This window comes from Kutzneria sp. 744, assembly GCF_000568255.1.
In the GTDB taxonomy this organism is placed as follows: domain Bacteria; phylum Actinomycetota; class Actinomycetes; order Mycobacteriales; family Pseudonocardiaceae; genus Kutzneria.
This window is the reverse complement of the sequence record NZ_KK037166.1, coordinates 7,922,695-7,965,069: the sequence shown is the minus strand read 5'-3', so window position 1 is coordinate 7,965,069 and position 42,375 is coordinate 7,922,695. Positions and strand designations below refer to the sequence as shown.

The following is a 42,375-nucleotide window of genomic DNA, read 5'->3' as shown; positions in this document are numbered from 1 at the left end:
CCGAACGCATCCTGATCACTGGCGCGGCCGGCGGCGTCGGCACGCTGATGCGGCCGAAGCTCGCCGCCGCCGGCCGGACCCTGCGGCTGCTGGACATCGGCGAGCTGCCGGCCGCCGCTGACGGCGAGAACGTCGAGCTGCTCACCGGCTCGGTGACCGACCAGGCCGCGATGGACGCCGCCTGCAAGGGCGTCGACGCCGTCATCCACCTCGGCGGGCACAGCCTGGAACAGCCGTGGAAGGACATCCTGACCGTCAACATCGACGGCACCCACACGGTCCTGGAGGCCGCGCGGCGCAACGGCGTCAAGCGCGTCATCCTGGCCAGCTCCAACCACGCCGCGGGCTACATCCGCCGCGGCGCCGAGGACACGCCCGACTACGCCTTCCCGCGCCCCGACACCTACTACGGCGTCAGCAAGGTCGCCGTGGAGGCCCTGGGCGCGCTGTACTCCGACCGCTACGGCCTCGACGTGATCGCCATCCGGATCGGCTCCTGCTTCGAGAAGCCGCGTGACGTCCGGATGCTGTCCACCTGGCTGTCGCCCGCCGACTGCGCCCGCATGCTGGAGGCGTGCCTGGCCACCCCCTCGCCCGGCTACCGGGTGATCTGGGGCGTGTCCGACAACACCCGCCGCTGGGTATCGCTGGACGAGGCGAAAGCGTTGGGATATCAGTCGGAGGACGACTCGGAGCGCTACGCCGACGAGGTCATCGCCGAGCACGGCATGCCCGCGCCGGACGGCCCCGAGCTGAACTACGTTGGCGGCGTCTGGGTCACTTCCGCCTGGGACACCGCTGTCAAGGAGGCAACGCAATGACCGCTGTGCAAGGGTACAACCCTCGCACCGGGGAAGCTTTCGGCCCGGCGATTCCGTCCACTTCGGACACGGAGCTGGACGCGATCGTCGCCAAGGCAGTCGCTTCCGGTTGGTCGGCGACGACTTCGGCCGAGCGGGCCGAGGCGCTGGAGCGGGTCGCCGACGCGCTGGACGCGGAATCCGAGCTGCTGGTGTCCACTGCGGACAGTGAGACCGCGCTGGGCACCCCCCGCCTGTCGGGCGAGCTGAAGCGGACCACGAACCAGTTGCGGCTGTTCGCTTCCGTGCTGCGCGAGGGCAGCTACCTCGAAGCCACCCTCGACACCGCGGACGCCACCACCGTGCCGCCGCGGCCCGAGCTGCGCCGCATCCTGCGGCCGATCGGCGTCGTCGGCGTGTTCGCCGCGAGCAACTTCCCGTTCGCCTTCTCCGTCGCCGGTGGCGACACCGCCTCGGCGCTGGCCGCCGGGTCGCCGGTGATCGTCAAGGCGCACCCGTCGCACCCGACGACCTCGGCCGAGACGGCCCGGATCGTCGCCGCGGCGCTGCCCGAGGGCGTGTTCGGCATCGTGCACGGGCTGGAAGCCGGGCCCCGGCTCGTCCAGCACTCGTCGGTCAAGGCCGTCGGTTTCACCGGGTCCACCGGCGGTGGGCGGGCCCTGTTCGACCTGGCCAGTGGCCGTCCCGACCCGATCCCGTTCTACGGCGAGCTGGGAAGTGTCAACCCGACGGTGATCCTGCCGGGCGCGGCGACCCCGGAGACCGCCACCGGCTTCGCCGGGTCGCTGACCCTCGGCGTGGGCCAGTTCTGCACCAACCCGGGCCTGATCTTCGCGCCGGCGTCCATGGTCGAGGCGCTGGCCGCGGCGGTGTCGGCGTCCAGCGGCGGCCCGATGCTGAACGAGCGCATGCAGCAGGGCTACCAGTCCGGGGTCGACTCGCTGGCCGCCGGCGACCTCGTCGAGCTGGCGGCGACGGGCGGTGACCCGGCCGAGGGCTTCTCCGTGGCGCCGAAGCTGTTCACCACCGAGCTGAAGACCTTCGCCGCCAACCTGGGCACCCTGTCCGAGGAGCACTTCGGGCCGGCCGGTGTGGTCGTCACCTACACCGATCCCGAGGAGCTGCTGGACGTTCTGCCCCAGCTGCCGGGGTCGCTGACCGCCACCGTGCACGCCTCTTCCGACGAGCACGCGCTGGCCGGCCGGATCGGCGGGGCCCTGCAGGCCGTCGCCGGGCGGCTGATCTTCAACGCCTGGCCGACCGGCGTGGCCGTGGCGTGGGGCATGCAGCACGGCGGCCCGTGGCCGGCCACGACCAACGCGCTGTTCACCTCCGTCGGCTCCACGGCGATTCGGCGCTGGCTGGTGCCGGTGTCGTACCAGAGCTGGCCCGAGGAGCTGCTCCCGCCGGAGCTCCAGGCCGGCAACCCGCTCGGCATCCCCCGCCGCTTCGACGGCGTGCTGGGCACCAAGTAGCTGCTATGCGGCGGGCGCCGGCTCTTGCTCCGGCGCCCGCTTCGGCAGCGCGAACAGGCCCGCGAACGCCACCACGGCACAGCCGACGATGTAGATGCTGATCCACGTGCTGGACGCGGTGCTGGCCAGGATCGCCGTTGCGATCAGGGGCGCCGGGCCGCCGGCGATCACCGACGCCAGCTGGTAGCCGAGGCCGGCGCCGGAGTACCGCACGTTGGCGCCGAAGGACTCCGCGATCAGCGCCGCCTGCGGGCCGTACTGCATGGCGTGGAACACCAGGGAAACCACGATGGCCAGCAGCACCAGGCCGGTGACTTTGGTGTCCAGCAGCCCGAAGTACGGGAACGCGAACAGGCCGACGCAGCCGATCCCTATGCCGTACATGAGTTTTCGGCCGATGCGGTCGGACAGCCAGCCGAACAGCGGCACGCACACCACGCCGGCCGCGGCGGCGATCAGGGTGTAGCCCAGCAGATCGTCCTGATTCAGCTTGAGCTGCTTGGTGCCGTAGGTCAGCACGAAGTTCGTGAACAGGTAGAACGGCGCCTGCTCGGCCATCCGCAGGAACGCGGAGCTCAGGACCTCCCGCGGGTGGTCCACGATCGCGCGCCAGACCGGTTGGCGCACCACGGCCGCCTTGGCCACCACGCTCTCGAACTGCGGCGACTCCAGCACCCGCAGCCGGACGTAGAGCCCGATCCCGATGAGCACCACGCTGAGCAGGAACGGGATCCGCCAGGCCCAGTCCAGGAACCCGTCGCCGGTCCAGCTGGAGATCAGCCGCACCACACCGGTCGACAGCAGCAGGCCGATCGGCACACCCAACTGCGGCAGGCTGGCCATCAGGCCGCGCTTGCGCTGGTCGCCCCACTCCATGGCCAGCAGCACCGAGCCGCCCCACTCGCCGCCGACGCCGACGCCCTGCACGATGCGCAGAAGCGTCAGCAGCACCGGCGCCGCGACGCCGATCGACGCGGCCGTGGGCAGGCAGCCGATCAGCAGCGTGCCGATGCCCATCGTGAGCAGGGTGCCGATCAGCGTGCCCCGACGGCCGATCCGGTCGCCGAAGTGGCCGAACAGCGCTGCGCCGATCGGCCGCGCCGCGAAGCCGACGAACTGGGTGCCGAACGCGGCCAGCGTCCCCGCGAACGGGGTGCCGCCGGGGAAGAACAAGTGCGGGAAGATCAGCGCCGCAGCCGTGTTGTAGAGGAAGAAGTCGTACCACTCGATGGATGTGCCGATGGTGCTGGCGACCGCGGCGCGCAGCCGCTGGGTGCGGATGAGAGCCACGTCACTGTCACTCATGCGGACACCTTGATCGCACACCGTTGCCGTGTCAAGAACATGTGAATGCCCGCTCCGGGCCCACCGTGGCGGCCAGAAAATCAACCACTTTCTACAAGAGTTAAAACAAGTTGTGGAGAGTAGCCCGGACGGCGCTTGTGGATCCCATGACCGGCCCATTACGTTCCGGCAAACCCTGCTCACCGGGAGGTACTGTGCGCCGTCGGCGTGGTGGCATCTTGCTCGCGGCTTTCCTTGCCATGGCCGGGCTTCCGGCGGTAGCCGAGGCATCGTCGACACCGTCGCGGCCGGCCGAGGCGGTCACCCTGCTGACCGGGGACAAGGTCGTGCCGGCGGCGAACGGCGGCCCCGGCCGGCTGATGCCGGCCCCCGGCCGGGAGAACGTGCGGTTCTCCAGCTACCAGACCCCGGGCCACAGCTACGTGATCCCCGAGGACGCGATGCCGCTGCTGGCGGCCAAGACCGTCGACCCGCGGCTGTTCGACGTCGACGCGCTGCGGGCCTACCACGGCACGCTGCCGCTGATCGTCCAGTACTCGGGGTCGCAGCGGGCACTGGCCCGGACGGCCGGTTCTATGGATCTGTCGAGCATCAACAGCACGGCCGTGAAGGCCGATCCGGCCACGTTCTGGCACAGCCTGACCGGGTCATCGCTGCGGAGCAACGCGGCTTTGAAGAGCAGCGGCATCGCCAAGATCTGGCTGGACGGCCAGCGGCACGCCACCCTCGACCACAGCGTCCCGCAGATCGGCGCGCCGACGGCGTGGGCGGCCGGCTACACCGGCACCGGCGTGACCGTGGCCGTGCTCGACACGGGCGTGGACAACACCCACCCCGACCTGGCGACGCAGGAGGTCGGCGAGAAGAACTTCTCCGGCTCCCCCGACGACAAGGACCACTTCGGCCACGGCACGCATGTGGCCTCGATCGTCGCCGGCACCGGCGCGAAGTCCGGCGGCAAGTACCGGGGCGTCGCCCCGGGTGCGCGCATTCTTGACGTGAAGGTGCTGGGGGACAACGGTTCCGGGGCCGACTCGGGCATCATCGAGGGCATGCAGTGGGCCGCCGAGAACGGCGCCAAGGTCATCAACATGAGCCTCGGCAGCGACAACGGCCCCGACATCGACCCGATCGAGGAGGCCGTCAACACGCTGTCAGCCAAGTACGGCACGCTTTTTGTGGTCGCCGCCGGCAACTACGGCCCGGTCACCGGCACCATCGACTCCCCCGGCAGCGCCGACGCCGCGCTGACCGTCGGCGCGGTCGACCGTGACAACAAGATCGCCGAGTTCTCCGGCCGCGGCCCGCGCATCGAGGGCGGCGTGATCAAGCCCGACATCACCGCGCCCGGCGTGGACATCACCGCGGCCCTGAGCTCGACCGCCACCATCGGCGACCCGGCCGCCGACGGCTACACCAAGCTGTCCGGCACGTCCATGGCCACCCCGCACGTGGCCGGCGCGGCCGCGCTGCTGGCCCAGCAGCACCCCGACCTGAACGGCTCGCAGCTCAAGGCCCTGCTGGTCGGGGCGAGCACTCCCACCCCGGGCGCGACCCCGTTCGAGCAGGGCGCCGGCCGCGTGGACTCCGCGAAGGTGCTCACCCAGACCGTCACCAGCCAGCCGGTCAGTCTCAGCTTCGGGCCCCAGCAGTGGCCGCACACCGGCAAGCCGGCGGCCACCAAGGACCTCACGTACGCCAACGCCGGCACCGCGCCCGTGACGCTCGACCTGAAGATGGACACCAACGGCGGCGTGTTCAGCGTCTCGCCGGCCAAGCTGGTCGTCCCGGCCGGCGGCACGGCCAAGGCCACCGTCACCGCCGAGGTGAGCAAGGCCCCGGCCGGCGGCAAGTTCGGTGGGGCTGTGGTCGCCAGCAGCGGCGCCACGAGCGTGCGGACGGCGGTCGAGATCGATCTTGAGGTCGAGAGCTACGACGTCACCTTCACCGCCCACGACCGCACCGGCGCCGCACCGTCCTTCGCCAACTTCTTCCTGTCCAATTTGGACACCGGTGAGGGCGTGTTCCCGGACGACTTCGTAGACGGCAAGGTCGTTCAGCGCCTGCCGGCCGGCCGGTACCTGCTGTCCGGCTCCGTCGAGACCTCGTCGACCAACGGCTACGACGTGATCAGCGCGCCCAACCTGAGCATCCGGGGGCCGATCACCATCGACCTCGACGCCCGCACGGCCAAGCCGCTCGACGTCAAGATGCCCGACCCCAGCGCGCAACTGGCGCAGCTGAAGATCGGGTTCCAGCGCGTCGCCGGGGCCAACCGATGGACCATCACCAACCTCGAACGCAGCGGCTACATCGGCGACATCGGCTTTGCGCAGCTCGGCCCGGACGCCCCAGCCGGCGAGGCCACCGGCGAGGTGGCCACCACCTGGGCCGGCGACACCGGCTTCTACGGTCTGGCCTGGTATCGCAAGGGCGGTGCGCAGACCGGACTGTCCACGGTGGTCAAGGCCAAGGACCTCGCCACCGTCAACGTCGAGGTCGGCAACGTCAGCGATCCGTCCTACGTCTGGCTGACCTCCATGCCGCACAACGCCCGCAACGAGTGGGGCTACGACCAGCCCTTCCCCGTCAAGGCCGGCGTGCACAAGGAGTTCTTCGGCGGCGACAACGCCGACTGGGCCCGCCGCGTGAGCCTGCCCGGCGACAACTACGAGGACTTCGAGGGCCCGGTCAAGTCCTACGCCCCCGGCCACACCTACTCGGAGTCCTTCTACCACGGCGTTTTCGGGCCCGCCTTCCCCGACACCCGGGACGACCTGTGGGTGCAGCAGCGTGGTGACCTCATGGTCGTAGCAACGCCCCTGTTCGGCGACGGCGGCGGTTACGCCGGCTTCTCCGCCACCACCTCGGCGTCGACCAAGCTGTACCGCGACGGCGTCCTGTTCGGCCAGACCACCCAGGCCGGTGCCGGCCGCTTCACCCTCCCCGCCGGCAAGGCCACCTACCGCGTGACCACCGAGGCCACGCGGACCGGCCACGCCCAGGCCACCAAGGTCAGCGCCACCTGGACCTTCCAGGGCGCTCCCAAGGCCGGCGTGTCCCAGTACCCCGTCTCCGCCGCGCGGTTCACGCCCACCCTGGACGCCAACGGCGCCGCCCCTCGCGGCCCCTTCCTGCTGCCCGTCTCCATCCAGGACCAGCCCGGCACTTCGTCCGAGCAGCGCCTGCAATCCCTCCAGGTCTCCTACGACCAGGGCGCCACCTGGAAGCCCGCCCCCGTGGCCGGCGGCTACGCCGTCCTCAACCACCCCGACAACGCCAAGTCCGTCTCCCTCAAGGCCACCGCCGCCGACCGCGCCGGCAACTCGGTCGAGCAGACGATCATCGACGCCTACCTGCTGCGCTAGCCGTACGCGAGCCGCGTGGCCGATCCTTCCCGGGTCGACCACGCGGCTTTCCAGCAGGCAATGATTTTGTGCAGCAAGGACTTTCCCACGGTTGGACGTGCGCCGACTACCGCCTGCCATCAACGGAGTGATACGAAACGTAAGGTGGCAGGATGAGCTGGACCGACTTCAAGACGGACGCAGCACTGGAGCTTGATCTACTCCAGCGTGCGGCACCGCTGGTCCCAACTCGGGGCTCGGGTGACGCCCGGGCCACGCTGGATATCGCCACGGGCAAAATACACGCCGCAGTCTCGGTCGTGGATTTCCTCGGCCCGTCGGCTGAGAGTTGCGTCGGACTGCTACGCATCCGTCCGCTGCTGATCGGCGCCGCGTGGAAGGTTCTCGATCTCTTCCTCGAAGAGGCGTTCCGGCAAGTCGGGGAGCAGCCTGATCAGTCTCGGGGATTCAGCATCAAACACAAGCGGAAGCTCGCCAGGGACTTCGTCGGTGCCCCAGCGTTCCTGCCACAGGATGTGTGGCAGGCGGTCGCGCTCACCTACGACCAAACAGCTGACCTACGTGACAGCTTGGTGCACCGAAGGGTCCATCTGGACGGCGCCGACACACTCATCGGCCGTGACTCCAAGGGTGGGAAGCTCCGCCCGATGTCAGCGGCGGAGCAGGAAGCTTTTGTGCATGCTGTGCTAAGGCTTGCCGAGGCGGCCGATCACCAGCGCTCAGACCTACGCACTGTTGCTGACCTGAGTGCGCAGTTCTCCACGCTGAAAGCGCTCCACAAGGTTGCTTTGCCGGGTACTGGCACGCCGATCGAGTCGATCCCGGAACTCACCGTGATCGTGGATCCCGAATCGGACGGCAGCGGGTATCTGCTTGACATGCCGTACATCCGGACCCGGACACCCTGGCAGGGCAGCCTCTACTGCGATCTCATCGTGACATTTCGGGATCGTCCGGGCCAGAACCTGCATGGCCACCTGGAAGAAGCGCCGGAGAAGATCGTTCTCGTCGACCCGGGTCAGCCGCCGTCTTGGCTCGCCTGACGGCCTGGTCCCTCATGTCGTCCGCTCTGACGCCGCGGTGTTCTTCGTTGTCGTGAAACCGGTTTCTGACGATCCTCTGTGGAAGGGGGCGGGGGGCGGGGGGCGGGGGGCGGGGGGCGGGGGGCGGGGGGCGGGGAAGAATAGCTGGTTCGAGAATCTCGTTGACAACACTGGCAAAGCTCGGCCTGGCAAGGTCGAGGGCTCTGCGAGTTAACTCGATCGCGTTCCGGCTCCTATCGTCCTAGCCTGTGCGGCATGGCGATGACGACCGTGCCCGGGAAGCACGTGGACATCAAGATGTGGACGCGGGTCGACGAGGTCGAGCCCGCCGCTCTGCAGCAGCTGCGCAACATCTCGGCCCTGCCCTGGGTGGTCAAGCACGTCGCCGTGATGCCGGACGTCCACCTGGGCAAGGGGGCGACCGTGGGCTCGGTGATCGCGATGAAGGACGCGGTGTCGCCGGCGGCGGTGGGGGTGGACATCGGCTGCGGCATGACGGCGGTGCGGACCTCGTTGACGGCCAACGACCTGCCCGGCGACCTGGCGGGCATCCGGTCGGAGATCGAGAAGGCGGTGCCGGTCGGGTTCGGCGCGCACAAGGAGCCGGCGTTCGGGGAGCGGGACGCGGGCGACTGGAAGCAGTTCTGGGCCCGGTTCGAGGACCTGACACCGACGGTGAAGGCGCGCGCGGAGCGTGCGGTCAACCAGCTCGGCACGCTGGGCGGTGGGAACCACTTCATCGAGGTCTGCCTGGACACGTCCAAGCGGGTCTGGGTGATGCTGCACTCCGGCTCCCGCAACATCGGCAACGAGCTGGCGCAGCACCACATCGGGGTGGCCCGCACGCTGGCCCACAACGAGGAGCTGCCGGACCGCGAGCTGGCCGTGTTCCTGGCCGGCACGCCGGAGATGGCGTCCTACCGACACGACCTGTACTGGGCGCAGGAGTACGCGCGGCGCAACCGCTCCGTCATGCTGCGCCTGATCAGCGACGTGCTGCGCAAGCGGTACAAGCACATCCGCTTCGACGAGCCGATCAGCTGCCACCACAACTACGTGGCGGAGGAGAAGCACTTCGGCGAGGACGTGCTGGTCACCCGCAAGGGCGCGATCCGGGCCGGCAACGGGGATCTGGGCATCATCCCGGGTTCCATGGGCACCGGCTCCTACATCGTGCGCGGCCTGGGCAACCCGGACTCCTTCGAGTCGGCGTCGCACGGCGCCGGCCGCCGGATGTCCCGCACCAAGGCGCGCAAGATGTTCAAGCGCACGGACCTCATCGAGCAGACCAAGGGCGTCGAGTGCCGCAAGGACACCGGCGTCATCGACGAGATTCCGTCCGCTTACAAGGACGTCGACCAGGTCATCGCGGACCAGACGGATCTGGTCGAGGTCGTGGCCAAGTTGAAGCAGGTCATCTGCGTGAAGGGCTGACCTACTGGCGGGTCAAAGTGTCAGACCCTCGGAGTAGATGTAGTCGGGTGACTACAACACGCACCCAACCCGAGCCTGGCTCGACACTGCTGTCGGATGCCTACATCGCCGGATTCTTCGACGGTGAAGGCTGCATCGGGATATACACGGCCGGCACGGTGTGGTACCAGCTCAGGGTTCAGCTCACCCAGAACAAGACACCCTGCTCCCTAATGATCTTGGAGCAGTTGCAGACTCGGTTCGGGGGAGCCGTCTCTCGCCAGATCACCGCCACGGAAAGAAACAAGCTCAACTGGCAGGTCAATAATGATCCAGCCGCCGCATTCCTGCGCACCATCCTCTCCTTCCTCGTCCTGAAGGCCGAACAGGCTCGGATAGGCATCGAGTGGCAGGAGACCAGACCGAAGACCGTGCGCGGCCCCAGAGGCTGGCCGGTGCGAATCCCGCGTGCCGAAGACGCGGAGGCGGCTGCGCTTCTAAAGAAGCTCAAGCGCTGTTAGCCCGGAGCACCGGGCCGGGGCTGTTTCACAGCCCCGGCCCGGTGATGTCAGTGTCGGTGATGCGGTAGATCGCCGGGGACGGCATGGCCTTGCTGAACGGCCAGTCGACTTCGATGCCGAAGCCGCTGAGGGCTCTGGCGATGAACGTGCCGTGGCTGCCGACAATGACGGCGCTTCTCCGGCCGAGCTCGCGGAGAACGGCAGTGGCCCGGGCGGTGAGCTGGTTCAGGCTTTCGCCGCCGGGGCGGGCGAAATCCAGGTCGGCCCAGCTCTGCTCGTAATGGCGGGCCCAGTCCGGGGTCGGTTCGAGGCCGGAATCCCATTCCCGCAGCTCATGATCGGTGTGCACCGGCAGGCCCAGGGCCCGCGCGAGGGGCTGGATCGTCTGCATGGCCCGGAGATACGGGCTGGCGGCGATCAGTGCGGGCTTGACCGGCGCCAGCTCCGCGACGAGGTCCTCCGCCTGGGCCAAGCCAGTTTCGGCCAGCGGGCGGTGGTAGTCGTCCGGGCCGCCGGGTGACGGGTGCACGGACTCGGCATGGCGGACCAGGACGATTTCCACGTCACACCAGTACCACAGCCGCCGGTTCGGTGCTCAGACCCAACGGCGTGGTGGCGACGACCTTCAGGGTTGCCGCGTCGATCTTGCTGACGGTGCTGGAGGCGTTGTTGGTGACCCAGATCTGGTCGTGGGTGGCGGTGATGCCGGTGGGGATGTGTCCAACCTGGACAGTGGCGGTGACGGCGCGGCGGGAGGTGTCGATCACCGAGACGGTGTCGGAGTTGGCGTTGGTGACGTAGGCGGCGGAGCCGTCGGGACGGAAGGCGATGTTCCACGGCGAGCGGCCGACGTCGATGGTGGCCTTCACGGCATGGCTTGCGGAGTCCACAAGGGACACACTGTCGTGCCAGGTGTTGGCCACGTACACGTGCCGGCCGCCAGGGCAGGCGGTGATGCCGTGGGCCTTGGCCAGGCCGGGCAGGCAGGCCCGGACGCGGCGGGAGGCGGTGTCGACGATCCACAGGCCGTCCTGGCACGAGACGTACAAGATCGAGCTGTCAGGGCTGACGGAAACCGACTGGGGCGCAAGGCCGACGCTGATCTCGCCGACCACGGTGTTGGTCTTGGCATCGATCACGGACACCGACTCGGAGCCGCCCGCGCCGGTGTCGGGACCGGTGTTGGCGACGTAGAGGAACCGGCCGTCGGGTGAGGCGGCGATGCCATGCGGGAACAGGCCGACGGTGATGGTGCCGACGATGCCGCCGGTGCGGGTGCTGAGCACACACACCTTGTCGGCGCCGGATTCCGCCACGGGTTGCATATGTGGTCTGTTACGATTGAATGGCCCAGCTGACGGACATTTGAACATAGTAGCTTGATCGGTGACCATCTGACGCGTATCATTCGTATGCCCATCGACCCATGCGTACTTGTGGCCCCATGCAGACACGCGGCAATTAATTGGCATGCAGCGTCCATCCCTTAAAATTATGTCCAGATTCCATCGACCGGGCCGCCGACGTTCAAGGCCGGGGCTAGACAGACAGGCCGGTCGCCGTATAGCGATGCCGGCCGGCCAGGGCCTTGACCACCGGATCGAGAGTCCCGGCCATGCGCATGCTTTGGTCTCCGCTCTATCGAGGAAAGCACACCTATCTACACTGAACCCTGCACGGTGGACAGCAGCTTGCCGGTGCTGTGTCGATGACCGACACGCTGTAGGCGACGATGCCGGTGACGTAGGCCCGCTTGTCGGCCGGCGCGGCCTCGCCGGCGGCCTTGTTGCGGGCCAACAGTTGGGTGCCGGGGAAGCTGGTGCCGGCGACGCCGTGCGGGAAGTCGGCGGCATGGGTCGTGAGGGTCTCGTCGATACGGCTGCGAACGCCCTGGTGCGGCGGAGTCTGGGCGGCGCCGGGGATCTGGGCCCGCGGCAGGTGTTTGACGTTGTACTCGGCCTGCCACAGCGGGGCCTTGGTCGGAGGCAGCGGCGGCAGGGGTTGGGCGCTGTTCCCGAGACCGAGGGCGGAGGTGAGATCGCCGAAGGTCCGCCGCCGCCAGTCGCTGATGTTGGTCTCACGAACACCCGTGACGGCTTCGATCAGGCGCAGCACGGAGGTGTGGTCGAACGGTTCCGTGGCAACGTAACCACCGCGGGTCCACGGCGAGACGATGGTGCACGGCACGCGGATGCCGGCGCCGATGGGCAGACCGGTGACGAACTCGTCTGGTGTGCCGGCGGGCGGCATGGGCGGCACCATGTGGTCGAACAGGCCGTCGTTCTCGTCGTAGTTCAGCACCACCACGGTTTTGGCCCACACGTCGGGATTCGCCGCGATGGCATCGAGTTTGCTGGCCACGAAGTCGGCCCCGGCGGCCGGAATGTAGTCGGGGTGCTCGCACTGCGGCGAGGTCGGGATGATCCACGAGATGGTCGGCAGCCGGTCGTGCAGCGCGTCGTACTCGAACCGGTCGGCCGGTCCGATGGCCAGACCGTGTTGGTGCAGCGGGGAGTTCGGCCCGGCGTCCTGGTAGGCCTTGAAGAACTCCAGGGGGTTGCAGCCGTAGTCGTCCTCCTGCTGGTACACGTGCCAGCTGACGCCGGCGGCGGTCAGCCGCTCCGGGTAGGTGGTCCAGGTGTACGGGGACGGCACGATGTTGCTGGTGATGGGCCCTCCGTGCCGGCCGGCCGGGTCGATGGTGCCGCTCCAGTGGTAGAGCCGGTTGGGCCAGGTGGGGCCGAGCACCGAGCAGAAGTAGGCGTCGCACACCGTGAAGTTGCGGGCCAGCGCCCACTGGAACGGGATGTCGTCCTCGGTGTAGTAGCCCATGGTGTACGGGCCGTTGTCGTCACCGTCGGCGGCCCGGTGGGCGGGCAGCCAGTTGTCCATCCTGCCGCCGTTGACCGCCGAGTGCTGCACGGCGAAGGCGTGACTGGTGGACGGAATGGCCTGCGAGCTGGTGCGCAGGGTGTCGAGGTGGAACGGCAGCAGGTAGCCGTCCGGGTTCTTGGCGTCGGGCTGGTAGAACACCGAGCGGCCGGTGGACAGCGTGACGGCGTCCGGGTCGTCGAAGCCGCGAACTCCCGGCATGGTGCCGAAGTAGTGGTCGAACGACCGGTTCTCCTGCATCAGGACCACGATGTGCTTGATGTCCCGCAGGGTCCCGGTCCCGGTGGCGGCCAGGGCCTTGCGGAGATTGGGCGGCAGCACGGACGCGAGCGCGCCGGCGCCGGCCACGCCGGCCGCGGATCCCAGCAGGCGGCGACGCGAGATCCCGGCCATGGTGCTCCTGTCCTCCCGGTTCACGCGGATGAACGCGCTCAGCAGACACCACGCCCGCGCCTGTCGCAATGGTTCACGGGCCGTTCGGGCGAATGATCCCTCGGCCCACCCCCCAAGAGGTCTAGACCTCCCTTGACAGACAGCGACACCGCCGCCACTCTGGCTAGGCCGCCGATTAGTTAAGAAACTTTCCTAACCAGGAGCGAGCGATGCGCGATCGATCCGGTCGGCTGGCGGCGGTGGCCGCCGCTGCCGCGACGATTTCCCTGTCCGTGCTGGTCTCCACGGCAGCTCCCGCCGCAGCCGCCGGCGTGAGCCACCCCTTCCCCACACACGTCACGTACAAGACCGGCGTCATGCCCTCGGCCAGCGAGGCCGATCGGGACGCGGCGGTCAAGAAGCAGTACGACTCCTGGAAGAAGGCGTACCTGCGGTCGGCCTGTGGCGGCTACCTCGTCTACGCGACCGGCGACGCGCCGGGCAAGGGCACGGTGTCCGAGGCCCAGGGCTACGGCATGAACATCGTGCCGCTGATGGCCGGCTACGACGCCGACGCCAAGGCGGAGTTCGACGGCCTATGGAAGGTCGTGCAGGACCACCGCGACAGCCAGGGCATGATGATGTGGGAGATCAACGGGTCCACCTGCAAGTACGCGGACTCCGGCACTCCCGACGCCGCCACCGACGGCGACCTGGACATCGGCTACGGCCTGATGCTGGCCGACAAGCAGTGGGGCGGCTACACCGCGGCGGCCAAGGACTGGCTGGCCAAGTTCTACGCCGCCGACGTGGCCCCGGACGGCCATCTCAAGTGCGAGGACGACGGCCCGAACACCGACACACGGCCGTCCGACTTCATGCTGGACCACCTGCGGGCGTTCGCGGCCTACGACACCGCGCACGACTGGAACAAGGTGATCACCCGCACCGAGGCCGTGATCAAGGCGTTCACCGCCAAGTACTCGGCGACCGCCAACCTGTTGTCGGACTTCGTGGTCGGGGCCAACGGCAGCGCGCCGAAGCCGGCGCCGGCCAACTACCAGGAGAGCCAGCCGGACAACATCGTCGGCTACAACTCCGTGCGCGTGCCGTGGCACATGGGCACCGACGCGCTGGTCTACGGCAGCGCGGTGGCGAAGTCGGTGGCCACCAACGAGTCCAACAGCTACAAGGCCAAGGCCGGCGGCAACCCGGCCAAGATCTACCCGCACACCAAGCTGGACGGCACCCCGAGCAACACCGGTGACCAGTGCGAGTGCGCCAACGACCCGGTGGGCGTGGCCGCGATGGCCGCGGGCGACCAGGTGTGGACCGACGCGCTGTGGAAGTACCTGGCCACCAACCCGTTCCAGGACACCTACTACGGCGAGACGATCAAGATGCTCGTCTACATCGTGATGGCCGGCGACTACTGGACACCCGCGTCCTGATGTTCTGCCACTGAGGGCCACCACGTCGGTCCACCTTCGGCGCTCCCCGAGCCGGAGGTGGACCGATTCAGTATTTTCGTCCACACTGTGCGCCCATGAGAGGCGGCACCGATGCCGACCGCGCGCTGCCGGTGATCGCGCAGGCGTGCGGTCTCGGTTTCAGCAGAGTCAAGCCGTGTCCGCGAGCACGCGCGTCGAGGCACGTCGCGCGCGCGGTACGTGTGAGTGGACGTGGCATCCGCACTGCGAGGTGGTCGAGGTGACCTCACGCCTGCGGTCGCTGCGCTATCCCGTGCCGCGCGTGATCGCCGCCGACCGGCTCGACGACATCGCCTTCTACGTGCAGGAGAAGCTGCCGGGTTCGCCTTCCGACGAGCTGGACGTCGATCAGCTGGAGGCGCTCATCGACCTGGTCGAGCTGCACGCCGGCGCCGCCCGCGGCCTCACCTCGCCGCGCACCACCCTGCCCTGGGGCGAGCAGATCCACCGCGACCTGGCCGATCCCGGCCACTGGACGCCACGAAAGCGCGCATTGGTCGCACATTCGCCACGAGCGGCCGATCTCGTTCGCGGCATCGAGGTCCTCGCCGCCCGCCTCGACCTCTCCCGCCTTCCCGGCGACGACGTCATGCACACCGACTACGGCCTCGGCAACATGCTCTTCCTCGCCGGCGGCCTGTCCGGCGTCATCGACTGGGACGGCTGGCGCCCCGGCGACCGCCGGGCCGACCTCGTCACCCTCTGGTTCGCCCTGCGCATCGGCACCGACCAGACCCGCACCTCTACCGAGCTCCGCCGCCACCTACGCCGGGTCATGGAACCTGAGCTGCTGTGGGCCTACTCCGCCCACAACGTGCTGCGCACCCTCGGCTGGTTCGCCTTCCGCCACGGCAGCCTGCCCAGCCCGACCTGGCTGGCCGCCAGCGAGCTGCTGCTGCGCACCGCGCTGGCGGCCTGAGGTCATCGGACGGTGAGGGTGTGGCTGCCGCCGCCGACCGTGAAGGTGCGGCCGGCGAGCTGCACGGTGCCCTTGGTGCCGGGCGGCGCGGTGACGGTCAAGGTGATCGACCCGTTGCCCTGCTGCCAGCTGACGGACAGCGGCCCGTGTGGCGTGGGCAGCTGGCCGCGGGCCCATGACACGGAACCGGGATGCGGTGCGACGGTCCACGTCGCGAAGCCGGGACTGGTCGGCGTCGCCCCGAGCAGGTCGTTGGTCAGGGCCGGCAGCACGCCGGTGGACCAGCCGTGCGCGGCCGAGGTGTAGGCGCCCTCGTAGAGCGAGCCGCCGGCGCCGATGCCCTCCCAGTCGGTGTGGCCGGGGTCGTGGCCGGCCATCCAGCCGTACAGGCGCTTGATCTCGTCGATGGCCGAATTCGCCTGTCCGGCCAGGAATCTGGCCTCGATCTCCGGGTACGAGGTGAAGGCGTACACCCGCTGCGAGCCGTCGGGCACGAGCGTGTTGTCGTCCATGAACGAGTTCCCGTACGGCAGTGCCGTGTGGGCGGCCAGGTAGTTCAACGCCGTCGTGGCCCGGCCGGCGTCGGCGACACCGGCGACGATGGCGATGCCGTTGCCGTCCTGGCCGTGCCGGGACGTGCCCGCCGCGTCGACATAGGCGGAGCCGTCCCAGGCGGTGGCGTTGACCGCCGCCGACACGGCGGCCGCCCGCTGCTGCCACCGTGTGACGTCGGCGTTGTGCCCCAACGACTTCGCCAACTGGGCGGCATCCTTCAACGCCCGCACGTAGAGGGCGTTGTAGTACGTGACCTCGCCGTCGCGGGGCAGGAACGCGTAGTCGCCGTAGCCGGCGGGGCGGGACAGCAGGCCGCGCGAGTCGGTGACCGACGGGTACCAGCCGTCCAACAGCTTGGCCAACCTGGCGTAGTACTGGGCGCCGTAGCCGGTGTCGCCGGTGTAGAGCACGTAGTCCCAGCTCGCGGTGACCCACCACAGTGGATAGTCGAACAGCGGGAGGGTGTAGCCGTTGATCGAGGCCGGCGGAATCCAGCCGTCGGCCCGCTGGTGGTCGGCCAGGTCGGCGAGCACATTGCGGGCGGCGACGGCGGCATCGTGGGTGAGGTAGGTGGTGCGGCCGGACACCGCGATGTCGCCGACGTACGGGTCACGGTCACGCTTGGCCCCGTCGTGCAGGACGAGCTTGCCGTCCAGGGTCGGGCTGTCGGCGCCGCGCGGCTCGATGTCGGTCGGCCGGAAGGTGTCGATCACCAGCTCGTTGGTGTACGCGGCGTCGTACCAGTACTGGTTGAGCTGCGTGTCGGACGACTCGAACCAGCCGGTGTAGTCGCCGATGAAGCCGGTGAAGTCCAGCGAGACGCCGGATATGCCGACCTCGCCGCTGGGTTGGGCGTCGGGGGCGTCGCCGGGTAGCGCGTCGAGGGTGATCTTGAGGTAGCGGAAGCCGTGCAGGCCGTCGGCGCAGACCTTGCCGTCGGCCAGGCAGCCCGCGGTGTCCGTCCAGGTGCTGGCCCCGGTCGGCACGGCGTGTTGGTCGGTGCCGGGTCCGCCAGCGAAGTCGGAGCGGGTGAAGTCGGACCGGTCGCCCAGGTACTGCGTGCTCTCGGAGAACGCCAGTCGCAGGCCCGGGTGGTTGGCCGAAGCTCCGGCGAAGGCCAGCTTCGGATAGCCGACGACCACTTTGCCGAAGTCCACCACCACCGACGGCGCGACGGGGTCGGCGACCAGGCCCGGCCAGACCTCGTTGACGCGGGTGAACTCGCCCTTGCCGGTGGACTGGTCGCGGGTGATGGTGATGCGGAACCCGGTCGTGGTCGCCGGTTGCTCGAAACGGACCGCCAGCTGGAGCCGGGTGTTCCCGGTGACGGTGGCCAGCGTGGCGCCGTCCGCGTCCTGCACGGTGAAGTCCTGCGGCACGCCGTCGGCGTTGAACTGCATCGTGATGCCGGATTCGGTGACGGCCGAGGGCGTGGTCAGGGTCAGCACGTCCGGGTAGGCGGCGAGGGTGTCGTCGTTCCAGAACGTGTCGGTGCTGCCGTCGACGGCGTTGGCAGCGTCGTAAGTGCGGGGCCGGCCGTCGTTGCCGTTGTTGGGGGCGTGCGAACTGGAGGCGCTGGCCGTCGTGCCGGACGGCCAGGCGGCCCGCGCCGGCGGACCGGGCCGACGCAGCGTGGTGACGCCGGCGCCGAGCAGACCGTCGGGATTGGTGACGTCGCCGGTGGCGGACAGCACCCGCACCGGGTGGACGTCCCGGCTGGTCGGTCCGACGACGTACTGCCGCCAGGACGGGGCGGCGGTCGCCGTCGGGGTCAGGCTCGCCACCAGGACCAGGGCGGCGATCAGGGATAACTCGAGGCGGTGCGACTTCGTGTTTCGGGCTCGCATGCAGGGGCTCCCGATTCCGAGTTGAATCGTTTCACGAATCAGCGCCAGCCTAGGCGGGCTGTCAAGTGATCACTTCATCTAGCTGCCCCAACCGATGCGCCTGTACCTGCCCAGCGCCACTTGGTTAGCTGCCAGCGAGTTGTTGCCGCGAACGGCCCTGGCGGCCTGACTCAACGGACCTGGCGAACTCGCACAGGCGGTCCACGACAAGGTCGATGTCCTCACGGCGAGTGCGGTAGTTGGTGACGCATGCGCGGATTCCCATACGGCCGTTGACATTGGCCGGTCCGAGCAGCGCAGTGCCCTCACGGGCGAGCTGGGCCAGGATCTCCGTGTGGTCGGTGTCAGTGGCGCCGCGAAGGCGGATGCACACGGCCGTCAGCGGAACTGGGGCCATGAGCTCCAACTCCTCGGCGCGGCGGACGCGCTCGGCGAGGTGCTGGGCGAGCTCCAACGTCTGGTCCACGGCGGCACGGAAGGCATCGGTTCCGAAGGCCTGCAAGGCGGTCCACACCTTCAACGCCTTGAAGCCGCGGGACAGCTGCGGGCCGTAGTCCATGAAGTCGACCATCACGGGATGCTCGGCAATGGTCAGGTAGGACGAGTTGAAGGCGAACGCGTCGCGCAATCGCTTGCGGTCCCGCACCAGCAGGCACCCGGCCTCCAGCGAGGCGAACAGCATCTTGTGCGGGTCCAAGGTGATCGAGTCCGCGCGCTCGATGCCGTCCAGCCGGTCACGGGTGGTCGTGCCGAGGCGGAACAGCGCACCGTAGGCCCCATCCACGTGCAGCCACAGCTCTTCGCGCTCGCACAGGTCGGCGATGGCGTTGAGCGGATCCACCGAGCCGGTGGTGACCGTGCCCGAGGTGGCGACCACGCAGAACGGCGCCAGCCCGGCCCGCCGGTCGGCCGCGATCGCCTCGGCCAGCGCGTCGACCCGCATCCGGTGCTGCTCGTCGACCGGGATGTGCCGGACGTGGTCGAGGCCGATGCCCAGGATCGCCGCGGCCTTGTCGACGCTGCGGTGCGCCTCGGTCGAGGTGTAGACGACGGCGGGGGCCGACCGGGCTTGCAGCCCGTTGGCCCGGAAGTCGGGGTCGAAAGCGTTGAGGGCGGTGACCAGGGCGTTGAGCGTGGCGATCGATCCGCCGCCGGTGAGAATGCCGCCCGCGTCCGGCGGATAGCCGACGAGTTCGGCCAGCCACCGGAGCACGGCCCGCTCGACCACGCTGGCCGCCGGCCCGAGCTGCCAGAAGTTGCAGTTCTGGTTGATGGCCGCGGCGATCGCCTCCGCGTACGGCGCGATTCCGTTGGGCGGGCCCGACACGTAGGCCAGGAACCGGGGGCTGGCCAGCGCCGTGGAATTGGGAATGATCTTGTTCTTGATCTCGGCGAACACCCCCTCGACACCGATGCCCTCACGGGAAATGGGCGCCGACAACAGATCCGTCAGCGCCTCCTCGTCGAACTCCGGAACGAGCGGCGCGGTCGGCAGGCCCCGCTCGTAGTCGTCGAGCAGCGTGAGCAGCAGTTCACCCGCACGGGCCCGGTCCTCGGGCGTGAGCGCGAGCACCGGAGTGACCACGATGTTCATGGACAAGGAAATCACCTCGATCGATCGGCTTTGCTGGTCAAATTAGCCAATTAGGGGCACCACAGGATGCCAAAGTTGCTCACAGACGGCCTCGTTCTTAGCATGATTCACCATGGACAAGATCGACCGAGCGATCATCGCCGAGCTCCAGGCGGACGGGCGGCTGGCCAACACCGAACTGGCCGACCGGGTCGGACTGTCGCCGTCCCCGTGCCTGCGGCGGGTGCGCATCCTGGAGAGCCACGGCGTGATCACCGGCTATCACGCGACCGTGGACCCGACCGCGCTCGGCCAGGGCTTCAGCGTGCTGGTGCACATCGAGATGGCCAACCAGTCGCGGTCGACGATCGAGGCGTTCGAGGCCGAGGTCGTGCGGATCGAGGCGGTGCTGGAGTGCCGGCGCATGTTCGGCCAGCCCGACTACCTGCTCTGGGTCGGGGTCAAAGACCTGGCCGCCTACGAAAAGCTCTACATGACCCGGTTGACCGGCCTGCCCGGCGTCGCCCGGGCCATCTCGCAGTTCACCATGCGGGTGATCAAGAGCCGAGGCGCGACACCGTGACCGCCACACATCGGATGTAACCGTCTACATCTTGCCGAAACAAGCAGAAGGGGCGAGGATTCACCCGATGACCCGTCCGCCGCCGGGCACCTTCGACGAAGGAGCAAAGCATGACCAGGTGGCGGATCGGCGCTGCCCTGCTCACCGCGGCGGCACTGCTCGCGACGGGCGGGCCGGCGGTGGCACAGCCGCAGACCTCCGAGGACCGGGGGCACCACCCGACGATCTCCAGAACCCCGCCGATGGGGTGGAGCAGCTGGAGCTCGCTGCACGGCAACATCTCGGAAGCGATCATCGAGGCGCAGGCCAAGGTCCAGCACGACGTGCTGCAGAAACACGGCTACCAGTACGTCAACATCGACGCGGGCTGGACGGCCGGCGTGGACCAGTACGGCCGGAGCGCTTGGGACACCACGAAGTTCCCCGACGGGATTCCGGCGGTGGCGAAGTACGTGCACGGCCTCGGCCTGAAGTTCGGCATCTACATGGTGCCGGGCGTGCCCAAGGCGGCGGTGGCGGCGAACTCGCCGATCAAGGGAACTCCGTACCACATACAGGATGTCATCGACCCGACACAGCCGGGCAACACGGCGGCGGACGGCGCGGGCAAGCTGGACTTCAGCAAGCCGGGGGCGGCAGCCTACGTGCAGTCGCAGGCCGATCTGTTGGCGTCCTGGGGAGTCGACTACATCAAGATGGACTTCGTCGGCCCGGGCGGCGGCCGGGTGCCGACGGACAACCGCACGGACATGCAGCAGTGGCGCAAGGCGCTGGACGCCACCCACCGGCCGATCCACCTGGAGCTGTCGAACTCGCTGAGCTTCGAGAACGCGGCGGTGTGGCAGAAGTACAGCAACGGCTGGCGCATCGAGGGCGACATCGAGTGCTACTCACATTGTGTCGGCCTGACCAACTGGGGCGTGCGGGCCTCGCTGCGCTGGGACGACGCGCCGAAGTGGGTGCCGTTCGCGGGACCGGGCCACTGGAACGACCTGGACTCGCTGGAGATCGGCAACGGCGCGACCGACGGGCTGAGCACGGACGAGAAGCAGTCGGTGATGACGCTGTGGGCGATCGAGGCCTCGCCGCTGCTGCTGGGCACCGACCTGACCAAGCTGGTGCCCGACGACGTCAAGATGATCACCAATGACGAGGTGATCGCGGTCGACCAGGCCGGCCGGGCCGCGCACCCGCTCTCGCAGGCGACCAAGCAGCAGGTCTGGGTGAGCGACAACCACAACGGCAGCTACACCGTCGCCCTGTTCAACCTCGGCGACGCGCCCGCCACCGTGACCGCCAACTGGACCGATCTAGCACCCCATTGGCACATCGCCTTCGTCCGAGACGTCTGGACGCACAAGAATCTCGGCGTGGCCCACGACAGCTTCTCGGCCACGCTCGCGCCGCACGCATCGCGCCTGTTGACGGTATGGCTCTGAGATACAAAGGCAATACCACGGGGCCCGCATTCGGCGGGCCCCGTTCCGTTTTGCGACCAACGGCGGGGGCCGAACGGAGTAGTCACCTCACAGTCTGCCTATTGGTCTAGGCCAAAGCCTTGACACCTTCAATGGTCTAGTCCACATTTCTGAACACCGGGCCCGGCGAAAGACGAACGTGCAGTGCCTTCGACGAGGAGGACATATGCAGCGAGCCAAACTCGCCGCGACCGCGTTGGCAGCGGTCGCCGTGGCGGGCGTCGCCGCGGCTGTAGCCGCCAACGCCAGCACGGCTCAGGTCCAGCCGGCCGCTTCCGCCGCCGCGCTGGCCCCGAACGCCCTGTCCAACAACTGGTACGCCTCGGCGCCGTACCTCATGCCGGTCAGCAACAACCCGCCCGACCCGACCGTCGTGATGGCGGCGACCGGGCAGAAGGCCTTCCAGCTGGCCTTCATCCTCGCCCCCGACGGGGGCGGGTGCAGCCCCACCTGGGACGGCAAGAACGCCGTCTCCTCCGACACCGCGGTGGCCGGCGTGATCAGCCGGATCCGCGCGGCCGGCGGCGACGTGTCCGTCTCGGTCGGCGGCTACGGCGGCACCAAGCTCGGCCAGACCTGCGGCACCGTGGCGGCCACCGCCGCGGCCTACCAGCAGGTCATCACCAAGTACGCGCTGCACGCCATCGACTTCGACCTCGAAGAGCCGGAGTACGAGAACGACGCGGCGGTCAACAACGAGCTGGGCGCGGCCAAGACGTTGCAGGCCGACAATCCCGGCCTGTTCGTCTCCGTGACGATGCCGGGCACCGCGGCCGGCACCGGCTGGTTCGGCACCCAACTGCTGGACAAGTCCAAGGCGTTGGGCTTCTCCCCCAACAACTTCTCCATCATGCCGTTCGACGGCGGCTTCGCCGGCGGCTCCGCGCAGACCTCCGCGCTGGAGGGCCTGCACGGCCTGCTGATGAGCCACATGGGCTGGGACAGCACGACCGCGTACGCCCACGAGGGCTTCTCGGGCATGAACGGCCACTCGGACAACGGCGAGGTGTTCGCCCAGTCCGACTTCCAGACCGTCTACGACTACGCGACCAGCCACGGCCTCGGCCGGTTCACGTTCTGGTCGGTCAACCGGGACCGCCAGTGCGGCTCCAGCACCGACAACGGGATCTGCAGCAACATCACGCAGAACGACTGGGACTTCACGAAGTTCACCACCCGCTTCGCCGGCGCGACGCCGCCGCAGTCCCCGCCGCCCAGCACCACCACCACGACGACGACTCCGGGCGGCGGCGGAACCTGCTCGGCCGCGGCGTGGAACGCCACGACCCCGTACAGCGGCGGGGCGGTCGTCTCGTACGGCGGCCACCAGTGGACGGCCAAGTGGTGGACGCAGGGTGACACCCCTGGCGGCTCGCAGAACGTGTGGACCGACAACGGCGCCTGCACCGGTGGCGGCACCACGACCAACCCGCCGGGCGGCGGCACCTGCCCGGCGGCCTGGAGCGCCACCACGCCGTACAACGGCGGCGCGGTCGTCTCCTACGGCAACCACAAGTGGACCGCGAAGTGGTGGACGCAGGGCGACACGCCCGGCGCCAACAGCCAGAACGTCTGGACCGACAACGGCTCCTGCTGAGTCAGCGCTTTCGCCGGTGGGTCGGTGCACCCGATCCCGACCCGCCGGCGAACACCACACTTCCGTAATCCCCCCTACTCGGAAGGCCCCCTGCAGATGAAGTCATCCGTGAGAACGGCCCTGATCGCGGCGGCGGCCGCGACCGTGGTCGTCGGCAGCATCACCGCTGTCGGCGCCGGCTCCGCACAGCAGCAGCCCCAGTCCCTGGCGGTGACCCCGGCGGCGGCGACCGCCGCGGCGTCCAGCGGCGGCCTGCGCATCGCCTACTACGACCAGTGGTCGATCTACCAGAACGCGTACTACCCGAAGAACGTCGACTCGCTGGCCAACAACCTCGACTATCTGATCTACGACTTCGAGAACATCGACCCGTCCAGCCTGTCCTGCTTCGAGGCGACCAAGGCCAGCACGCCGGACCCGGGCGGGGAGAACGACCCGAACGCCGGCGACGGCGCGGGCGACGCGTTCGCCGACTACCAGAAGTCGTTCGGCTCGGACATCAGCGTCGACGGCACCGCGGACGCCTTCGGCATGCCGATCGTGGGCAACTTCCACCAGCTCCAGGAGCTGAAGGCCCGGCACCCGAACCTGAAGGTCGTGCTGTCGCTGGGCGGCTGGTCGTACTCGAAGTACTTCTCGGACGCGGCGGCCACCGACGCCTCCCGCAAGAAGCTCGTCAGCTCCTGCATCGACATGTTCATCAAGGGAAACCTGCCCTCGCAGGGCGGCTACGGCGGCCCCGGCACCGCGGCCGGCATCTTCGACGGCTTCGACATCGACTGGGAGTACCCGGCGGCGGCCGGCGGGCACCTGGGCAACCACACCAGCCCGAACGACACCGCGAACTTCACCGCGCTGCTGGCCGAGTTCCGGTCGCAGCTGGACGCGTTGGGCGGCAAGCACTACTCGCTGTCCGCGGCGCTGCCCGGCGGCCAGGACAAGATCGCGAAGATCCAGACCGACAAGATCGGTCAGTACATGGACTTCGCCGACGCGATGACCTACGACATGCACGGCGCGTGGGACGCCACCGGTCCGACGAACTTCCAGGACCCGCTCTACTCCTCGCCGAGCGACCCGTCCGGCGCCATCCCGCCGGGCACGGAGAAGTACACCATCGACTCGGTGCTCAAGGCCTACACCAAGGGTTCCAGCGCCTACGGCATACCGGGTGGCTTCCCGTCGAACAAGCTGACACTGGGCATCCCGTTCTACTACCGCGGCTGGACGGGTGTGCCGGCCGGCAACAACCACGGTCTGTACCAGAGCGCGACCGGCCCGTCCCCGGGTCACACGCTCAGCGGCGACGTGCCGGGTGTGGCGATGTACAAGGAGCTGACCGGGGTCGTCAACAACCCGGCCGACACCTTCTTCGACCCGACCACGCAGTCGGCCTGGTTCTACGACGGCACGAACTTCTACGGCGGCTCCTCGCCGCAGTCGATCAAGGCGCGGACCGACTACATCCACTGCAACGGCCTGGCCGGCGCGATGATGTTCTCGCTCTACGACCTCGACCCGGCTTCGACGCTGTTCAACGCCGTGGTGAACGGCCTCTCGGCCAGCACGCCGGGCTGCGCGGGCCCGCCCACGACGACCACCACCACGACCACGACGACGACCACGACCACCACCACGACGACCACCACCCCGCCCGGTAGTTGCACGGCGGCGGCGTGGAACGCCTCCACCCCGTACAACGGCGGCGCGGTCGTGTCCTACGGCGGCCACCAGTGGACCGCGAAGTGGTGGACGCAGGGCGACACCCCCGGCTCCAACAGCCAGGGTGTGTGGGCGGACAACGGTCCCTGTGGCGGCGGCACGACTCCGCCCGGCGGCGGCAACTGCCCGACCGCGTGGAGCGCAACGGTTCCGTACAACGGCGGTGCGGTGGTCTCCTACGGCGGCCACAAGTGGACGGCGAAGTGGTGGACCCAGGGCGACACCCCCGGGGCCAACAGCCAGAACGTGTGGACCGACAACGGTGCTTGCTGAGGTAGGGGAGTAAAAGGAAAGGGCCCGGCCACCACGGCCGGGCCCTTTCTGTTGTCTCAGTACGAGAACTGCTGCACCTGGCGGGCGTCGCCGGAGAACGTCCAGCCGGTGCGGGTGGCCGGGTCGAGCTGCACGCCCCGGCCGGGGCCCGCGCCGACGAGGCCGGTCGAGTAGTTCATGCCCCGCACCGTGCCGACTGCCTTGCCGGTGGCCAGATCCACGACCGCGAGCTGGCTGGTGGCGTTGTTGTCGAACAGCAATCCGCCGACCGCGCCGAACTGCGACACCACCGGCGGCGTCTGGAACGCGACCAGCGCCAGGTGGTGCACGCCGTCCACGGCCAGGGTCAGCGACGACTGCTTCCGCACAGCGACGGCGTTGCCCGGCACCAGGGTGTCGCCGGCGACCGGGATCAGGTTGGTCGTGCCGGTGATGTTGACGCTGAACGACCGGTACGACAGCTGATACGCGGTGTTGGTGCCGTCGTCGACGGCCAGCGCGCCGGCACAGCCATCCGACTGCCCGGCGGGCGTGACGGTGGCCGCGTCCAGATCGATGCGGGCGACCAGGGCATTGCCGCCGGCGAAGCAGATCAGCCCGCCGCCGGCCTTGGAGATGAACACCTGCCCGGTCTTCTGGTTGATATCGATCAGGAAGTACGTTCCCGGCGCGACACCCTGATCGGCCGCGATCGGCTGGCCGGCCGTCGCGGTGGCGAGGTCGACCGACACCACGGCGTCGGCGTTGTCCCCGTTGTGACGCAACAGGATCGCGGCGCGGTGTCGGGTGGTGTCGACCCGGCCGCCGATCGCCAGGTAGTCCCCGAGTGCCTCGGTGCCAACGAGTTTTGCCGCTTGCACGTCGTAGATCTCGACGCCCGTGCCGTGCAGGACGACCGCCCGGTGCGACGACGGGTCGACGCCGACGAGCCGGAAGCCGCCGCCGGTGGTCAGAACCGTGCCGTAGGTGCCGTTGCTCGGGTCGTACCGGCGAACGGCCTGGTGGCCATTGCCGTCATCGGTCACGACAACGGAATCCTTGCCCTGCGCGGCGAAGTCCACGACCACGGCGTTGTCCGGGGCGAAGCCGTCGTCCAGTTCGAGGAACGAGCTCGGGCCGGTCTGCCCCACCGGCTTGCCGTCCCGGCCGAGGGCGATCACCCGCACGTTGTACGAGTCGGAGAACCCGAGGCCGAGCCTGGCGGCGTCGAACTTCACGGAACCGTTGCGGCCGGGCAGTTTCTGGACCGACGCGGACGAGCCGTCGATGCCGTCGTCGTCCGGCCGGGTGCCGTTGGCGTTGGTGACGGTGTTGTAGGAGTTGAACAGGGTCGGCGCGGGCGCGGAGAACTCCAGCTCGGCCCCGGTCGCGCCGGGAATGCCCCGCACGTCGTAGTTGACGGAGAATGTGGTCGCGGTCCGGTTGAGGGTCAGGTTGTGCGCGTTGTCGTTGAAGGTCGGGGCGGCTGCGCGGTGATCAGCCGTCCCGCCGTCGACGCGGATCGACGCGAATTCCCCGTACACCGGGCGGAGGCTGGTCGAGTCCTGCACCACGCCGATGCCGTAGAGGCCGCCACCGCCGTTGAAGGCGCTGGCCGGAATCGTGACGTCACCCGACGTGGCGGTCAGCGGAGCCTTGTACGCCGCCGAGAAGATCGGGGCGGTCAAAGGGTTCCAGTGGCCGATCGAGGACACCACCAGCTGCGGCGACTTGGCGCTGCGGACGCCGGTCAGGTCGTAGTGCACGGTGACCGGGGCGCCCGCCCTGACCGTGGCCGGGGCGCTCGGGGCGGTCGCCTCGGCGTAGGTGCCGTCGGTCGGGCCGACGGTCAGCGTCTTCTTGGCCGACGCCAACACCTTGTGGCCGTCGCGCACCTCGAACGTCAGGTCCACGTTCCGGTCGTTCGTGTCCACGACCGGCAGGCCCGCCGCCTGCAACAGCTGCGTCGGCGTGAGCCGGACCGCCGGGTGGTCGGCGTGGAACTGCTTGCCGTTCACCGTGACCACGTAGTCGAGCTTGCGGTCGGGCGCGCCGGTGACGTCCGCGCCGATGGTCACCGGGCCGACCAGGCCCTCGCCGCTGCCGCCGGACTGGAGGTCGATGCGGTTGGGGTCGGAGGCCTCGGTGAAGTTGCCGCCGAGGTTGCCGAAGACGACCCGGTGGGCGACGGAGATTCGCTGGATCTCGGTCCTGGACGTCTTGGGCAGCAACGAGGTCACCGCCGCGGTGACGTCGATCTGGTTGCCCACGTTGAGCTTCCGGTCGATCTGCGGCGGCGTCGCCACCGGACGGCCGGTCTTCTGCAGCAGCTTGCGGACGTCGGTCGGGTCGAGGTGCTTGCCGGCCAGACGACCGGCCTGCAACACGACCGCGGCGGCGGCCGCCACTTCCGGCGCGGAGGCCGAGGTGCCGCCGTTGAACACCGCCGTCACGGCCTGCGGGCTGCCGCCGGCCGTGTGGATGAAGGCGGGAATGCCGTCACCGGGCGCGGAAACGTCGATGCGGTCGCCGAAACCGGAGGAGTAGTTCATCCCGCCGTTGGCTCGGGTGGTCGCATAGGTCCCGTTGGCCGATCCCGGCTGCGACAGGATGTCGTCCAGGGTGGTGCCGCCGACGGCGATGGCCCCGCTGTCCAGGACCTTGCTCGGGGTCGTGGAGAAGCTGTCGTCGTTGATGTCCGTGGTCTCGGATGCCTTGCGCGCCAGGTCGGTCGGCGTGCTGCCGCCGTCCGGGCCGACCGCGGCCGGCGTGTACAGGCGAGTGCCGTCGTTGGACGAGATCGTGACGACGATGCGGTAGTCGCGGACGATGGTGGAGATCACCGACTGGAGGATCGCGTCGTCCTCCAGGTAGCGGCCGGGAAAGCCGTACTGGTCGACGCCGAAGCCGAGACTGGCGGTGATCACGTTGGGGCGCGGGTTCTGCCGGGCGGCGGCCAGCAGGGCCTGCGCGATGCCGCCGTCGCTGACCTCCGTGGGCACCACCAGGCGGTACTGCGCGCCGGGGGCGATGCCGAGCAGGTCGGTCGAACGGCTGCCGAGGGCCTCGGGCCGCTGCTTGTCATGCGGCAGCGGGGCCATCACGGCGAAGTCCAGCAGCACCTCGGCCAGCTGCGCGTCCTGGCCTGTGGTGGTGCCGACCGGGTCGAGCGCGCTGCCGTTGGCCACATAGGTCGGGATCAGCGGCATGGACGGGATGTCCAGGTAACGCTGGCCGTCCTTGACCACCGTTGTCTGGTCGGTCAGGTCGCCGGAGCTGACGTTGGTGATGATCTCGCCCGTGCCGGGGAGCTGGCCGTAGCGGGAGCCGAGGGTGTCGTAGGCGCCGAGCGCGTTGACGCCGCCGGCGTTGAGAAAGCTTTGCAGGGACGAGGTGACACCGTAGTTGTCGGGCCCGGTGACCGGCAGGGTCGCGGCCCGGTCGGGCAGCGGCATCTGGCCCGAGCTCATGCTGCTGACGGCGCGGTTCGGTTCGGCGAAGCGCACTCCGGGCTGCTTGCGCAGCTCCTGCGCCGCTTTCTCGGCGTCGCCGCCGACGTGCACCACCGTCGTGTTGGGCACGCCGTCCACGGCCGTGGCGTTGGCGCCGAACTTCGCCGTGCCGTCGGTGACGACGATGACGGAGTCGGGTTGCTTGGTGACCGGCGCCGTCGGTCTGCCGACGAGGTCGCCCAAAGCGGAAGTGCCTGTGGGAGTTGGGGATAACGGGGCCGCCGGGGCGGCTGCCGTTGGACCGGCTGTAGTCAGGGCGATAGCCGAAGCCGCCGCCGTGACCAGGACCAGACCGCGCAGCATTGTGCTCCTTTCCAGGGCCTGAATGCCCGAACGACCGTGGCGGCGGTCATTCGGGCAACATCGCAGGCAGGCCCGGAGGGAGCAACGTGACGGCAGTCACCTAGTGGTTGGAGGTGTCCGCCTTTGCGCCTGTTGGGCTAACGCCGTCAACGGGCAGCTGGCTGGCCGCGTTGAGCGCGCCCACGCCGACGGCCGCCAGGGCCGCGACCACGGCGAATGCGTAGAAGCCCCACGGGTACACGATCCCGGCGGTGAGCAGGACGCCGCCGAGCAGCGGGCCGCAGATTGCGCCGATACGTCCGATGCCTGCGGTCCAGCCGAGCCCGGTGGCCCGCGCCTCCGGCGGATAGGCACGGGTGGTGTAGGCGTAGACCAGGACCTGGGCGCTGAAGACGAACGCCCCGGACAGGAAAACCGCGATGTACAAGGCGAATCCGGGCATCTTGACGCTCAGCACGGCCAGCAGCACCGCGGCCACCACGAACCAGCCCAGCGTCGCCGGCTTCATGCCGATGCGGTCGGCGACCATGCCGGCCACCAACAATCCGACGACGCCGCCGAAGTTCAGCGTCAGCAACAGGCCCAGCGCCGCGCCGAGGGGGTAGCCGGCCTGCCGCATGATCTCCGGCAGCCAGGTGTTCAGGCCGTACACCAGGATCAGGCCCATGAAGGAGGTGACCCAGAACGCGATCGTCACGGCGACCATGCGGCCCTTGAAGAGGGTCGCCAGTGCCTGCTTGATCGACGAGCCGGCGCGGTGCTCGACCGGCGTGGCCGAGTCGGGCAGGTGCTTGATCATCAGCGGCACCAGCGCGAGCGCCGGCACCGCGCCCACCACGAACATGGCCTGCCAGCCCAGCGGCTCGATCAGGGCGATGCCCAGCAGGGCGGTGGCCATCGCGCCGACGTGGTAGCCGGTCATCACGGTCGTGGTCGCCGTGCTCGGCCGGCCGGTGCGGGCGTAGTGCTCGCTGACCAGCGTGATGGCCGTGGGCAGGCAGCCGCCGAGACCGAGGCCGGCGATGAAGCGCAGCGCGCCGAACAGGAGGGCCGACGGCGCCACCGCGCACAGCAGCGTGCACACGGAGAACACCGTCACCGACACGATCATCGCCCGGCGGCGGCCGAGGACCTCGGTGACGGTGCCCAGCACCAGCGCGCCGATGGTCATGCCGACCAGGCCGATGGTGGACACGAGCGTGGCGGTCGCGGGGGTCAGGCCCCACACGTTGCCGCGCAGCAGCACCGGCAGCACGGTGCCCAGCACGACCAGGTCGAAGCCGTCCAACAGGACGGCCGACCAGCACAGCGGCAGCACCCAGCCTCGGCCGGGAGCTTCGAGGGAAGTCACAGGGCCCTCCTTTGTTCGCGATGCGCACAGATATTCGTGATGCGAACGAGGGTAGCGGCCACGGCACGAGCCGGACAGAAACTCACAGACTTCTCTGCGAATCGGGCAACACTCGGGCAGCTGGTTGCCCTGAATCCTCAGGCGCGCAGCAGCTGATAGGCCGGCAGCTTGGCCGTGACGCCCTCGCCCGCCGGGCGGCTGGTCAGCCGGCGCCACAGCCACGGGCCGACCTGTCCGGCCACCCATCGCACCTGGTCAGCCGGCCGCACGGCCGACACCTTCTCGTGCTCCGAGCTGTCGGCGGCCGACGGCTGGCCGTGCAGGAAGGCCAGGAACTCGTCGGCGATGAGCTGATGCCCGTACGCGCTGGGATGCAGCTTGTCCGAGCTCCAGATCGCCGGATCGGTCGGCGTCGACCGGGCCAGGTCCAGGCACCGCACGCCGTGCTCGGCGGCGGCCTGCCGGACCGCGTCGTTGAGACGGCGGCCTCGGCGCACGAAGCTGGCCCGCATCCGGGCCGGCAGCGGCACTCCGATGCCCGGCTCGGGCAGCGTCGCCGTGAACACCACGGCACCGGTCGCGGCCAGGCCGCCGTAGATCGCGCCCAGGTCGCGGCGCAGCGTGCCGACGTCGAACCGGGGCCGTAGCAGGTCGTTCATGCCGACGATGACGCTGACCAGGTCCGGAGCGAGGTCGACGGCCGGCCCCACCTGCGTGGCCAGCACCTGGCTCGCGGTCAGGCCCCGGACGGCGAGGTTGGCGTACTCGACCTCGCCCCGCCGGGCGGCCAGGCCGTGCGCGAAACGGTCCGCCCAGCCACGCGGGCGACCGTCATCGGCGAAGTCGCCGATGCCCTCGGTCAGGCTGTCCCCCAGCGCGACATAACGTCTCATGTTCGGACGGTACCTCGATCACGCCGACCCGGGGGCGAACCTCTTCTCGTCCCAACGGCCGTTCGCCTCCAGCATCTTGCGGCCGATCCGCGCCGCCGCCGCCAGATCCTCGGCGTCCAAAATGGACTCGAAGTGGCGGTTCACCGACTGCCAGTAGACGACCATCGTCTGGCCCTGGAGCACCCGCAGGCCCTCCTCCGTCGGCACCGCGCACACCGTCCGCCGGTTGTCCGGCGGCTGCACCCGCTCCACCCACCCCCGCCGCACCAGCCGGTCGACCAGCCGTGTGACGCCGCTCGGGCTGATCGACAGCAGCTCCGACAGCTCGGCCATGGTCAGCCGCTGGTCCTTGGCCGTCTTGAGGCGGTAGAGCGTCGAATGCTCGCTCAGCGTGCAGCCGCAGTGCTCCTCCATGGTGGCGCTGAGCGACTCTTCGATCGTCTTCACGCCCTGTTGCAGATAGAGCCACGCCAGCAGGGGGTCGGGATCCGCCATGGCAAAAGTTGACGGCAGAACACTTCCGCTGTCAACAGTTGCCGACCCCTCACCGCCCCCTCCCCCATAGGCCCACAAAAAGACTTGCGCGAGGAATCTTTTCACGGTCAAACTTTGTGCATGGAACATTCACAGCTGACGGTGGCGGTCACGGGGGCGAGCGGCACGCAGGGCGGGGCGACGGCCAGGGCGCTGTTGGCCGACGGACATCGGGTGCGGGCGGTGAACAGGCGGCCGATCGAGCTGCCCGGGGCGGAGGCGGTGCGGGCGGACTTCGACGATCCGGGGTCGCTGGACCGGGCGTTCGCCGGGGCGGATGCGGTCTTTCTGGTGACGACGCCGTTCGGCACGGACCTAGACACGGAGATCCGGCACGGGGTGGACGCCATCGACGCGGCGGTGCGGGCCGACGTCCGGCACATCGTGTTCACGTCGGCGACCAACGCGGACCGGGGCACGGGCATCCCGCACTTCGACAGCAAGTGGGTCATCGAGCGGCATCTGGCGCAGGCGACGGACAACTGGACGGTGATCGCCCCGTCGGCGTTCATGGACAACGTGGCGGGCGGCTGGGCCAGCCGGTCGCTGCGGCAGGGCAAGTACTCGCTGCCGCTGTCGCCGGGGACACCGCTGAAGCTGATCGCGGCGGCGGACATCGGGGCGTTCGCGGCGTTGGCCATAGGGCGCCGCAAGGAGTTCCTCGGCCGCCGCGTCGACATCGCCTCGGACGAGCGCACCGGCAAGGAGATGGCTAGCACGCTCGGCACGGTGCTCGATCGTGACGTCGAGTTCGACGCGGCCAGCGTCGAGGATGTTGCGCGGTACTCCGCCGATCTGGCGGCGATGTTCGCCTACTTCGAGAGGGTCGGCATGGACGTCGACATCACGCGCCTGCGGACCGACTATCCCGAGATCGGCTGGCACACCTTCGCCGACTGGGCCGGAAAGGCCCTCAGCTGACCAGCACGGGCAGGCTTTCGACGGCCCGGCTCTGGCGAGTGAACTGCCACGGCACCCGCGCCGGCGAAACCGACAGGCGCAGCAAGGGAAACTCGTCGACGAGCTGCTCAAGCACGGTCTCGGCCAGCAGCCGGCCGAGCAGGGAGCCGATGCGGTGCTGCACGCCGTGGCCGACGGTGCCGGCGTAGCGACGGTCGGACGGGCAGTCGGCGCCGGCGAGCATGACGACCTCGCCGGCGGGAATCACGGTGCCGCCCAACCGAACCGGCTCGGTGGTGCACCGGAAGGTGCCGACGTGCAAGGGATCGCTGCCGCTGACCAGTTCGGCGATCATGTCGGACATCAGCACAGGTTCGTTGCGAGCCAAGGCAACCCGGCAGGGGCTGTCCAGCAGCGCGGACATGGCGTTGGCCACGAAGCCGCCGGCGATCTCCACCCCGCCCACCACGAGCATGGCCACCAGGTTGAGCATCTCGTCGTTCGTGACCTTCAACGCCGCCAACGACGACACGAGGTCGCTGGCGGCGACGGCGGCGAGATGGGCCGGCAGGTCGGCGCCGGCCCGTTCGTGAAAGGCGAGCAGAATCTCGGTCCACGAAAGGATTCTGTCCTCGACCGGCAGCCCGAGCAGCTCGCACGTGAGCAGCACGGGCAGCGGCCGGGCGATCTCGGCGACGAGATCGCCCGACCGCCGTCCACGCAGCGGCGTGAGCAGACCGGCCACCAGCTCGGTGACCAGCGGGCGCAGCGGCTCGACGTTTCACAGCCGTGAACACCGAGGCCCCGAGCCGGCGCAGCCGGTCGGCGGACTCGTTGCACAGCAACGGTTCCGCCACAGCCATGGGCAGGGCCCGCAACGCCTGGCCGTCGAGGTCGTCGCCGTCGATGACGTGCCCGGCGGCCCGGGTGTCCCGGCTCAGGCGCGGGTCGGAAAGCCCGGCCCGCACGTCCTGATATCCGGTCACCAGCCACACTTTCGCCCCGCCCGCGGTCAACGTCGGGACGATCCCCGGTAACTCCGGTGTCGGTCGCTCACACATGTCCCGCGCACCCCCGTGCCGTTGCCGTCAAGTGTGGGTGACACGAGCGGTGACGCGGACCGGTTCAACCCCGAACGAAATCAATCACCCGGGCGGCCACCTCGGCCGGCGACGGCATGGCCGCGACCTCGGCGGCGACCTCGGCCGCGGTGGTGCGGAACTTGTCCTCGTCGAGCAGCTGGTTGATCACCCGCGCGTCGAGCTCGGACTCCTCGACCTGAAGGCCGATGCCACGGTCCTGCACCGCGTCGGCGTTGATGTACCGGTCCGCGCCGCTGGGCGCGACCAGCTGCGGAACGCCCATCGTCAGCGGCGTCATCGCGGTGCCGGCGCCACCGTGGTGGATGAGCAGGGAACTGCTGGCCAGCAACGAGTTCAGCGGGATCCAGCCCGCGGCGCGGACGTTCGAGGGCAGCGGGCCGAGGCTGTCGAGGGCGACCTTCTCACCCAGCGCCAGCACGAACTCGGCGTCCACGTCCGGCGCCGCCGCGATGATCCGCTCGACCGGGCCGAGGCCGTTCATCGTCGGGGCGACGGTGCCGAGCGTGACGGCGACCCGCGGCCGGTCGGGAATCTCGCCCAGCGAGTCCGGTTCCACGCCGCCGCCGTTGTAGGGCACGTACCGCATCGACCAGCCCTCGGGCTCGCCGGCGATCATGCTGGGCGGCGCGATGTCGACGTGCGCCATCCGCTCCGGCAGGCCGACGCCGTGCTGCTCGAACTCGGCGGCCATGTGCTCGCGGAACATCTCCGTCATGCCGGCCGGGCGCACGAAGCCGAAGCCGTGGCCGACCCGCGGCACGCCCAGCCGGGCCGCGGCGATCAGGCCCGCGCCGGACATGGAGCCCTCCACGATGACGTCCGGGCGGAACCGCTCGGCGGCGGCCAGCACGCCCGGCACCAGCGGCCTGGTCAGGAACGGCAGGAACTCGCCGACCTCCTTGACGTCCCGGACGCGGCGGGTGCCCATCTCGGCGAAATGCGGATGCTGCTCACGGAGCTGCGCGAACTGCTGCCGCATGTCGTAACCGGGCAGCACGTCCACGACCGGCAGGCCGGCGCCGGCGACCACCAGCCCGGCGCTGGCCGTGGCGACCAGGACGTCGTGTCCGGCCGCGCGTAAAGCCCAGGTCAGCGGGACGATCGGGAAGACATGGCCCACACCGGGGGCCGAAACTACGAGAACACGCACGAGGACTCCCCCATAGAGAACGAAGCGTTTTCTATCCTGACGGTAGTCCCGGGCGTTAGAGAACGCAACGGACTCTAAGCTGAATGGATGGGTGGCGTGGATCACCGCAAGGGGCCGCGACGACGCGGCGACGAGCTCAACCAGGCGATCTTCACCGCCGCCCTGGAGGAGCTGGTTGAGGTCGGCTACCAGCGGCTGACCATGGAGCGGGTGGCCGAACGGGCCCGCACCAGCAAGGCCTCGCTGTACCGGCGCTGGGCCGGCCGGCCCGAGCTGATGATGGACGCCGTCATCCACGCCTTCCCCACCGTCGGCGAACTGCCTGACACCGGCGAGCTGCGCGCCGACCTGTTCGCCGCCCTGCGCACCATGGCCGACGCCCTCAACAGTCCGCTGGGCCAGGCCGTGCGGTCGGTGCTGGCCGAGGTCGCCATCGACCAGAAAGCCATGCTGCGACACAGAGAGCGGTTCGTCGAACGCCGCAACCAGCTCATGCTCGACCTCGTACGCCGCGCCGCCGCCCGCGGGCAGGTCCGCCCCGGCGCGCTGACGCCCCGCGTCGCCGCCGTCGGCCCCGCGCTGATGCGCGACCACTTCCTCACCCACGGCGGCCCCATCACCGACGAGGTCGTCGCCGAGATCGTCGACGAGGTGCTGGTCCCGCTGTTGCGGGCCTGACAAGTCAGCCGATCTGGCCGCCGCCGCAGGACCGGAACATCGCCGGGGTGAGCTGCGACTCCTTGAAGAACCGCCGCACCTCGGGCGCCGTGATCAGGCACTTCAGCTGGTCGGGGAGATCGTCGTCGGCCTCGGCCGCCATGATCCGGTCGATCAGGTCGGCATCCTGTTCGAGGTGCTCGGCCAGCAGCGGCCACCGCAGGCGGATGATCGTCCACAGCGCGAGCGCGTCCGAACCCACGGTGTTGCCCTCCAGCGTGCGCAGGGTGCGCACCACGCCGTAGGTGTTGACGAAGCGCTTCATGCCTCGCGGGTTGGCCAGCAGCAGCGGGGCGAACTTCTGGAGCTCGTGCTCGGTCGCCGCGCTGACCTCCGGCGTGGACATCTTGGCGATGGCGTCGGCGATGACCGCCCGCCGAACCGGTGGGCTGGCGTTGTCGAGGACGTCGAGCACCTCGCCCTCGGTGCGGCTGCTCACCATCCGGGCCTGCGCCTCGTGCACCTCGTCGGTCGGCTCCTGACGGCCAGAGTCGGGGGCGACCCCCAGCAGCGTGTCGAAGTAGCAGGATCGCGCCTCCTCGCCCATGGCCGGCATCGGCACGCTGAGCTGGAACAGCTTGTCCAGGAACAGATGTCCGAGCGGCCGGCCCGGTTCGTCCACGGCGCCCTGGAAGTTCTCGTACGTCTTCTCGTAGGCCCGGCGCAGCCACGCCCCGTCGGCCGCGACCACGAAACTGGCCGCGCGCGGGATCTGTTTCGTGCCGCCCGGCGCGTCGCGAACCAGGTTCTGCACGGCTTCCAGGATCGCCACCACGTACTTCTCGTCGCACCGGTCGAGGTCGTCGATGAACAGCACCACCGGTTTGGACGCGTGGTCGACCAGCCAGGCGAAGTGCTCCGTCACCTCACGCATCGGGTTGGTGTGCGACTGCTCCAGCAGCCGGGCCCCACTGGCCGAGTTCCACAGCAGCAGCCGGGCCGCGATCTTGCCCACCGACCAGAACGCCGCCAGCACCCCCAGTCCGCCCGTGATCGCCTTGGCGAAGTCCCCGAAGTCCTTGGGCGCCAACGGAATCGGTTGGAAGATCATGAGCACCGCGGCGACAAGCACCGCCAGCACGAGCATCGCCAGCAGATAGGAGGCTCCCGACCGGCGCACCCGCGCCCACGTCTCCTTTACGTGCCACCACAGTCGGTTCCGTCGCGGCTGGGCCCGGATCAGTTGGTCCCGAAGGCAGGTGATCAGCGCCCACCACGGCGGTTCCACCCGGGCGTACCGCCAGGCATTGAACGTCACGACCAGCGCCGATGCGGCCAGCTCGTGTTCGATCAGGTTGAGCAGGCTCGTCTTGCCCGCTCCCCAGGGTCCATCCAGGTGCAGCAGGAAGGACACCTCCGGCCGCCGATCCTGCGCCTGCCGCAACCGCTTCGCCAGGTCTTCAGCCAGCAGATCCCGGTCCAGCCGATCTTTGCACGCCGGCGCATCATCCACGAATTCGACGTTCCGCCGGGGCACCCGCGTGAGTCGGCTCAGCCGCGTCTCGGCCGCCGCGCGACCCTCGGCGGTTTCCTCTCGTAACAACAACTCGTGAGCATAGGCATGGATCAACGAATGCAGCTGGTAGCTGTCCGCACCGTCCCGATCGAGCATGCTCTCGTTCGCGAGGGTTTCGAGCAAGGCGGCAGCGGCCTGCGGCGGCACGTCGGCGAGCGCGGCGGCCTCCGCGATCTTCACCGGACCGCCCGGGTGCAGTCCCAGCCGCCGCAGCAGCCGCGCAGCTTCGGACGACAGCGTGGCGTAGGTCAAGGACAGCATGTGTTCCGTAGAAACCACGTCCTCGAGTCCGCGAGTGCTGTCGGCCAGTTCGGACAGGGGCCGCTGACTTCGCAGTGCGCGCCCGGCAGCTACACGCAGGGCCAACGGCAGCCCCTGACAGCTGTCGATGAGCCGGCTGACCGCTTCAGGTTCGGCAGCCATACGCTCGCCGCCGAGCACTTCCGCCAGCAACTCCCGTGATTCGTCGTCGGCCAGCGGATCGACCCGGATCAACCTGGTGAAGGTGGTCGCCGACAAGTTCAAGTCGCGGCGACTCGTGATCACCAACTGGCAATCGCCGTCGTCGGGTACCAGTGGCGCGACCTGCTCGCTGGCGGCCACATTGTCGAGCACGATCAACATATGCCGGAAGCTGGCCATCTCGCGGAACAGTGCCGAGCGGGCATCAAGGCCGTCCGGCATCCGGTCGGGCTCGACGCCGAATGCGCTCAGGACCGAGGCCAGGGCCACGGCGGGTGCGACGGGGACGCCGCCAGCGGAGTATCCACGCATGTCGAGGAAGATCTGGCCATAGGGGAAGTTTTCGGCCACTTGGTTGGCCCAGTGCACCACCAACGCCGTCTTGCCGACACCGCCCATACCCACCACCTGGATCACACCCGGTGTCTCGCCACCGACCAGCTGGTTGAGTAACTCGATCTCTGAATCTCGTCCAATGAAGTTCTGCACCGGCGCCGGGAGCTGCCGCGGGATCGGCCCTGTCATCACGGCCCCTTTCGCGTGCGAACGCGTACAGGATGCACCGGGAGGCCGAGAAATACGTGTTACTCCTGCTTTGGCGTGAAAGGGGGCTCGACTTGTGCCACCTTGGGACCGGTGGAGCTTCGTCTGCTGGGACCGGTCGGCGCGCGGATGGGCGACGACGTGGTGGCGCTGGGGCCACGGCAGCAGCGGCTGGTGCTGGCCCTGCTGGCGCTGGAGGTCAACCGGACGGTCCCGGTGCAGAGGCTGATCGAGTGGGTGTGGCCGGGCGACCCGCCGCGCAGTGCGCCGCATGCGATCAAGGTGCAGGTGTCGAATCTGCGGGCGATCCTGGCCGACGTGGGCGAGGCGATGGGGATCGCCACCGAGGGCGCCGGCTACCTGTTGCGGGGCCGATCCGCTGGCGGTGGACGTGCATCGCTTCTCGAACGGCGTGACCCGGGCCCGGCTCGCGCCGAACGACCGGGTCAAGGTCGTGCTGCTCGACCAGGCGCTGGGCCTGTGGCGCGGGCCGGCGCTGGCCGATGTGGCGGCGCCGGAGATCCGCGAAAGGCTGTGCGGCGGCCTCGAAGAGACGCGCCTGGTGGCGATGGAGGACCGGATCGACGCGCGGCTCCGCCTGGGCCAGCACAACGAGATCCTCGGCGAGATCACCACGCTCGCCGACACCCATCCGACCCGGGAGCGGCTCATCGGCCAGCTCGTGCTGGCCCTGCACCGCGCCGGCCAGTCGACCAAGGCGCTGGACATCGCCCGCCGCACCAGGACGCACCTGGCCGAGGAGCTGGGCATCGATCCCGGCGCGGAGCTGCAACGCCTCGAACTGGCCGTGCTGCGCAACGATCCCGCCCTCGACCTGATGCCGCCGCGCGAGCCGGAATCGGCGCTGCCAGCCCATCGCACGAGGCTGATCGGCCGCGACCGTGACGTCGCGGACGTGGTCGAACGGGTCGCCCGGGCGCGGCTGGTGACGCTGACCGGACCCGGCGGCGTCGGCAAGACGCGGCTGGCCCTGGCCGCAGCACGGGAACTGGAGACGCGGTTTGCCGACGGCGTCACGGTCGTGCCGCTGGCCCCGATCCGCGACCCGAACCTGGTGCTGCCGACCATCGCCGCCGGCCTGGCCATCAAGGACCTGGCCGGCGATTCGTTGCGCACCACCGTGCAGCGGCACCTGCGGGACCGGAGTCCGTTGCTGCTGCTGGACAATCTCGAACATCTACTGGACGCCGCGCCGGACATCGGCTGGCTGCTCGACGCCGCGCCCCGGCTCACGGTGCTGGTCACCAGCCGGTCTCCACTACGGCTGAACGGTGAGCAGCTGCGCCCGGTGCAGTCGCTGGACATGCCGGCGGCGATGGAGCTGTTCACCGAACGCGCGCGTCAGGCCGGGGCGCTCGGCGACCTCGACAGCGACACAGTTGAGGCGATCTGCGAGCGGATGGACCGCCTGCCGCTGGCCGTCGAGCTCGCGGCCGCCCGAACCCGGCTGCTGTCCCCCGAGGCACTGCAAGACCAGCTCGAACGGTCCCACGACCTGCTCACTGACGGGGCTCGTGACCTCCCGGCCCGGCACCAGGCGCTGTCGGCCACCATCGCGTGGAGCTACGACCTGCTCACCACCGACGAACAAGCCATGCTGCGGGCAATGTCGGTGTTCGCCGGAGGTTGCACCGCGGCGGCCGCGGCCGAGGTCGCCGATCTGGACCTGACCACGACCCTGAGGCTGTTGAGCGGATTGCTGGACGCCAGCCTGATCGTGCGCCAGGGCGAGTCGCGGTTCGCCCTGCTGGAGACGGTCCGGACCTTCGCCCGGGTCCAGGGAAACCTCGACGGCCTCCGGGAACGCCACGCCGTGCACGTCGAAGGCCTCATGCGGCAGGCGCGACACGGCGTGGACGGCCCGGACCAGCGCACGTGGTTCCGGCGGTTGACCGACGAGCGTGACAACCTGCGGGCGGCCATGCGCTGGCTGCTCGATCGGGGCCGATTCGCCCGCTGCGCCGCGATCCTCGACTTCCACCCGCTCTGGCTGGTCGCGGGCAGCTTCCGCGAGTACCAGCAGTGGGCCCGGGAGATCCTGGCCGACAGCGACCAGGCCGGCGTGCTCGCGCACTACGCGTACACGGTGACCGGCCGGGACCTGGCCGAGGTGGGCCGGCTGGCCGACAAGGCCATCGCCATGGCCCGGGACACCGGCGATCCCGAGACGCTGGCCACGGCGCTGTGCCGCCGGGCCCACATCGGGAACTGGACCAGGGACTACGCGCTGTCCCACGCCATGTTCACCGAGGCGGAGATCGTGCTGCGCCAGCTGGACTGGCCGAGCACCCACGGCGGCGTGCGGGCCATTCGGGCCGGCATGGAGCTCAAGCTGGGCCGGCCCGAGCAGGCCGAACGCGACCTGATCGCGCTGGAGGCCGAGCGCCGGCCGGCCGGTGCGCCATGGGACCTGGGCGTGATCCTGGCCTGGCGGGCCGCCGTGCTGATCCACCGGGCCGAGTGGGTGCCAGCCGAGCGGGCGGCCCGGGAGGCGGTGGCGATCCTGGAGCCGGTCGGCGCGCCCTTGATCATGGTGCTCGCGCTGATCTACCTGGCGGTCATCGCCGCGCACCGGGACGACCCGACCCGGTCGGCCCGGCTGGGCGGCGCCGCCTCCACGTATGCCGACCAGTTCAGCCCGGGCATGATCGCCCGGTCCGTGGCCCGACTGTTCACCGATGCCCTGGCCACGGCCCGAGACTCCCTCGGCGCGCAGTCCTACGACACCCTGTTCGCCGAGGGCCGGGCCATGAACTGGCGTCAGACCGTGGAACTGGCCCTCAGCTGAGCAGGGCCGGCAGGTCCCGCACCGACTCCAGCACGTGAGTTGCCTGCACCGCCTCGAATTCCGCCCGGGTCGAGGCCCCGGTGAGCACGCCGGCGGCGATGGCGGCCCCGGCCCGCAGGCCGCTGACCACGTCGGACGGGGTGTCGCCGACCACGGCGACCTCCCGCACGTCGTCGATGCCCAGGCGCAGCACTGCCGTGAGCACCATGTCCGGGAACGGCCGCCCGCGGCCGGCGTCGGCTGGGGTGAGGGCGATGTCGGTCAGGTCGTGCCAGCCGAGGGCGGCGATGATGGCGTCCTGGGTGGGACGGGCGAAGCCGGTGGTCAGCGCGACCTTCACGCCGGCAGCCCGCAGGTCCTTGATCGCCTGCTCGGCACCCGGGATCGACGAGCAGTGCCCGGCCTCGACGAGCCGGCTGTAGGCGGCCTCGAAGGCCCGATTGGCCTGCTGCGCCTCGGTTTCCGGCAGCAGCGCCCGGAACACGACGATCTTGGACTGCCCCATGGTGCGGCGCACGTGGTCCAGCATCGCCGGGAAGCGATCGTCCGTGCAGGACACTCCTACGGCACCAATGGCCTCGGAGAACGCCTGCTCGACCAGGCCGTCGTCGGCCACCGTGGTGCCGGCCATGTCCAGTACTGCCAAGGAGATCATCAGAGTCCCGCCTCCAGTGCGGTGCGCTCGGCGATGGCCGGCGAACAGGTCATGCCCCGGCCGCCCGGTCCGGTGATCAGCCAGGCGTTGTCGGCGACGGCGGCCCGGTGCACGACCATGGCCGGATCGGTGTGTTGGGCGTACACGCCGGCCCACCGCCGCCGACTCGGCGGAAGTGCCCGCCCCAGCAGGGATTCCGCCACAGAAACGAGATGCTCGTACGGGGCGGAGTCGACGTCGAAGGTGAAGGGCTCGTCGTACTCGTGGGTGTCGCCGATGGTCAGCGAACCATCAAGCCGTTGCACCATCAGGAGTTGCATCTTGTGCTCACGGGGAACCGGCGGCTGCGGCTGCTGAAGGTTCAAGGCGTCCAGCGCCGGGCCGCGATAGGCCGGGTAGTAGCGGAAGCTGTCGCCGTCGGCCACCGACGTGGTCAGCGGCTCGTCCAGCGGATCGGTCTGCATCATCTGCAACCGCACCCTCCGCACCGGCACCTCGCCGACGATTTCCCGCACCAGGCCGCCCAACGCAGCCCCGGTGCACAGCAGGACCAGATCCGCCCCGTGCACTTCGCCGTGATCATCACGCACGCCCTGGGGCAGCAACGCCCGAACCTCACGACCCGGCAGCCAGGTGTAGCGACCGGAGGCCAGGAGGTGTTGCCGCAGTGCCGGTTGCGCCACGCGAGGCTCCACGGTGGC

Annotated in this window: 30 protein-coding genes and 1 pseudogene; 16 read left to right on the top strand and 15 right to left on the bottom strand. The window is 69.5% G+C overall.

From position 1 onward, the window contains the following. Together KUTG_RS36655 and KUTG_RS36650 are read left to right on the top strand one after the other, a co-directional pair. On the top strand, positions 1 to 821 hold an 821-nt coding region (locus tag KUTG_RS36655; RefSeq protein WP_084580200.1), incomplete at its 5' end, for an NAD-dependent epimerase/dehydratase family protein. Beyond that, positions 818 to 2,296: an aldehyde dehydrogenase (NADP(+)) gene (locus tag KUTG_RS36650; protein WP_043723399.1), complete on the top strand. Its 1,479-nt coding sequence runs from the start codon at positions 818 to 820 to the stop codon at positions 2,294 to 2,296. The genes KUTG_RS36655 and KUTG_RS36650, both read left to right, overlap by 4 nt. A gap of 3 nt (positions 2,297 to 2,299) precedes the next feature. Here the strand turns inward: KUTG_RS36650 and KUTG_RS36645 are convergent, their stop codons facing one another. Then, positions 2,300 to 3,601 carry an MFS transporter gene (locus KUTG_RS36645; RefSeq protein ID WP_043723398.1) on the bottom strand — a complete coding sequence of 434 codons (1,302 nt, stop codon included), beginning with the start codon at positions 3,599 to 3,601 and terminating at the stop codon, positions 2,300 to 2,302. A 218-nt stretch (positions 3,602 to 3,819) separates the two neighbouring features. Between KUTG_RS36645 and KUTG_RS36640 the strand changes: the two genes are divergently transcribed. The 4 genes from KUTG_RS36640 (at position 3,820) to KUTG_RS36625 (ending at position 9,946) form a co-directional block, all read left to right on the top strand. Then, positions 3,820 to 6,969 carry a S8 family peptidase gene (locus tag KUTG_RS36640; protein WP_198047425.1) on the top strand — a complete coding sequence of 1,050 codons (3,150 nt, stop codon included), beginning with the start codon at positions 3,820 to 3,822 and terminating at the stop codon, positions 6,967 to 6,969. A gap of 152 nt (positions 6,970 to 7,121) precedes the next feature. Then, positions 7,122 to 8,012 (top strand): hypothetical protein, encoded by an 891-nt coding sequence (locus KUTG_RS36635; protein WP_043723393.1) that lies wholly within the window; start codon positions 7,122 to 7,124, stop codon positions 8,010 to 8,012. Positions 8,013 to 8,267: 255 nt separating this feature from the next. After that, positions 8,268 to 9,446 carry an RtcB family protein gene (locus KUTG_RS36630; RefSeq protein WP_043723390.1) on the top strand — a complete coding sequence of 393 codons (1,179 nt, stop codon included), beginning with the start codon at positions 8,268 to 8,270 and terminating at the stop codon, positions 9,444 to 9,446. Positions 9,447 to 9,493: 47 nt separating this feature from the next. Then, positions 9,494 to 9,946 (top strand): LAGLIDADG family homing endonuclease, encoded by a 453-nt coding sequence (locus KUTG_RS36625; RefSeq protein ID WP_043723387.1) that lies wholly within the window; start codon positions 9,494 to 9,496, stop codon positions 9,944 to 9,946. 25 nt (positions 9,947 to 9,971) lie between these two features. Here KUTG_RS36625 and KUTG_RS36620 read toward each other — a convergent pair whose 3' ends face one another. From KUTG_RS36620 to KUTG_RS36610, 3 genes are all read right to left on the bottom strand, one after another. Then, positions 9,972 to 10,508: a histidine phosphatase family protein gene (locus KUTG_RS36620; RefSeq protein WP_232241164.1), complete on the bottom strand. Its 537-nt coding sequence runs from the start codon at positions 10,506 to 10,508 to the stop codon at positions 9,972 to 9,974. A gap of 1 nt (position 10,509) precedes the next feature. After that, entirely contained in the window at positions 10,510 to 11,262 is a 753-nt protein-coding gene (locus KUTG_RS36615; protein ID WP_232241163.1) for a YVTN family beta-propeller repeat protein, read from the bottom strand. A gap of 340 nt (positions 11,263 to 11,602) precedes the next feature. Beyond that, positions 11,603 to 13,231 (bottom strand): alkaline phosphatase family protein, encoded by a 1,629-nt coding sequence (locus KUTG_RS36610; protein ID WP_084581469.1) that lies wholly within the window; start codon positions 13,229 to 13,231, stop codon positions 11,603 to 11,605. Positions 13,232 to 13,440: 209 nt separating this feature from the next. On the opposite strand from KUTG_RS36610, the gene KUTG_RS36605 reads away from it, so the two are divergent. Together KUTG_RS36605 and KUTG_RS54320 are read left to right on the top strand one after the other, a co-directional pair. After that, complete coding sequence (locus KUTG_RS36605; protein WP_043723377.1) at positions 13,441 to 14,661, top strand: glycosyl hydrolase family 8; 1,221 nt, start codon at positions 13,441 to 13,443, stop codon at positions 14,659 to 14,661. A 259-nt stretch (positions 14,662 to 14,920) separates the two neighbouring features. Beyond that, positions 14,921 to 15,619 (top strand): phosphotransferase family protein, encoded by a 699-nt coding sequence (locus KUTG_RS54320; RefSeq protein WP_198047424.1) that lies wholly within the window; start codon positions 14,921 to 14,923, stop codon positions 15,617 to 15,619. A 2-nt stretch (positions 15,620 to 15,621) separates the two neighbouring features. On the opposite strand, the gene KUTG_RS36595 is transcribed toward KUTG_RS54320, so the two are convergent. Both KUTG_RS36595 and KUTG_RS36590 read right to left on the bottom strand, forming a co-directional pair. Continuing rightward, positions 15,622 to 18,021, bottom strand: a complete 2,400-nt coding sequence (locus KUTG_RS36595; RefSeq protein WP_052395819.1) for an alpha-L-rhamnosidase-related protein — start codon at positions 18,019 to 18,021, stop codon at positions 15,622 to 15,624. Between the two features lie 124 nt (positions 18,022 to 18,145). Next, complete coding sequence (locus tag KUTG_RS36590; RefSeq protein ID WP_052395818.1) at positions 18,146 to 19,615, bottom strand: pyridoxal phosphate-dependent decarboxylase family protein; 1,470 nt, start codon at positions 19,613 to 19,615, stop codon at positions 18,146 to 18,148. A 112-nt stretch (positions 19,616 to 19,727) separates the two neighbouring features. Here KUTG_RS36590 and KUTG_RS36585 point away from each other — a divergent pair, with 112 nt between their 5' ends. The 4 genes from KUTG_RS36585 to KUTG_RS36570 all read left to right on the top strand — a co-directional run bounded on the left by KUTG_RS36585 (position 19,728) and on the right by KUTG_RS36570 (position 25,247). Continuing rightward, positions 19,728 to 20,177, top strand: a complete 450-nt coding sequence (locus KUTG_RS36585) for an Lrp/AsnC family transcriptional regulator (RefSeq protein ID WP_043723375.1) — start codon at positions 19,728 to 19,730, stop codon at positions 20,175 to 20,177. 110 nt (positions 20,178 to 20,287) lie between these two features. Further along, complete coding sequence (locus tag KUTG_RS36580; protein ID WP_052395817.1) at positions 20,288 to 21,616, top strand: glycoside hydrolase family 27 protein; 1,329 nt, start codon at positions 20,288 to 20,290, stop codon at positions 21,614 to 21,616. 205 nt (positions 21,617 to 21,821) lie between these two features. After that, a complete protein-coding gene (locus KUTG_RS36575) occupies positions 21,822 to 23,252 on the top strand; it encodes a chitinase (protein WP_084580192.1) in 1,431 nt (476 codons plus the stop codon). A 108-nt stretch (positions 23,253 to 23,360) separates the two neighbouring features. Then, positions 23,361 to 25,247 (top strand): glycosyl hydrolase family 18 protein, encoded by a 1,887-nt coding sequence (locus KUTG_RS36570; RefSeq protein WP_232241162.1) that lies wholly within the window; start codon positions 23,361 to 23,363, stop codon positions 25,245 to 25,247. A 56-nt stretch (positions 25,248 to 25,303) separates the two neighbouring features. Here the strand turns inward: KUTG_RS36570 and KUTG_RS36565 are convergent, their stop codons facing one another. The 4 genes from KUTG_RS36565 to KUTG_RS62045 form a co-directional block, all read right to left on the bottom strand. Then, entirely contained in the window at positions 25,304 to 28,921 is a 3,618-nt protein-coding gene (locus tag KUTG_RS36565; protein WP_052395815.1) for a S8 family serine peptidase, read from the bottom strand. Positions 28,922 to 29,141: 220 nt separating this feature from the next. Beyond that, a complete protein-coding gene (locus KUTG_RS36560; protein ID WP_043723372.1) occupies positions 29,142 to 30,392 on the bottom strand; it encodes an MFS transporter in 1,251 nt (416 codons plus the stop codon). Between the two features lie 137 nt (positions 30,393 to 30,529). Further along, positions 30,530 to 31,285, bottom strand: a complete 756-nt coding sequence (locus KUTG_RS36555) for an SGNH/GDSL hydrolase family protein (protein ID WP_043723370.1) — start codon at positions 31,283 to 31,285, stop codon at positions 30,530 to 30,532. 18 nt (positions 31,286 to 31,303) lie between these two features. Then, positions 31,304 to 31,780 (bottom strand): MarR family winged helix-turn-helix transcriptional regulator, encoded by a 477-nt coding sequence (locus KUTG_RS62045; protein ID WP_052395814.1) that lies wholly within the window; start codon positions 31,778 to 31,780, stop codon positions 31,304 to 31,306. 120 nt (positions 31,781 to 31,900) lie between these two features. On the opposite strand from KUTG_RS62045, the gene KUTG_RS36545 reads away from it, so the two are divergent. Then, a complete protein-coding gene (locus tag KUTG_RS36545; protein ID WP_043723367.1) occupies positions 31,901 to 32,740 on the top strand; it encodes an NmrA/HSCARG family protein in 840 nt (279 codons plus the stop codon). Here the strand turns inward: KUTG_RS36545 and KUTG_RS36540 are convergent. Together KUTG_RS36540 and KUTG_RS36535 are read right to left on the bottom strand one after the other, a co-directional pair. Continuing rightward, entirely contained in the window at positions 32,733 to 33,464 is a 732-nt protein-coding gene (locus KUTG_RS36540; protein WP_043723366.1) for a cytochrome P450 family protein, read from the bottom strand. The genes KUTG_RS36545 and KUTG_RS36540 overlap by 8 nt on opposite strands. Positions 33,465 to 33,844: 380 nt before the next feature. Continuing rightward, complete coding sequence (locus KUTG_RS36535) at positions 33,845 to 34,972, bottom strand: nucleotide disphospho-sugar-binding domain-containing protein (RefSeq protein ID WP_043723363.1); 1,128 nt, start codon at positions 34,970 to 34,972, stop codon at positions 33,845 to 33,847. 87 nt (positions 34,973 to 35,059) lie between these two features. Between KUTG_RS36535 and KUTG_RS36530 the strand changes: the two genes are divergently transcribed. Beyond that, positions 35,060 to 35,650, top strand: a complete 591-nt coding sequence (locus KUTG_RS36530; RefSeq protein ID WP_043723362.1) for a TetR/AcrR family transcriptional regulator — start codon at positions 35,060 to 35,062, stop codon at positions 35,648 to 35,650. A gap of 4 nt (positions 35,651 to 35,654) precedes the next feature. Here KUTG_RS36530 and KUTG_RS54310 read toward each other — a convergent pair whose 3' ends face one another. Beyond that, on the bottom strand, positions 35,655 to 38,192 hold the full coding sequence (locus tag KUTG_RS54310) for a P-loop NTPase fold protein (protein WP_084580183.1): 2,538 nt from the start codon (positions 38,190 to 38,192) through the stop codon (positions 35,655 to 35,657). Positions 38,193 to 38,339: 147 nt separating this feature from the next. On the opposite strand from KUTG_RS54310, the pseudogene KUTG_RS66595 reads away from it, so the two are divergent. Together KUTG_RS66595 and KUTG_RS54305 are read left to right on the top strand one after the other, a co-directional pair. Further along, positions 38,340 to 38,564 (top strand): annotated as a pseudogene (locus tag KUTG_RS66595) (winged helix-turn-helix domain-containing protein); the annotation flags it as partial. A gap of 37 nt (positions 38,565 to 38,601) precedes the next feature. Next, positions 38,602 to 41,019, top strand: a complete 2,418-nt coding sequence (locus KUTG_RS54305; protein ID WP_198047422.1) for an ATP-binding protein — start codon at positions 38,602 to 38,604, stop codon at positions 41,017 to 41,019. Here KUTG_RS54305 and KUTG_RS36495 read toward each other — a convergent pair. Both KUTG_RS36495 and KUTG_RS36490 read right to left on the bottom strand, forming a co-directional pair. After that, the gene (locus KUTG_RS36495) at positions 41,012 to 41,674 is read right to left on the bottom strand and encodes a phosphonatase-like hydrolase (protein ID WP_043723353.1); all 663 of its coding nucleotides are present in this window, start codon (positions 41,672 to 41,674) and stop codon (positions 41,012 to 41,014) included. The genes KUTG_RS54305 and KUTG_RS36495 overlap by 8 nt on opposite strands. Beyond that, the coding region (locus KUTG_RS36490) for an FAD-dependent oxidoreductase (RefSeq protein WP_043723352.1) at positions 41,674 to 42,375 on the bottom strand (702 nt) is incomplete at its 5' end. The genes KUTG_RS36495 and KUTG_RS36490, both read right to left, overlap by 1 nt.

What these genes read in the sequence shown, in the direction of transcription:
- KUTG_RS36650 (WP_043723399.1), top strand. Translation starts at nt 818, where the DNA reads ATGACCGCTGTGCAAGGGTACAACCCTCGCACCGGGGAAGCTTTCGGC.
- KUTG_RS36645 (WP_043723398.1), bottom strand. Translation starts at nt 3,601, where the DNA reads ATGAGTGACAGTGACGTGGCTCTCATCCGCACCCAGCGGCTGCGCGCC.
- KUTG_RS36635 (WP_043723393.1), top strand. Translation starts at nt 7,122, where the DNA reads ATGAGCTGGACCGACTTCAAGACGGACGCAGCACTGGAGCTTGATCTA.
- KUTG_RS36630 (WP_043723390.1), top strand. Translation starts at nt 8,268, where the DNA reads ATGGCGATGACGACCGTGCCCGGGAAGCACGTGGACATCAAGATGTGG.
- KUTG_RS36610 (WP_084581469.1), bottom strand. Translation starts at nt 13,231, where the DNA reads ATGGCCGGGATCTCGCGTCGCCGCCTGCTGGGATCCGCGGCCGGCGTG.
- KUTG_RS36605 (WP_043723377.1), top strand. Translation starts at nt 13,441, where the DNA reads ATGCGCGATCGATCCGGTCGGCTGGCGGCGGTGGCCGCCGCTGCCGCG.
- KUTG_RS36595 (WP_052395819.1), bottom strand. Translation starts at nt 18,021, where the DNA reads ATGCGAGCCCGAAACACGAAGTCGCACCGCCTCGAGTTATCCCTGATC.
- KUTG_RS36590 (WP_052395818.1), bottom strand. Translation starts at nt 19,615, where the DNA reads ATGAACATCGTGGTCACTCCGGTGCTCGCGCTCACGCCCGAGGACCGG.
- KUTG_RS36585 (WP_043723375.1), top strand. Translation starts at nt 19,728, where the DNA reads ATGGACAAGATCGACCGAGCGATCATCGCCGAGCTCCAGGCGGACGGG.
- KUTG_RS36580 (WP_052395817.1), top strand. Translation starts at nt 20,288, where the DNA reads ATGACCAGGTGGCGGATCGGCGCTGCCCTGCTCACCGCGGCGGCACTG.
- KUTG_RS36575 (WP_084580192.1), top strand. Translation starts at nt 21,822, where the DNA reads ATGCAGCGAGCCAAACTCGCCGCGACCGCGTTGGCAGCGGTCGCCGTG.
- KUTG_RS36555 (WP_043723370.1), bottom strand. Translation starts at nt 31,285, where the DNA reads ATGAGACGTTATGTCGCGCTGGGGGACAGCCTGACCGAGGGCATCGGC.
- KUTG_RS62045 (WP_052395814.1), bottom strand. Translation starts at nt 31,780, where the DNA reads ATGGCGGATCCCGACCCCCTGCTGGCGTGGCTCTATCTGCAACAGGGC.
- KUTG_RS36545 (WP_043723367.1), top strand. Translation starts at nt 31,901, where the DNA reads ATGGAACATTCACAGCTGACGGTGGCGGTCACGGGGGCGAGCGGCACG.
- KUTG_RS36530 (WP_043723362.1), top strand. Translation starts at nt 35,060, where the DNA reads ATGGGTGGCGTGGATCACCGCAAGGGGCCGCGACGACGCGGCGACGAG.
- KUTG_RS54310 (WP_084580183.1), bottom strand. Translation starts at nt 38,192, where the DNA reads ATGACAGGGCCGATCCCGCGGCAGCTCCCGGCGCCGGTGCAGAACTTC.
- KUTG_RS36495 (WP_043723353.1), bottom strand. Translation starts at nt 41,674, where the DNA reads ATGATCTCCTTGGCAGTACTGGACATGGCCGGCACCACGGTGGCCGAC.